The 57,671-nt window shown below is 66.5% G+C and carries 46 protein-coding genes (2 of these 46 cut by a window edge); 17 read left to right on the forward strand and 29 right to left on the reverse strand.

The genetic code is table 11. From position 1 onward, the window contains the following. Together WMC41_RS26310 and WMC41_RS26315 are read right to left on the reverse strand one after the other, a co-directional pair. A protein-coding gene (locus tag WMC41_RS26310) for a CHAT domain-containing protein (protein ID WP_432349548.1) crosses the window boundary here: on the reverse strand, positions 1-3,118 show its 5' portion. 26 nt of this gene lie to the left of the window's left edge; only the first 3,118 of its 3,144 coding nucleotides appear in the window; it begins with the start codon at positions 3,116-3,118; the stop codon falls past the left edge of the window. Positions 3,119-3,257: 139 nt separating this feature from the next. Beyond that, positions 3,258-3,500 (reverse strand): hypothetical protein, encoded by a 243-nt coding sequence (locus WMC41_RS26315; protein ID WP_432349550.1) that lies wholly within the window; start codon positions 3,498-3,500, stop codon positions 3,258-3,260. 210 nt (positions 3,501-3,710) lie between these two features. Between WMC41_RS26315 and WMC41_RS26320 the strand changes: the two genes are divergently transcribed. From WMC41_RS26320 to WMC41_RS26335, 4 genes are all read left to right on the forward strand, one after another. Next, on the forward strand, positions 3,711-4,820 hold the full coding sequence (locus WMC41_RS26320) for a PspA/IM30 family protein (protein ID WP_432349551.1): 1,110 nt from the start codon (positions 3,711-3,713) through the stop codon (positions 4,818-4,820). Next, a complete protein-coding gene (locus WMC41_RS26325) occupies positions 4,820-5,476 on the forward strand; it encodes an OB-fold-containig protein (RefSeq protein ID WP_244770125.1) in 657 nt (218 codons plus the stop codon). The genes WMC41_RS26320 and WMC41_RS26325 overlap by 1 nt, the downstream gene beginning before the upstream one ends. Before the next feature lie 6 nt (positions 5,477-5,482). Then, positions 5,483-7,192: a flotillin family protein gene (locus WMC41_RS26330; protein ID WP_432349552.1), complete on the forward strand. Its 1,710-nt coding sequence runs from the start codon at positions 5,483-5,485 to the stop codon at positions 7,190-7,192. A 69-nt stretch (positions 7,193-7,261) separates the two neighbouring features. Continuing rightward, a complete protein-coding gene (locus tag WMC41_RS26335; protein WP_288080075.1) occupies positions 7,262-7,876 on the forward strand; it encodes a hypothetical protein in 615 nt (204 codons plus the stop codon). A gap of 35 nt (positions 7,877-7,911) precedes the next feature. Here the strand turns inward: WMC41_RS26335 and WMC41_RS26340 are convergent, their stop codons facing one another. Then, entirely contained in the window at positions 7,912-8,706 is a 795-nt protein-coding gene (locus tag WMC41_RS26340) for a hypothetical protein (RefSeq protein ID WP_432349553.1), read from the reverse strand. A gap of 681 nt (positions 8,707-9,387) precedes the next feature. Between WMC41_RS26340 and WMC41_RS26345 the strand changes: the two genes are divergently transcribed. Together WMC41_RS26345 and WMC41_RS26350 are read left to right on the forward strand one after the other, a co-directional pair. Further along, the gene (locus tag WMC41_RS26345; protein ID WP_432349554.1) at positions 9,388-14,874 is read left to right on the forward strand and encodes a glutamate synthase-related protein; all 5,487 of its coding nucleotides are present in this window, start codon (positions 9,388-9,390) and stop codon (positions 14,872-14,874) included. Between the two features lie 10 nt (positions 14,875-14,884). Then, the gene (locus WMC41_RS26350) at positions 14,885-16,633 is read left to right on the forward strand and encodes a sulfite reductase subunit alpha (RefSeq protein WP_432349556.1); all 1,749 of its coding nucleotides are present in this window, start codon (positions 14,885-14,887) and stop codon (positions 16,631-16,633) included. Between the two features lie 69 nt (positions 16,634-16,702). Here WMC41_RS26350 and WMC41_RS26355 read toward each other — a convergent pair whose 3' ends face one another. The 6 genes from WMC41_RS26355 to WMC41_RS26380 form a co-directional block, all read right to left on the reverse strand. Next, complete coding sequence (locus WMC41_RS26355; protein WP_272808415.1) at positions 16,703-17,095, reverse strand: DoxX family protein; 393 nt, start codon at positions 17,093-17,095, stop codon at positions 16,703-16,705. Between the two features lie 197 nt (positions 17,096-17,292). Then, complete coding sequence (locus WMC41_RS26360; protein ID WP_272808416.1) at positions 17,293-19,017, reverse strand: methyl-accepting chemotaxis protein; 1,725 nt, start codon at positions 19,015-19,017, stop codon at positions 17,293-17,295. Between the two features lie 161 nt (positions 19,018-19,178). Then, on the reverse strand, positions 19,179-19,376 hold the full coding sequence (locus WMC41_RS26365; RefSeq protein ID WP_272808417.1) for a hypothetical protein: 198 nt from the start codon (positions 19,374-19,376) through the stop codon (positions 19,179-19,181). Between the two features lie 241 nt (positions 19,377-19,617). Beyond that, on the reverse strand, positions 19,618-20,628 hold the full coding sequence (locus WMC41_RS26370) for a PAS domain-containing protein (protein WP_272808418.1): 1,011 nt from the start codon (positions 20,626-20,628) through the stop codon (positions 19,618-19,620). 193 nt (positions 20,629-20,821) lie between these two features. Continuing rightward, positions 20,822-21,454 carry a response regulator gene (locus tag WMC41_RS26375; protein WP_432349557.1) on the reverse strand — a complete coding sequence of 211 codons (633 nt, stop codon included), beginning with the start codon at positions 21,452-21,454 and terminating at the stop codon, positions 20,822-20,824. Then, entirely contained in the window at positions 21,447-23,111 is a 1,665-nt protein-coding gene (locus WMC41_RS26380; RefSeq protein ID WP_432349558.1) for an ATP-binding protein, read from the reverse strand. Before WMC41_RS26380 ends, WMC41_RS26375 begins: the two co-directional genes overlap by 8 nt. A 341-nt stretch (positions 23,112-23,452) precedes the next feature. On the opposite strand from WMC41_RS26380, the gene WMC41_RS26385 reads away from it, so the two are divergent. Together WMC41_RS26385 and WMC41_RS26390 are read left to right on the forward strand one after the other, a co-directional pair. Further along, positions 23,453-23,611 carry a helix-turn-helix domain-containing protein gene (locus tag WMC41_RS26385; protein ID WP_244770113.1) on the forward strand — a complete coding sequence of 53 codons (159 nt, stop codon included), beginning with the start codon at positions 23,453-23,455 and terminating at the stop codon, positions 23,609-23,611. A 147-nt stretch (positions 23,612-23,758) separates the two neighbouring features. After that, a complete protein-coding gene (locus WMC41_RS26390) occupies positions 23,759-24,061 on the forward strand; it encodes a DUF982 domain-containing protein (RefSeq protein WP_288080083.1) in 303 nt (100 codons plus the stop codon). A 140-nt stretch (positions 24,062-24,201) separates the two neighbouring features. On the opposite strand, the gene WMC41_RS26395 is transcribed toward WMC41_RS26390, so the two are convergent. The 8 genes from WMC41_RS26395 to arcD all read right to left on the reverse strand — a co-directional run bounded on the left by WMC41_RS26395 (position 24,202) and on the right by arcD (position 34,746). Further along, entirely contained in the window at positions 24,202-25,314 is a 1,113-nt protein-coding gene (locus tag WMC41_RS26395) for an ABC transporter permease (RefSeq protein WP_272808422.1), read from the reverse strand. Then, entirely contained in the window at positions 25,314-28,058 is a 2,745-nt protein-coding gene (rbbA, locus tag WMC41_RS26400; protein ID WP_432349559.1) for a ribosome-associated ATPase/putative transporter RbbA, read from the reverse strand. The genes WMC41_RS26395 and rbbA overlap by 1 nt, the downstream gene beginning before the upstream one ends. Then, entirely contained in the window at positions 28,055-29,122 is a 1,068-nt protein-coding gene (locus WMC41_RS26405) for an HlyD family secretion protein (RefSeq protein WP_432349630.1), read from the reverse strand. The genes rbbA and WMC41_RS26405 overlap by 4 nt, the downstream gene beginning before the upstream one ends. A gap of 69 nt (positions 29,123-29,191) precedes the next feature. Next, positions 29,192-30,013, reverse strand: a complete 822-nt coding sequence (locus WMC41_RS26410) for a universal stress protein (protein WP_432349560.1) — start codon at positions 30,011-30,013, stop codon at positions 29,192-29,194. A gap of 90 nt (positions 30,014-30,103) precedes the next feature. Beyond that, a complete protein-coding gene (gene arcC, locus WMC41_RS26415) occupies positions 30,104-31,015 on the reverse strand; it encodes a carbamate kinase (protein WP_432349561.1) in 912 nt (303 codons plus the stop codon). Between the two features lies 1 nt (position 31,016). Beyond that, positions 31,017-32,018 carry an ornithine carbamoyltransferase gene (argF, locus tag WMC41_RS26420; protein ID WP_432349562.1) on the reverse strand — a complete coding sequence of 334 codons (1,002 nt, stop codon included), beginning with the start codon at positions 32,016-32,018 and terminating at the stop codon, positions 31,017-31,019. Positions 32,019-32,034: 16 nt separating this feature from the next. After that, positions 32,035-33,252 carry an arginine deiminase gene (locus WMC41_RS26425; protein WP_432349563.1) on the reverse strand — a complete coding sequence of 406 codons (1,218 nt, stop codon included), beginning with the start codon at positions 33,250-33,252 and terminating at the stop codon, positions 32,035-32,037. Positions 33,253-33,276: 24 nt separating this feature from the next. After that, the gene (gene arcD, locus WMC41_RS26430; RefSeq protein WP_263195040.1) at positions 33,277-34,746 is read right to left on the reverse strand and encodes an arginine-ornithine antiporter; all 1,470 of its coding nucleotides are present in this window, start codon (positions 34,744-34,746) and stop codon (positions 33,277-33,279) included. Positions 34,747-34,891: 145 nt separating this feature from the next. Here arcD and WMC41_RS26435 point away from each other — a divergent pair, with 145 nt between their 5' ends. Further along, positions 34,892-35,470, forward strand: coding sequence for a GNAT family N-acetyltransferase (locus WMC41_RS26435; protein WP_272808428.1), 579 nt, complete (start codon positions 34,892-34,894; stop codon positions 35,468-35,470). Positions 35,471-35,486: 16 nt separating this feature from the next. Here WMC41_RS26435 and WMC41_RS26440 read toward each other — a convergent pair whose 3' ends face one another. The 3 genes from WMC41_RS26440 to WMC41_RS26450 form a co-directional block, all read right to left on the reverse strand. Beyond that, positions 35,487-36,845, reverse strand: a complete 1,359-nt coding sequence (locus WMC41_RS26440) for an MBL fold metallo-hydrolase RNA specificity domain-containing protein (protein WP_432349564.1) — start codon at positions 36,843-36,845, stop codon at positions 35,487-35,489. A gap of 39 nt (positions 36,846-36,884) precedes the next feature. Further along, the gene (locus WMC41_RS26445; RefSeq protein WP_432349565.1) at positions 36,885-39,251 is read right to left on the reverse strand and encodes a phosphoketolase family protein; all 2,367 of its coding nucleotides are present in this window, start codon (positions 39,249-39,251) and stop codon (positions 36,885-36,887) included. Positions 39,252-39,326: 75 nt separating this feature from the next. Beyond that, on the reverse strand, positions 39,327-39,665 hold the full coding sequence (locus WMC41_RS26450) for a hypothetical protein (RefSeq protein WP_432349566.1): 339 nt from the start codon (positions 39,663-39,665) through the stop codon (positions 39,327-39,329). A 207-nt stretch (positions 39,666-39,872) separates the two neighbouring features. Here WMC41_RS26450 and WMC41_RS26455 point away from each other — a divergent pair, with 207 nt between their 5' ends. The 4 genes from WMC41_RS26455 to WMC41_RS26470 are packed head-to-tail and all read left to right on the forward strand — an operon-like array spanning position 39,873 to position 46,137. Then, complete coding sequence (locus tag WMC41_RS26455) at positions 39,873-41,273, forward strand: bifunctional enoyl-CoA hydratase/phosphate acetyltransferase (protein WP_245081917.1); 1,401 nt, start codon at positions 39,873-39,875, stop codon at positions 41,271-41,273. Beyond that, complete coding sequence (locus WMC41_RS26460; RefSeq protein WP_432349631.1) at positions 41,261-42,451, forward strand: acetate/propionate family kinase; 1,191 nt, start codon at positions 41,261-41,263, stop codon at positions 42,449-42,451. Before WMC41_RS26455 ends, WMC41_RS26460 begins: the two co-directional genes overlap by 13 nt. Positions 42,452-42,509: 58 nt before the next feature. Further along, positions 42,510-43,376 (forward strand): universal stress protein, encoded by an 867-nt coding sequence (locus tag WMC41_RS26465; protein WP_432349568.1) that lies wholly within the window; start codon positions 42,510-42,512, stop codon positions 43,374-43,376. A gap of 43 nt (positions 43,377-43,419) precedes the next feature. Beyond that, entirely contained in the window at positions 43,420-46,137 is a 2,718-nt protein-coding gene (locus WMC41_RS26470) for an HAD-IC family P-type ATPase (RefSeq protein WP_432349569.1), read from the forward strand. A gap of 52 nt (positions 46,138-46,189) precedes the next feature. Here the strand turns inward: WMC41_RS26470 and WMC41_RS26475 are convergent, their stop codons facing one another. After that, positions 46,190-47,020, reverse strand: coding sequence for a universal stress protein (locus WMC41_RS26475; RefSeq protein WP_432349570.1), 831 nt, complete (start codon positions 47,018-47,020; stop codon positions 46,190-46,192). A gap of 280 nt (positions 47,021-47,300) precedes the next feature. Here WMC41_RS26475 and arsC point away from each other — a divergent pair, with 280 nt between their 5' ends. After that, positions 47,301-47,723, forward strand: coding sequence for an arsenate reductase (glutaredoxin) (gene arsC, locus WMC41_RS26480; protein WP_432349632.1), 423 nt, complete (start codon positions 47,301-47,303; stop codon positions 47,721-47,723). Positions 47,724-47,806: 83 nt separating this feature from the next. Here arsC and WMC41_RS26485 read toward each other — a convergent pair whose 3' ends face one another. From WMC41_RS26485 to WMC41_RS26515, 7 genes are all read right to left on the reverse strand, one after another. Beyond that, a complete protein-coding gene (locus tag WMC41_RS26485; protein ID WP_432349572.1) occupies positions 47,807-48,133 on the reverse strand; it encodes a cupin domain-containing protein in 327 nt (108 codons plus the stop codon). Positions 48,134-48,143: 10 nt separating this feature from the next. Beyond that, complete coding sequence (kduD, locus tag WMC41_RS26490) at positions 48,144-48,899, reverse strand: 2-dehydro-3-deoxy-D-gluconate 5-dehydrogenase KduD (RefSeq protein ID WP_432349573.1); 756 nt, start codon at positions 48,897-48,899, stop codon at positions 48,144-48,146. Further along, positions 48,896-49,738: a 5-dehydro-4-deoxy-D-glucuronate isomerase gene (gene kduI / locus WMC41_RS26495; RefSeq protein WP_432349574.1), complete on the reverse strand. Its 843-nt coding sequence runs from the start codon at positions 49,736-49,738 to the stop codon at positions 48,896-48,898. Before kduI ends, kduD begins: the two co-directional genes overlap by 4 nt. Before the next feature lie 30 nt (positions 49,739-49,768). Next, positions 49,769-50,500 (reverse strand): ATP-binding cassette domain-containing protein, encoded by a 732-nt coding sequence (locus WMC41_RS26500; protein ID WP_272808460.1) that lies wholly within the window; start codon positions 50,498-50,500, stop codon positions 49,769-49,771. Continuing rightward, complete coding sequence (locus WMC41_RS26505) at positions 50,500-51,519, reverse strand: ABC transporter permease (RefSeq protein ID WP_245081930.1); 1,020 nt, start codon at positions 51,517-51,519, stop codon at positions 50,500-50,502. Before WMC41_RS26505 ends, WMC41_RS26500 begins: the two co-directional genes overlap by 1 nt. A 69-nt stretch (positions 51,520-51,588) precedes the next feature. Beyond that, positions 51,589-52,539: a sugar ABC transporter substrate-binding protein gene (locus WMC41_RS26510; protein WP_432349575.1), complete on the reverse strand. Its 951-nt coding sequence runs from the start codon at positions 52,537-52,539 to the stop codon at positions 51,589-51,591. A gap of 124 nt (positions 52,540-52,663) precedes the next feature. Further along, a complete protein-coding gene (locus tag WMC41_RS26515; protein WP_432349577.1) occupies positions 52,664-54,178 on the reverse strand; it encodes an aldehyde dehydrogenase family protein in 1,515 nt (504 codons plus the stop codon). Between the two features lie 124 nt (positions 54,179-54,302). Here WMC41_RS26515 and WMC41_RS26520 point away from each other — a divergent pair, with 124 nt between their 5' ends. Further along, complete coding sequence (locus tag WMC41_RS26520; protein WP_245081942.1) at positions 54,303-55,004, forward strand: GntR family transcriptional regulator; 702 nt, start codon at positions 54,303-54,305, stop codon at positions 55,002-55,004. 109 nt (positions 55,005-55,113) lie between these two features. Here WMC41_RS26520 and WMC41_RS26525 read toward each other — a convergent pair whose 3' ends face one another. Then, positions 55,114-56,190, reverse strand: coding sequence for a LacI family DNA-binding transcriptional regulator (locus tag WMC41_RS26525; protein ID WP_245081944.1), 1,077 nt, complete (start codon positions 56,188-56,190; stop codon positions 55,114-55,116). Positions 56,191-56,364: 174 nt separating this feature from the next. On the opposite strand from WMC41_RS26525, the gene WMC41_RS26530 reads away from it, so the two are divergent. Both WMC41_RS26530 and WMC41_RS26535 read left to right on the forward strand, forming a co-directional pair. Next, positions 56,365-57,345, forward strand: coding sequence for an ABC transporter substrate-binding protein (locus tag WMC41_RS26530; RefSeq protein ID WP_432349579.1), 981 nt, complete (start codon positions 56,365-56,367; stop codon positions 57,343-57,345). A gap of 133 nt (positions 57,346-57,478) precedes the next feature. Continuing rightward, positions 57,479-57,671, forward strand: the start of a protein-coding gene (locus WMC41_RS26535) for a sugar ABC transporter ATP-binding protein (protein WP_432349580.1). It continues 1,298 nt past the right edge of the window; 193 of the gene's 1,491 nt are visible here — the first part of the coding sequence; it begins with the start codon at positions 57,479-57,481; its stop codon lies off the right edge, out of view.

The following is a 57,671-nucleotide window of genomic DNA, read 5'->3' on the forward strand; positions in this document are numbered from 1 at the left end:
CCCAGACAAGCGGATCCCGGGCCGTGGGGATGCGGCCTTCGATGGCGTCGCGACGGGTGCTGCGCAGCGCTTCGGCATAGGCCTGCCCGTCCTTCAGGTGCTCGTAGAAGCGCACCATGAAATCGGCGGTGCCGTCGTCGGCGACGGGCCAGAGCGTCAGGAGGGAGCGCCTGGCGCCGGCAAGGTTTGCCGCGGTCGGCAGGCCGCGCAGTCCCCCGACGAAGGCCTCGTCGCCGCGGCCGGTTTCGCAGGCCGACAGCACCAGCAGGTCGAGACCGGAGAGATCCCAGCCCATCAGCTCGAAGGCGTAGAGCCGCCCGTCCTTCTCGTCGCGGCGCATGGCGCGCGTATCGCCCGACCGGGCGAGGATGACCTCGCTCTGCCACAGCGTATCGACATTGCTGGCACCGCCGTTCTTCGCGCTGCCATAGGCGCCGTGCGTCGCCAGATGGGCGACGGTCGCCCCCGCCATGCGCTCGCGCAGCGCCGCCTCGCCGACGGCCTCACCGGAAAGGGTCTCGATCTTCAGGCTCGGGCCGGACAGGATCTTGCCGATCGCCTCCACCTCGCGCAGCGTTCCGGGCAGCGGCATGGCGCCCGCCTCCTCGCCCTTCGCATAGTCGATGCCGCCCGCCAGCACGATCCGGCCCTCGGACGGCAGCGCACTATCCTCCACGGCCCGGTAGAGCGCTTCCGGCTCGGTCAGGAGCCTGAGCGTGAAACGCTCTTCGAGCAGCGTGCCGGCCCGGTCCTCGAGAAGGGAGAAGGGCAAGGCGAACAATTGCCCGTCCGGCACGATGAAGACGGTCCTGGCGCCGGCGATGTCGGCATCGATCGGCGTAATCAGCGCGTCATGCAGCCGCGCGAAGGCGCGCTTGCTCGCCTGGACCAGCAGCCCCCTGCCCTCGTCAGCACTGCGGTCACGCGTCTGGAGCGCCGCCACCATGTCATCGCCACCCGCCAGCAGCCTGCGCGGATCGCCGAGCGCCCGCAGGACCGGCGCCGCGCCCTTGCGCCAGACGATGGCGTAGAGCCGCGCATCCGCGACCGGATCGGCGCTCTCTCGGTCCACCCGCCATTTGCGGGTCGTGAAATACTGGACGAGCGCCTGGTCCGCGGCCAGGAGGTCCCCCGGGGTCGGCAACGGCTGGTTCAGGATCGTCTCGCGATCCAGCCGATAGCGCGCGACGATGCGCTCGTGCAGCTGCTGCTCCCGCGCCTTGGTATCGGAGAGATAGGCATAGGCGAGATCCTGCTCGACATCGGCGGCGAAGATCTCGCGGGCGATGCGCGACAGGCGTGTGATGCGGTCGAGCAGGCGGGCGGTCTCGCTATCCGAGCGATCGATCAAACGGGCAAGTTTCAGCGCGTTGTCCGCATCGGCGGTGGCAAGCGAGGGCCAGCGCCGGGCGGCATCCGCAAAGGCCGGCACGGCGGACGGGTGCCGTTCGGCAAAGCGCGCATAGTCGTAGAGCATGCCGTCGGCCATGGCGCGCACCGCCTCGCCGACCTCCCGCCCGCCGGCCACCGAGACCTGCAGATGCACCCAGCGCAGCATGTCCTGGTCGATGCCGGCGAATTCCCCGGCGGCCGTGGCCGCATCCGTCGCGGCCTTCGCATTGGCAATGGCGATGCGCCCGGCAAAGGCGAGCGGATGACCGGTGCTCATCTCGCCCGCGGCGATGCTGTAGGCCTGCTGCAGATGCTTGATCTGCCGTTCCTCATTGCCCGCCCTGGCGAAATGATCCGCCAGCAGATAGGCCGCCTTCATGCGGAGGATCGCCGGATAGTTGGAATCGGTGACGAGCGCCTCGACGCGCCCGACCGCCGCCGCATCCATCGGCCGGGCGCCCGAGAGCAGGTCGGTATAGGCGAGCCAGGCCTCCATGCCGGCAATCGTCACGGGATCGCCGAGTGCCCGGGATATTTCCAGGCACAGCGCGAAATAGCGGCGTGCCTCGGCATAGTTGCCGAGATCGAGATAGTTCTGCGCGGTGTTGTTGGCGCTCACCAGCGTGTTGAAATGGTTCTGGCCGTAGTGACGGGTACGGTTCTCCAGCACCTTCAGGTCATATTCCAGCGCCCGCGAGGGCGAGCCCATGCCGCGCAGCATGTCGGCGAGGTTGTTGGCGATGCGCCAGGTGACGGTGTCGTCGTCGCCGAGCGATTTCTGCGCGATCTCGTAATTGCGCCGTTCGAGGTCGATCGCCGTGCCATATTGCCCGACATCCGACAGCGCGCTCGCCAGCTTGTCGGTTGCATGGATCAGTTCCGGAGACTCATGGCCGTAGAAGCGGGCATAGAGATTGGTCGCCATCGAATAGAGCGGCACGAAATGCTGCTGGCTGTCGGGCACCGCGCTGCGGAACTCCGCATAGGCGAGGTAGAAGTCGGCAAGCTCCTTCACCTCGGCGCGGACGGCGAGCGTCTGCTCCGCTTCCCGCAAGAGCGCCGCCGCGTCGTCGTTGAGTCCGCTCGCCTGGAAGCTGCGCACCGCCTGCGTATAGTGCCGCAGCGTCACGGCATGCAGCTCCGTCTTCGCCGAGGCGGCCAACGCGGCGCGCAGCCGCCTGCGGCCGTCCTCCAGGCGCTGGCTCTCCAGCAGGCTGTAGGCGGTGCGCACCCGGGCGTCGATGTCCTCGGCACTGTCCTTGCCGTGAGCCTTGCGGATCCGCTCCTCATAAAGCTCCGCCAGCGCATCCTGCCGGTCCTTGTCGCCGAGCCGGCCCTTCGCGTCCATCAGGAGTTCGAGCAGGAGATTGGCCCGGGTCTCCTCGACCGGCTCGAGCGTTGCGAGCAGTTCCCCCATGCGCGGATAGTAATCGGCATCGACACGCGCCGCATCGCCCATGCGCATCGCATAGTCGACAGCCGAGACCGTATAGCTTGCCGCAAGCCAGGCCTCTCCCTCTGCCTTGAACCGGGCGCTCGCCGCCTCCGCCTTGCGGCGTGCGCCTTCCAGGTCGCCGCCTTCGGCAAGCGCCTTCATCTCCGCCGCGATGACGTCGGAGCGCGCGATGGCCGCCTGCGTCGGGGCCTGCGCGGATGCGGGCGCGGCGAGGAAGACGAGAAGGACGATGGAGAGACCAATGCGGAAGGAACGGGGGAAAATCTGCATGAAGACACTTCTTGACGATATCGAACGGCCTGACCGGTCACGGGCGCGACCCAGATAAGACGATCAACATAACCGGCTTATTTCAAATTCAAGGCCGAAACGCATGCCGGTCTTCGCTTTTGACGGCCCTGCCGGCCGGTCAGGCCAGCCGCCGGTCTTCATGCTCATGGTTCCGGCAGGCCTCCAGGAACGCCTCGGCCGTATCGGGGTCGGCGCGAAACTGCTCGAACGCTTCGGCGCTGATGCGGAAATAGGCCTCGTATTCCGCGGCGCGGTTGAAGCCGCTGACGGGCGTTGAAAGGTAAAGGGCACCCGTTTCCGCGTCCCGCCCCAGGCTGAAGCGATGCGCGCGAAAGACAGCGATATCGACGAAACGGCCCATCCCCTCGCTCCCCGACAATTGCAGGACCGGACGAGCCTCGCAGGCGGCTGGTGGCCGCGCAAGATGGCACCGCGCCTTTCGTGCGCAACAGGCGTTTCGCGAAAAACGACAGCCGGCCAACCGAAGAGTCTGCCGGCCTCATCCGTTGAATAGGCAGTCGCTGCAAATTCGGCCTTGAAAGCACCAATGAAGTGCTTTATATATTTAACCATGGCAACGAAGTTCACATCCAGCCTCAGGCTTGTCCTTCAGCCCACCCCGGACATGCGCCAGGCACTGTCCGAGACGCTGGAGGCCTACCAGCAGGCCATGGCGATCCTGGACCGGACCAAGGGCGCCAATGTCGTGGCGCTGCACCAGGCGGCCTATGAAGAAATCCGCGCGGCGACGGGTCTTCCCGCCCGCCTCGTCACGCTCGCGCTGCGCGACCACGGCCGCCGCAAGCCGGGGGAAATCGTCGCGGACATTCCGCTCGATTCCAAGCTCTTCGCCGTCAAGGGCCCGGACAGCGTGAGCATCGCGACGCTCGGTGGCCGCATCGTGCTGCCCTATGCGGCGAGCGGCTATCGCGAGGGCTGGGCGGATTTTGCCGAAGCACGGCTCGTCTTTGCCGGGTCGTCCATCTGTCTCTATGCCGGCATCCAGGCCGGCATCCATTCGAAGAAGGAGGCTTCCATGTCCAACGAAGGTATCCTCGCCCGTCTCGGGCGCGTCATCGCCGGCGTCGTCAACACTGCGGTCGATGCCGCCGAGGCGTCGAACCCGGTCGCCGTGGCGCAGCAGGCCGTCCGCGAGATCGGCGCGATCGCCGAGGAAGCCCGCGCGGCGCTCGGCGTCGCCATGGCCGCCGGTCACCGGCTGAAGGCCAAGGCCGACGACCTCGACGCGGAGATCCGCGACCTCGACGAGAAGATCAAGGTCGGGCTGGAAAGCGGCCGCGAAGACCTCGCCCGCGCCGCCACCGGCGTCCAGATCGACCTCGAAGCCCAGCGCGACGCCCTGTCCAAGGCCATCCTGGAGAATGCCGGCGAGATCGCCGATGCCGAGGCGACGCTGCGCAGCATCGCCTCGGCCCGTGCCGACGCGATGAAGCGGCTGGAGGATGCACGGCGCGCCGAGCGCGCCGCCCCGCCGGCCGCCACCCCGTCCCAGCGCAACGACCGGCGCCTTGCCGATGCGCTCGAAGCCGTCGAGCGCGTCACCGGCGTGCCTTCCAAGCCGGCCATGGACGGCACGGCGGAGGTCGACGAACTGGGGCGCCTGCAGCGCCAGAAGGCGATCGAGGCGCGCCTTGCCGCCTTCAAGCACGGTGAGCGCTGATGGATTCCATCGTCCACCCGGGCACCGCTCCCTTCTGGATCGCGCTCCTGACGGTGGCGGGCCTCGGCATCGTCGAACTGGTCTCGGTGCTGCTCGGCGCCTCCGCCTCCGGGCTGATCGACGACGGCCTCGACTTCAACGGGCCGGGTGACGCGGAATCGGGCCTTCTCGGCGGGTGGATGTCCTGGCTCAATGCCGGCGGCGTGCCGATCCTCGTTCTCGCCGTCATCCTGCTTTCCGCCTTCTCGGCGACCGGCTTTGCCCTGCAGGCGGTCATCTCGCAGTTCCGCGATCCGCTGCCGCTCTATGCCGCCGTCACCGGCGCGCTCGCCGTCGCCATCCCCGTCACCCGCTGGTCGTCCCGCGGTCTGGCGCGGATCATCCCGCGCGACGAGACCAGCGTGCAGGAACAGGCCGATTTCATCGGTCTCGTCGGGACGGTGACGCTCGGGCCGCTCGACCAGGGCCATCCCGGCACGGTGCGGATCAAGGACCGCTACGACAACATCCACACGCTGCGTGCCCGGGCCGTGCCGGGGCATGTGATCGAGACGGGCGCGTCCGTGCTCATCGTCGACGGCAAGGACGGCCTCTTCCAGGCCATTCCCGCCCCGGCGGTGCTCGAAGACGGCCACTATCCCAACAACGGAGGGTAAACGATCATGGACTTCCTTTCGGTAGGAATCATCGCCGGGGTCATCGTGACGGCTATCGTCGTCATCGGCATCATCATGACCTCGCTCTACACCCGCGCCACGCGCGACAAGGCCTATGTGCGCACCGGCCTCGGCGGCAAGAAGGTCGTGCTCGACGGCGGATCGGTCATCCTGCCGATCTTCCACTCCTATTCCTGGGTGTCGCTCAGCACGCTGCGGCTCGAGGTCAAGCGCGCCGAAAACGAATCGCTGATCACCAAGGACCGCATGCGCGCCGACATCACCGCGGAGTTCTACGTCCGCGTGAAGCCGGATTCGGAGAACATCGCCCTCGCCGCCCAGACGCTCGGCGACCGCACGAACGACGCCGATGCGCTGAAGACGCTCGTCGAGGCGAAGTTCGTCGACGGCCTGCGTTCGGTCGCCGCCACCATGTCGCTGCGCGACCTGCAGGAGCAGCGCGCCGAATTCGTCAAATCCGTGCAGGCCGCCGTTGCGCACGACCTGCAATCGAACGGCCTCGAACTGGAATCGGTGTCGCTGACCCGCCTCGACCAGACGGATATCAAGCATTTCAACCCGAACAACAGCTTCGACGCCGAGGGCCTCACCGCGCTCACCAAGATCACCGAGGAGCGCAAGCGCGAGCGCAACCAGATCGTCCGCGACAACGAGGTGGAGATCGCCACCAAGGACCGCGAAGCCACGCTGCGCCGCCTCACCATCGAGCGCGAGCAGCGCGACGCCGAGCTGACGCAGGAACGCGACATCGCCAACAAGACCGCCGAGACGCGCGCGGAAGCGGCCAAGGCCGAGCAGCTTGCCCGCCTCAGCGAGGAAACCGCCCGGCTCGACACCGAAAAGGGCATTGCCGAACGCGACTCCCAGGCGCGCCAGGCCCGCGAGACCGCCCGCATCGATGCCGAGCGCGGCATCGCCGAGCGCGAGGCGGAAGCCCGCCGCGTGACGGAGACGGCCCGCATCGACGCCGCCATCGCCGTCGCCGAGAAGAGCGAGCAGGAACAGGCCGCCCGCGCCAAGGCCGACGAGGCGAAGGCCGCCGCCATCACCGCCGAGGAACAGGTGGCGACGGCACGGGAAGTCGAGATCGCCGAGCGCGCCAAGCGCATCGCGGTGCTCGATGCGCGCAAGGCCGCCGAACAGGAGGCGACCGCCATCACCGTCAAGGCCGAGGCCGAGCGCCAGGCGGCGGAAAACCTCGCCGCCGCGACGAAGATCCAGGCCCAGGCCGATGCGGAAGCCGCCAAGATCAAGGCGACGGGTGTCATCGAGCTCGGCCAGGCCGAAGCCCAGGCCGAACGCGCGCTCAACGAAGCCCGCAACGCGCTTTCGGCCAGCATCATCGAGTTCGAGCTCGCCCGCGCCCGCGTCGCCATCATCCCGCAGGCGCTGGAACAGGCCATGAAGCCGATCGAGAAGATCTCCGACATCCGCATCTTCAGTGCCGGCGGCCTCGCCGGTGCGCTGGCGGGCAACGGCAGCAATGGCGGCGATGGCGCGGGGCATGCCGTCGGCGACCTCAGCAGCCAGCTTCTCAGCTTCACCGCCCAGAAGCCCATCCTCGACGAGATCCTCGCGCAGGCGGGCTTCAAGGGTGCGGACCCGACGCAGGCCCTGCTCGCCGCCTCGGTCGGCAACGCGGCGGCAAGGGTGCCCGTCGAAGGCGCCAAGGCAAGAACCGGCGACGCCGATTGAGCGCCTGAAGAAAACGAGGCCGCCGGATGAACCCGGCGGCCTTGCGCTTTTCACGGAAGGAGACAGATCATGGCAACCACCCGTTCGATCGGCCGCCCCGCCCGCCATCTCGGCACCGCGCTGCTCGCGCTCGTGCTCACGGCGACATCCGCCCTTGCCCAGGCCACCGATGTGCTCGGCATACCGGGCCCGATCGATTTCGAAGGCGACGCCTACAAGCTCGCCTGGAGCGCGCAGCCCTCCGCAACCTACATCAAGCAGGAATATCTTCCGGACGGACAGCGCGCCGAGCGATACGACCAGATGATCCTGGTCGAAACCGTCACAAGCGGCATCACCGTCATGGATGCCGTGCGCGCCCAGGTGACGATGCTGAACCAGCGCAAGGCGACGGACCCGCTCGTCAACATGGACGTCATCCAGAACGAGGCGGCCGGCGAGGCGCTGCTCGACTTCATCGTCAGCAGCAAGGACACCGACGGGCAGTACATCGTCGAATGGAACGCCTACCGCTATGCCCGCTACAGCGATGCTGGCGGCAAACCCGGCGTCATGCTCTTCGGCATCAGCCGCCGCGCCTATGGCAACGCCGCCGCCAAGGATCTGCTGACGCAGCTGAAGGGGCTCCGGCCCGGCCGGGTCAAGTCGCTGACGCAGGTGCGCCTGCCGAGGCCTGCGCGGTGAACCGATACGGCTTTCACCCGGTCTGTGCCGGGGCCTCAGCGCAGCGAGGACCGGTGATGGCGGCCCTGCCTGGCCAGCTCTTCCGCCAACGCCCGGCGCGCGTCGGCACCGCCCGTCCGCAAGGCTTCGAGTTCCGCCGCCGTGATGATCGTCACCGGCACCACGCGCACCGGGGAAAGCGGCATGCCCTCCACGGCCGTGGAAAACCCCTCGACCGGCATCCCGATCAGGACGCCGAGACTGTCATCGGCCGTCACGTAGCGCGCCGGCATCTGCTTTCCGATCGCGTGCGACTGGCTGACGCCGGGGAGCTCCATGGACAGGACGCCATACTGGTCGAGCTGGGCGGAGATGCCGCCGACCCCTGCCACCGTGCCGGCGACATGGCTGACGAGCTCGAAGGCCCAGCTTTCGGAAAGCCTTGAAATATCCCCGGGCCGGCCTGCATGGGCCGGCAGGATGTCCGCCGTCTCGACGAAAAGCTCCATGCCGAAGCCATTGCCCTTACGGCCATCTTCGAACGGATCGGAAAGGCCGTCCGTCGCGATGACGATGGAATGTGCCCGCCGGACGACCTTGTAGGCCTGGCGGGTCGTCGGCCAGTGCGGACCGCCCATCAGGCCGGGGCTGATCAGATGGCCGAGCACATCCTTCTCGACGCTGCCGACGCCCGCCCAGAAGGCATCCCGCTTCTGCCAGGACTGCTCGAAGGCAGCATCCGCCGCCTCGCCGCCCTCCTCTGCCGCGGTCGCCGCCTTGTCCTGTGCGGCAGCAGGCGATACGCCGATGCCGGCGCCTGCAAGCTGCCTGATCCGATCCCAAAATCCCATGGTTACATCCTTTTCCCTGTCGGCCAGCCGCAGCTCCGCCGTGTCGGAGTGGGCATCGATCCGGCGCTTGCATGTATGCCCGCTGCGCTCACCCGCGGCATCAGCCGACGGGCGGGCGCAGTCGAGGCCAGCCCGCGCCTTTCCGTCATCAAGGCGAGTAGCAAAGTCGGATTGGGCCGGAATGACGATCCTGCCGCAGGCCTCGAGATAACCGCAGAGTCCCGGAGGCGCATCGAGAAAGGACGTGCACAGGGACAAGGTGGCCGCGAGGAAAACGCTTTGCATGATCTTTATCTTTCCAGTAGCGGATCGCAAAAGGTGGGATGCACGCTCTGCGACCCTATACAGGAAACCGACGTCCGAGACGGGCGCGCTATTCGTTTATTCTGGGCTCATTCTGGGAAGGTTGCTTCCACGGCGAAGGCCGAAACGTCACGGCGAGGCCGGAGTATAGCTGGCAGGCCCCGTCTTCCTCGCGCACATGCGTTTTGCCCTTCTGCACCGCTCGGGGCGGAAAAAGCATCGACGGGCGAACGATCCTTTCCATATCCACAAGCGCATCAAAGCTCAGAAAATTTCGCCAATCTATCTGATCGCGAATTTTTCGAACAAAAACTTGACTCAAGCACTCCTGTTAATATAGGTCAGCATCACTGACACATCATGACAGGAGGATGCACGTTGGACCCGCGCGAAGAAACCTTCGGCCTTTACGATCCCTCGCAAGAGAAGAGCAGTTGCGGCGTTGGTTTCATCACGCGAAAAGACGGCAAACAGACGCATGACGTCCTGAAGAAGGGCCACGAGGCGCTTTGCGCCGTGCCGCATCGCGGCGGCATGTCGGCCGAAGGCGTCGGCGACGGCGCCGGTGTTTCCGTCGATATCTCCCTCGGCTTCTTCCGCAAGCTCACGGGCCGGGACGATCTTCAGCCGCGGCGCTTCGGCGTCGGCAACTTCTTCCTGCCGAACGACCCCGTCTTCCGGCTGGAGGGTGAGCGTATCATCGAGGATGCCTTCTGCGCGCAGGGGTTTCCCGTCTTGCTGACCCGCGACGTGCCGGTCGACGAAAGCGCCGTCCGCCCGGCGGCGATCCGCCACCAGCAGCCGATCCGCCAATGGGTCTTCGGATGCCATGACGAAAAGGCGAGCCAGGCGGAATTCGATGTCCGCATCCACAGGGCGCTGCTGGCGATCGAGGCGCGCGCCTATACCGAGCCGCAGCTCGCCGGCCTCTATCCGCTCTCGCTGAGCGCGCGCACGCAGGTGCTGAAGGGCCGGCTGAACTCCAACGAGGTGATGCCCTATTTCCGCGACCTCGTGGACCCCGACCACACGGTCAACACCATGTATTTCCACACGCGGTTTTCGACCAACACCGACCCGCATCCCTCCATGGCCCAGCCCTTCCGGCTGATGGCGCATAACGGCGAACTCAACACCGACCGCAAGAACCGCCTTTCGGAGGCCGCGATCGCGCTCGCCAGAAACGCCTCGATCATCCGCCCGAAGGGCCAGTCGGACAGCTGCCGGTTCGACCAGACCTTGCAGGCGCGTGTGTTGGAGGACGGTCTCGACCTCGTCACCGCCGTCGTCTCGATGATGCCGCCGGCCTGGGAGAACGACGACACGCTGTCGCCCGACGTCGTGGCGATGCTTGAATATTTCTCGCTCTACGAGGAGAAGAACGACGGGCCCGCCGCCCTCATCTTCGGCGACGGAGACATTATCGGCGCACGGCTCGACCGGCTGGGGCTGCGCCCGCTGCGCACCGTCGAGACCGCCGACTATCTCTGCGTCATGTCGGAGGCCGGCCAGATCGCCTTCCCGCCGGAAAGCGTGCTGCGCCGCGGCCGCATCGAGGCCGGCGGCATGCTTTGCTACGACCATGTGCAAAAGCGCGCCTTCGGCACGAACGAGGCGCTGGAGATGCTGGCCGCCCGCCGCCCCTATCGCGAGCTCCTGCGCGAGGCGCGCGTGACGCTCGCCGAACTGCCGGAAATCCCCGCCGAGGCCCAGGGTTCGCCGCTTCGCTACAACGGCGACCTCGAGCGTCATCAGCGGTACGTCGCCTATTCCTTCAACCAGGAGAGCTTCAAGTTCCTGATGGACCCGATGCTGCAGACCGGCGCGGAAAAGATCTCCGCCATGGGCTACGGCAATGCCATCAACGCGCTCTCCGACCAGGAAGGCGGTGTCGCCAAATACTTCTCGCAGCGCTTCGCGCAGGTGACGAACCCGCCGCTCGATTCGATCCGCGAGGCGGACGGAATGACGTTGCGCGTGGCGCTCGGGGCCAAGCCGAACATCGGCGCGAAGGCCGCGCGCCAGATCGTCGTGCCCTCCCCGATCCTGACGCATCTCGACATGCTGCGCATCCGCGAGCAGGCGGAAACGCCGGTCAAGCGCTTCGAGATGCTCTATAGGCCTGATCTCGAGGATGCCGACGCCAATGAAGCAGCGCTGGAAAAGGCGATCGATGACCTGTGCGAGGCTATCGCGGCCTTCGCCCGGGAAGAGGGCGGCATCGCCGTCGTCACCGACCGGCATGTCGCGCGCGCCCGCGCCGCCCTGCCGATGATCCTCGTCGTATCCGCCGTCAACCAGAAGCTCATCGAGGAAGGCCTGCGCCTCCGGTTGTCGCTCGTCGTCGAAAGCGGGCAGATCGCCTCCTCGCACCATGTCGCCGCCGTGCTCGGCTTCGGCGCGTCGGCGGTCTATCCGCTCGGCGTGCAATTCCGCGCCGAGGAGAAGTTCGGGGGCGAGGCCGACAAGGCCTTCAAGCGCTTCGCCAAGGCGGCGGAAAAGGCGCTGATGAAGACCATGGGCAAGGTCGGCCTCTGCACCGCCGAAAGCTATATCGGAGGCGAGTTCTTCGAGCCGAACTTCCTCGACACCGGCGACCGCGTGCTGAAGCGCTACTTCCCTAATGTGAAGACCCCGGTCGGCGGCGTGAACTTCAAGGTAATCGCCGCCGCCGTCGCCGACTGGCACGCAAAGGCCTTGACGGTGACGCGCGAGGACGACATTCCCCTGCTCGGCCTCTTCAAGGAGCGCGCGGAGGGCGCGGGCCACTCCTTCGGCACCGCGGCCGTGCGCGGCTTCGTCGACATGACGGAGGAGAAGATCGGCTTCGAAAGCCGGCCGGAGGAAGACGACCCGTTCCTGCGCCTCCTGACGCTCAATCGGCTGGACGACGCCTTCGGCCTCGATGACGCGGCCTACCGCAACAACGGCTACGAAAAGCTGACGCCGGAAGCGATAGACCGCTTCGCCATCACCCCCGGCTACCGCACCTTCATCCGCCAGATGACCGAGGAGCGCGCCCGTCGCCCCGCTGCCCTGCGTGACGTGCTCGCGCTGCCGGCTGACGTCACCTACCTCTCGTCGGCGGAGGATTTCCGCAAGGAGATGGGCCGCTTCTCGCGCAAGGGCAACAACAGTTTCCTGGTGCGTGGCCTTGCCTGTGAAACCCTTGCCGGCGATACGTTCCGTCTCACCCTCACCGGCGGCGAACTGGCGCGGCTGGCAGCGCTCGGCCAGTCGCTCGTCATGCGCTTCGGCGGCGATATCCTCGGCCATTGGCTGGAGGGCGGCGCGCTGATGGTGCAGGCGGCCGGCGAGGCCCTGGACTATCTCGCGCTCATCCGCACCGCGCCGGACAGCATCCCGCTCGAAAGCGTACAGCCGGCGAGCGAGATCACCCCGCTGCTTGCCTCCGGCGCGATGAGCCACGGCGCACTGGTGGCGAACGCCCACGAGGCCGTCGCGCACGGCACCAACATGGTCGGCGGCATGTCGAATTCCGGCGAGGGCGGTGAGCACATTTCGCGCTACGGCACCATCCGCGCCTCGCGCATCAAGCAGTTCGCCTCCGGTCGCTTCGGCATCTGGGCCGGCTACCTCGCCGATCCCATGCTGGAGGAGCTGGAGATCAAGATCGGCCAGGGCGCCAAGCCCGGCGAAGGCGGCCAGCTGCCCGCCCAGAAGGTGACGGTGGAGATCGCTGCGGCCCGCGGCGGCACGCCCGGCGTCGAGCTTGTCTCCCCGCCGCCGCACCACGACACCTATTCGATCGAGGACCTCGCCCAGCTCATCCACGACTGCAAGGCCGCAAGGGTGCGCGTCATCGTCAAGCTCGTCTCCTCCGAGGGCATCGGCACCATCGCCGTCGGCGTCGCCAAGGCGGGCGCGGACGTTATCAATGTCGCCGGCAATACCGGCGGCACGGGAGCCGCCGCCGTCACCAGCCTCAAATATACCGGCCGTGCCGCGGAGATCGGCATCGCCGAGGTGCACCAGGCGCTTTGCGCCAACGGCCTGCGCCAGAAGGTGCTGCTGCGCTGCTCCGGCGCGCACCAGACGGCGAGCGACGTCGTCAAGTCGGCGCTGCTCGGCGGCGACAGCTTCGAATTCGGCACCACCGCGCTGATGATGCTGAAATGCGTGATGGCGAAGAACTGCAACATCAAGTGCCCCGCCGGCCTCACCACCAATCCGGAGGTCTTCGACGGCGATCCGCGGGCGCTGGCGCAATATCTCCTCAACATCGCACACGAGACGCGGGAAATCCTCGCCGCGCTCGGCCTGTCATCGCTGCGCGAGGCGCGCGGCCGCAGCGATCTCCTTCATCTCCTCGACCACCCCGCAAGCGTCGGGCAGCTTGACCTGCGCGCCATGCTCGCCGTCGTCGAGGAGGTGAAGATCGCCGATCCCGTCTACATGGAGAAGGATTTCGCCGTCGACGACAGCTTCATCGAACTGGTGCGCTCCGCCCTCGTCGACGGCCGGCGCGCCGACGTGGAGCTTGGCGGCAACCGCCATCTCAACAATTGCAACAAGACGGTCGGCGGCCAGCTCGCCATCGACATCGAACGCCTGCTCAACCACGAACTGACCGGAGAACAGGCGCGGCACCTTCCCGCCGTCCGCCAGGACGACCGGGGCCGCCGCTTCCTCGATGCCGGCAGCGTGCGCATCGCCACCTCGGGTTCGGCCGGCCAGTCCTTCGGCGCCTTCTGCAACGACGGCATGGCGCTGACCCATACCGGCACCTGCAACGACGGCGTCGGCAAGAGCGCCAACGGCGGCGTCATCGCCGTGCGCTCGCCGGGCGGCGGCTCGGACGAGGCGGGCGGCAACGTACTGGTCGGCAACTTCGCGCTGTTCGGCGCGACGGGCGGGCGGCTCTTCGTCGAGGGCCAGGCCGGCGACCGCTTCGCCGTGCGCAATTCCGGCGCAACGGCGGTGGTCGAAGGCGTCGGCGATTTCTGCTGCGAATACATGACGAACGGCGCGGTGCTCAACCTTGGCACCTTCGGCAAGGGTTTCGGCAACGGCATGAGCGGCGGCTTCGTCTACCAGTACGACCCCTATGGCGACCTGCCGAAGAAGATGAGCCACGATTCCATCCTGCTCGGCTCGATCGGCGACGAGACGGAACCGATGGCGGCCGTGCATGCGGACACCGTGCGCCTGCTGCTGGAATGGCATCTGGCGGCAACGGGCTCCCGCAAGGCGCGCTGGCTCCTCGAAAACTGGGAGAGCGAGAAGCACAATTTCGTCTACGGCCTGCCGCGCGCCTTGCTGCTCTACCAGGACAGCGACGCCATCCTGAAGGCGAAGAGCCGCAAGGACCTCGTCGAGGAACTCTCCACGGCGCTCGCCGCCCATCAGGTGCGCAAGTTCAAGCTCGCCTATCGCGACCGCAGGGCGATCCTCAATGGCGCCGTGCCGGGCTATGGCGAGACCGATACGGAGGGCATGTTCGCGCTTCTCAACAACTACACGGTGCTCAGCATGGCGCAGTCGATTGCCCTTGCTCGCGTGCCGGGCGCGCGCGGCTCGTCCGATCCCGCCGTGGAGAAGGCCGTGCGCAACCTCTTGCTGACGGAGGATTTCTCCCTGATGCAGAAGCTCGCCCGCTACGCGCGCGACGCCATCGCGGATTATGACGACGAAGCCTTGGCAGTGATGGTCGCCGCAAAACGCCTCGACGACTACCGCCAGGCGCTGAAGGGCCGCAACACGCGCGCCATCGACAGCCCCGGTACCTATGGCTGGATCCTCCACCAGTCCGCCCGCAACATCGAGCGCATCGGCCGCATCCCCAGCTTCGAGGAGCTGTTCGCGCGCCAGGCGATTTCCGGCTTCGCGTCCGCGAGACAGTGAGACAGAGACGATGAAGATCCCCTACATCCCCGAAGACGCGCCCTTCAACGCCGACCAGAGGGCCTGGCTCTCCGGTTTCCTCGCCGGCCTCCATTCCCGTCTTGCCATCGAAACGCCTGTCACTGCCGCCGCCGCTGCGCCTGTAAAAGCCGCCAGCCTCCACATCCTCTACGGCACCCAGACGGGCAACGCCGAACGGGTGGCGATGGACGCGGCGGCGAACGCCCGCGCGCTCGGTCTTTCCCCCGAGGTCGCCGGCCTCGACGATATCACCATGGAGCAACTCGCCGCCATGGAGCGGCTGATCGTCATCACCTCCACCTATGGCGAAGGCGAGATGCCCGACAACGCGCAGCTCTTCTGGGAGGCGATTTCCGCGTCCACCGCGCCGCGGCTGGAGACCCTGCGCTTCGGCGTGCTGGCATTGGGCGACACCGGCTATGACGGCTTCTGCCAGGCCGGAAAGCTCATCGACATGCGCCTCGAACAGCTCGGCGCGACCCGCATCCTCGCCCGGCGCGACTGCGACATCGACTATGAGGATCCGGCTGCGGCCTGGGTCGGGCAGGCCCTGCCGCTCGCCGCGGAAAACGCCGGCGGAGTCCCGGTTTCCGGCGGGACGCTTGCCGTCGCCGTGCCGAAGACGGCGGGCTGGGGCCGCAAGAACCCCTATCCGTCCCGCCTTGCCGTCAACCGCCGCCTTTCCGGCAGCGCATCGGCCAAGGAAATCCGCCACTATGAATTCGACCTCGGCGACAGCGGGCTGGAATACGAGGCCGGCGACGCGCTCGGCGTCATGCCCGTCAACGATCCCGCCCTCGTTTCGCTGCTCCTCTCACACCTCGGGGCCGATCCGCATACGCCGGCCGGCGAGACGAGCCTTGAAACCGCGCTGACCGAAAAATTCGAGATTTCCACGCCTTCGCGCGACCTGATCGCCGAGGTGGAGCGCCGCGCCGGCAACGAGGAGCTGACCCATGTGCTGCGCAACGGCGACAAGGAGGCGCTGGATGCCTTCCTCTGGGGCAAGGATATCTGCGACCTCCTCGCCCTCGCGCCGCCATCGGCCTTTTCGGCTGCGGACCTTCTCGCCCTGCTGAAACCGCTCCAGCACCGCGCCTATTCCATCTCCTCCAGCCCGCATGCGGCCGCCGGCGGCGTGCACCTCACAATTGCCAGCGTGCGCTACCACGCGGACGGCCGCGACCGCGGCGGCGTCTGCTCGACCTTCCTTGCCGACCGGGTGGCGGAGGGCGCGGAAGCGGGGATTTTCGTCTCGCAGAACAAGTCCTTCCGCCTGCCCGCCGACAATGACGCGCCCGTCATCATGGTCGGGCCCGGCACCGGCATCGCCCCCTTCCGCGCTTTCCTCCAGGAACGCCGTGCCCGGGGTGCCAGGGGCCGAAACTGGCTGTTCTTCGGCGACCAGCACCGCGAAAGCGACTTCATCTACGAGGACGAGTTGTCGGAGATGAGCCGCGACGGGCTCCTGACCCGGCTCGACCTTGCCTTCTCCCGCGACCAGCAAGAGAAAATCTACGTGCAGACCCGCATGCGCGAAAACGGCAAGGCGCTTTTCGCCTGGCTGGAGGAAGGCGCCGCCTTCTATGTCTGCGGCGACGCCAGCCGCATGGCGCACGATGTCGACAAGGCGCTTGTCGAGATCATCGCCACCCAGGGCGGCCTGACGGCGGATAAAGCGGCCGACTATATCGCAGGGCTCAAGCGGGAAAAACGATACCTGCGCGACGTCTATTGACCACGCAGGCTGATTGCCGTCCTTCAACGATAGTGTCGCGGCCGCGTCGGATGCCGGCCGCACGCCACCCTAGGGAAGATATGCGAACAGGCCGCCGGGAGCGCCGCCGAACAGGGAGAGCGAGCCGGCCCCGACGGTGGCCAGAGCGAAGAAGCCGCCTGCCATGGTCACGTTCTTCAGAAGTTCGGTCATGTTGCCCCTATGGGCATCATAGCCCGTAACCAGGCACCAGAGGCCGAGCAGGATGCCTGCGGTACGCGCCGGATAGCCGAGGACGATCGCGATCCCGCCGACAAGCTCGCAGAATCCGATAAGGTAGGCGAAGAACACGGCATCGGGCAGTCCCAAGGCCTGAAGGCCCGGCACCAACTTGGCTTCGCCGCCACGCAGCTTCAATATTCCCCACACGATGAACGGTACGCCCAGGAGCAGGCGTGCAATCAAGAGACCCTCGTTGTACATATTGGCTTCCCCTTCCACCTTGTTTCTCGCTGGCGACAGGGATGAGGCAAAGAGCATACCAACTGAAAAACTTTATCCTTTCAAAGAGATGACTAGAATTCCCCTGGCACGGGCGGACAACATGTCGGACAGAGGAAGGACAAGTCGTCCGGAAGGGCGCCGCCGCCTGCAGGGCGCGCCTTCCGGATGCGCCTGTCTTATCCGGCCAGCCTGCGCGGCTGGAACGCCGCCGGGCGCTGGTCGTGCAGGTCCATCGACCGGCTTCTGCCGCTATCGTCGCCGACGCGGAACTGGCCCAAGAGGTTGAAGAGGGCTTCGGCCTCCCGGGCGAGACTGTGGCTGGCGGCCGTCGATTCCTCGACCATGGCCGCATTCTGCTGCGTGCCCTGGTCCAGCGTGTTGACGGCCTGGTTGATCTCGCCGAGGCCGGTCGCCTGCTCCTTCGCCGCCTCGACGATGGCCGCGACATTGGTGTTGATGGCCTGCACCTGCCGGACGATCTGCTCCAGTGCCTCGCCGGTCTGGCCGACCAGCGACACGCCGTTCTTCACCTGCTCGCCGGACGTGTTGATGAGCGCCTTGATCTCCTTGGCGGCATTGGCGGAACGCTGCGCCAGCTCGCGCACCTCCTGCGCCACGACCGCGAACCCCTTGCCGGCCTCGCCGGCGCGCGCCGCCTCGACCCCGGCATTGAGCGCCAGGAGGTTGGTCTGGAAGGCGATGTCGTCGATCACGCCGATAATGTTGGAGATCTCCCGCGAGGAGCTTTCGATCTGCCCCATGGCCGTGATCGCCTTGCGCACCACCTCGCCGGACTTCTCCGCATTCTCGCGGGTGCTTGCGACGAGCTTTCCGGCTTCGTCGGCGCGGCGGCTGGAATCGGCGACCGTGGTCGTGATCTCTTCGAGCGCCGCCGCCGTTTCCTCCACCGAGGCGGCCTGCTGTTCGGTGCGCCTCGACAGGTCGTCGGCGGCAGAGCGGATCTGGCCCGAGCCGGCGGCAATCGCCTGCGCGTTCTCGCCGACCGCGCTCATGGCCGCGCGCAGCCGCTCGGACGCGCCGTTGAAGTCGGTGCGCAACTGTTCGAGGCTCGGGATGAACGGGTTGGCGAGGTGCAGCGTCAGGTCGCCCTGTGCGAGCCGCGTCAGAGCACCGGCCAGCGTCTCGACGTTCTCGACACGGCCGGTCACGTCGGTGGCGAACTTGACCACCTTGAAGACCTTGCCGTTCATGTCGAAGATCGGATTGTAGGAGGCCTGGATATAGATGCGCCGGCCGCCCTTGCCGATGCGCATGAATTCCTCCGCCACGAACTCGCCGGCCCTCAGCCGGTCCCAGAACTGGCGGTATTGCGGGCTCTGGCAATAGGTCGGGTCGCAGAACATCGAGTGATGCCGGCCCTCGATCTCGGACAACTGGTAACCGAGCGTGGCGAGGAAATTCTGGTTGGCGGCGAGGATGTCGCCGGCCGGCGTGAACTCGATGACGGCCTGCGCGCGCGACAGGGCTTCCAGCTTGCCGGCATCCTCGGCGCCCTTCAGCTTCTGCGCGGTGATATCGGTCGCGAACTTCACGACCTTGAAGGGCCTGCCGCGGCGGAACACCGGATTGTACGACGCCTCGATCCAGATCTCCTTGCCGCCCTTGCCGATGCGCTTGTATTGACGCTGATCGAATTCACCGCGCGCCAGCTTGGCCCAGAAGGCGCGATATTCCTCGGAGGCGGCCTCCGCCGGATCGACGAAAAGGCGATGGTGCTGTCCGATGATCTCCGGCAGCGCATATCCAAGCGCGCGGCAGAAGTTCTCGTTCGCGGTCAGTATTTTACCCGTCAAATCGAACTCGATGATGGCTTGGGATTTGTGCATTGCGGCAAGAATGGCGCTTGCATCCGATGCAAGGCCGAAAGAAAAGGCTGTCATGGTTCCTCCTCGGCAGCGGGTCTGGTTGAAAATTTCGCAGCAGATCGCCCCACGCAAACGTCTTGTCGACCTGCCGGCACTGCGATCCATTCGAATGGTTGAATAGCTGAAGCGCGGCGGGAACTGCCCGGCGCCTCAGGTCCACGAACGTGCGGACGGGCTCAGTGGGTTGGGCCGTCCGGCGTGGAGTCCGTCATGGACATCTCGACCAGCGCCAGATTGGCGAGAAGGCCGTCGAGCATCCTCTTCGCCTCGGTCATGCGGGCAACAAGACGCCGGATGCGCTCGGCCTCCTCGTCGCCCGTGATGACGGACGGAGCTTCAGACGCGGCTGGAGTGGAAGAAGGACTCGACTGCATGGGGCACCTCGGCGGCTTTCTCGATGATGATGTCTAAGCCCCGAATCCGTCTTCATGTCGGACCGATACGATCGCATCTATTCGGATGCCCTAAAGTAGCAAGGCTCCCTTGACAACCATGAAACGAGACCGGCCCCTTTCACTCGCCCTGTCCATGAAAACTGCGCTTATTCTACTCAAAAGCTGAATTCTGCCCGCAACAATTGAATAAGATTGTATAATTCCACGCGTCGACCTCCGTTCAGTCGGGCATGTGCGAATGCCGGAGCCTGAGGCCCATTTCCGTGGAAGAGGAGGTCAGCACGAGGCCATGCCGCGCCAGCGCGGCGACGATGGCGGAGACCGTCGCGTCCTTCATGTGCTCGCCGGTGGTCTCATATCGCCTGATCGTTGCGATGGAGACACCTGCCTCCTGGGCGAGTGTCTCGGCGGACCAGCCGAGCATCACGCGCGCGGCACGCAATTGTTGCGGACGAAGCGTCGGGTCGTTCTGCGACCCCACCGTATCGCGCCGCCATGTTTCCTCGATGAGGCCGATCCACTCGATCGGCGTGCCGTTTTCCTGGCGCACGGGCGTCGTGCGCGCCAGCACCTCCCGGTATTGGCCATCGGCATAGAGCAGCCGATAGGATATGTCGCGCGGAAGGCCGTCGCGCTCGCAGGCTTCCCTTGTCTCCTCGATCCGCTCGCGGTCGTCGGGATGGATCGCCTCCAGCCAGCCTTCCTTGCCGCATTGCACCGGAGGCTGGCCGGTCATGCTGTCCCAGCCGCGCAGGTCCCCCACCACGCTGTTCAGGTCGCGCGCCCAGAAAGCCCCGCCGACCATCTCGATGAAGGCGTTGAGCCGCGCGCGCTCGCGATAGAGGGCGGCCTTCGCCTCCCGCTCCGCGGCGGCATCCTGCACCAGGCCGACGATGCGGTTCATCGTCGTCGGCTCTTCCACGGCGATGCGAATGCGCCGCGGCGGGCGATCCCCGTCGACCAGCCGCACCTCCCGGGAAACCGAGACGCCCATGGTGACGACGGCGTACAGGGAGCGGAAATCCTCGCGATCGTCGGGGTGGAGCAGGCTAACCCAGCGATGGAGGCTGAACGCCTCGTCCCGCGGCAACCCCAGGATCCGGTAGAATCCGTCCGTTCCGCGCACCTCCCCCGTCGTCATGTCGGCGTTCCAGAAGCCGACGTCCAGGAAGCGCTCCGCGACATCCATATAGTGGCGGGAAGAAACGAAGCTCGGTTGTTTCTGCTGCATGCTCAGGTCCGTTTAGGCGGCGTGATCGGCAAGGAGGCCTGCTTGCCCCGGGATATTCCCGCCATATCGCAACCGCGAAACGCCCGCCGTAGCATCCGGCAGGAGCGGGCACTATCGGGTATACACCCGAGGCGGCCGGCTTTTCCGTCCACCACCTGACAAGCGTCAAGGAAATCGCCGGTTCGTGAGGAAACTATGGCTCTATGATCTTGTTGCGGATCGCGAAGAGCGTCACGTCAACGGCCGTATGGAGGCCGAGCTTGCGCATCGCCGCCGTCCGGTGCGTATCGACGGTCTTCACGCTGACATTCAACTGTGCGGCAATGCTCTTGTTCGTCTCGCCGAACGCCACCAGGCGGACGACCTCGATTTCCCGCGGCGTCAGCACGGAGGCGGCGCCCTGCATGGTCTTCCGGTTCGCCGCCTCCGGCGAGATGTGGATATCGCCCGCCGCCACGGCATCCATCGCGGCGAGCAAGGCGGCGTCGTCCTCCGTCTTCAGCACATAACCCCGCGCCCCCGCCTCGAGCAGAGCCGGAAGCATCCGCTCGTCGGCATGCATGGTATAGACCAGCACGCCGATCCCCGGCATCTCCCGGCAGAGCTGGCGCGTCACCTCCAGTCCGGTGATCCCGGGCAGGGAATAATCCAGCACGGCGAGATGAGGCCGCAGTTCGCGCGCGAGCCTAAGCGCGGCCTCGCCCGTCTCGGCCTCCGCGCAGACGCGCCAGTGCGGACGGGCGGCCAGCAACGCCCGGATGCCCGCACGGATGAGGGGGTGGTCATCCGCAACCAGCACGTCCAGTGCTTCATTGCCCTCAGACATCGGCTTCCACCTTCTCCGCCCCGTTCATCTCCTCTTCACCGCCCCGATCCTGCGGCAGGCGAAGCCGGACGGTCGTGCCCTCGCCCGGCTGGCTGAAGATATCGGCGCGCCCGCCGCATTGCCGGACGAACTCCTGCGTCTGGCTCAACCCCATGCCATGCCCCTCCCCCGTCCCCTTCATCGTGAAGAACGGATCGAATGCCTGGCGCCGGACCGCCTCGCTCATGCCGATTCCGTCGTCCGTGACGCTGACATCCACCCAGCTCGTGGCGCCCGACAGGTCCATATCCTCCACCGGACGGACATCGATCGTGATCGTCCCACCCAAGGGCATCGCGTCGCGGGCGTTCAGCACCAGGTTGACGATCGCCGCCTGGAACTGTGCCCTGTCGATGCGGCAGGCCGCAGCTTCGCCCGCCGAGGTGGTGGCGACCGTGATGCCCGGCCCTGCCGCCTGCCGCGCTATCGGCAGGATTTCCCGGACAAGCTCGCCCGGATCGGCGGCTTCGAGACGGATTTCGGTGTTGCGCGCATAGGCGAGCAACCGGTTGACCAAGGCCCGCCCGGCATCGAGCGAGGTGTCGACTTCGTCGAGCAGCTTTTCCGCCTCCTGCCGGTCCCTGACCAGGGGGCGCAGGACGACGGTCGCCGAGCGGATGATCCGCATCAGGTTTCCGCAATCGTGCGCGATGCTGCCGGCAAAGCGGCCGATGGCCTCCAGCCGCTGGGTCGTCTCCAGCCGCTGCCGCGCCGCCTCCTCACGCCGCCGGCTGCGGCGCGACAGCCATTCGAGACCGGCGAGCAGGGTGAACAGAATAGCCGCACCGACCAGAAGAACCGTCGCATGGGAACGCCACGACCGCATGACATCGGCCTCGCTGAGCGTCACCACCACGATCACCGGCGCGATGTCCAGCCGTTGATAGCCGGCGATGCGCATCACCCCGTCGATGGGGCTCTTGCGCCAGTCGACGCCGGAAGTGCGCATGGCGAGCAGGCTGCGGAAGGGCTCGACACCTGCAAAGGACGTGCCGATCAGTTCGTCCCTGGCGGGCGAGCGGGCAAGCAGGGTCCCCGGGGAAAGAAACAGCGAGACCGTTCCGCCGCCCACCCAGAGCTGCTGGTAGAAGCTCTGGAAATAGAGCGGCTCCACCGCCGCGACGACGATGCCGCCAAAGCTGCCATCCGCCGTCTCGATCCCCCGGCTCAGGCTGATGAACCAGACGCCGCGCGAACGGCTCTTCAGCGGCCGGCCGATATGCATTCCGACGGAAGGATCGTTCTGGTGGATCCTGAAATAGTCCCGGTCGGCCAGGCTGACCCTGGGCGTGCTCGGGAAATCGGTGTCATGGGAAATGTAACCGCCGCGGTCGATAACGAAGAGCGCACGCACGAATGGCATCGACACCAGTCTCTTGTGCAGGCGGGCGCGGAAGGCGGGATCGTTGTCGGGCATGGCCGGAGCGGCCGCGAGTTCGCCGGCAATGTCCTGCAGGTTGACATCGACGGACTGGATCGTGCGGGCGACCTGCTCGGACATGACGTGGATGAGGTTCGAGACGTTGCGTTCAGCGTCCTCGCGGGCCGCGGCATAGCTGCGCCAGAGCTCGTAGGAGAGAAGAAGGGCCGCGCTCAGGGCGAGGATCAAGGTCGGCAAGGACCGGAATGACTGCCGTGCCAAGTTGGGCAATGAGCCGGACGCACCGGCAGAACCAACTCGCAATATCAACCTCCCCTTCAGCCTGCCCAGCCGCCGCCCGCCATGGGCGCCGGACAGGAACCATTCGCCGCAGATGTCCGTTCAAGCGCTACGCCCGCTGCTCGGGCATCACGGCATCTGCCATGGGTATACGAACGGCTAAGCCTAACCCTGAAATCCCCAGCCTATCAGTCACTATAATGACTGGTAAAGCTGAAGGTTTACTCATCGCTATGCGGCCCATGCGTATGGCACAGATTTTAGGGGAGAACGTTCGAAAGGTCCGTCTGGAACGCGGCATGACTTTGGAGTCTCTGGCAATCGAGGTCGGTCTTGCCTACTCCTACATGGGCGGCATCGAGCGTGGCCAGAAGAACCCGACGCTCGCCGTGGTCGAGCGGATTGCAGAAGCGCTGAACGTCGAGCCTGTCCTGCTGCTCACCCCGAATGCGGGATAGTGCGTTTGGAACGCCGCTGGCCTCCGCGGCAGCGTGCTCATCCTCCGCGCGAAAAACCTCGCAATCGACCGCTCCGAGGGTTCTTGAAGTCGCGAAAGCATTGCCCATATCGAACAGGCCAGATGTCCAATTGAAAGGAGGAATTCGATGCTGGCTGACGTATTCTTCTCGACGCCCCTGCATGTGCACCTGTCCAACGGGCTTGGCCGTACCTTCGACAGCGTCAACGATACTCTCGACTTTCTGGAAAACGAATGGCCGCTTCGCCATGGCCAGCGCTACAAGCGCGCCTGCGAGAAGTGCCACGCCGCACTCCTTCGCCAGGTGCCGGTCGCCGTTGCGCGGGAAGCCTTCGTTGCGGCCTGCCTTGAAGCGGGCTTGCCTGTCCAGGCCATGCCGCCGGTCTGGCAGCGGTCCGGGCCATCCACCCCGCCGCGCATGAGTGCCTGAATGCAGCGGCCGCCCGGGCTGACGCTTCGGGCGGCTCTCTAGCCGCGGCATTCTGGCGGCTGCGGGTTGCAGATGGCCGGTGGCGACCAGACGCCAATCGGGCCGGTGCGCATCGGCGATCAGGACCTTCTTACTTGGCGTCATATCAGGAAGTGCCGGAACCGGCGGAGCGAGAACGCAAAAAGCGCTGCACCGATGAGGAACATGGCTGCCAGTTGCGGCCAGACGACATCGAGCCCCGCGCCGCGGAACAGGACGGCCTGCGCCAGCATCACGAAATGCGTGTTGGGCGCCGCGAGCATGATGATCTGGATGATCTCCGGCATGCTTTCGCGTGGTGTGACCCCACCCGACAACAGTTGCAGCGGCATCAGCACCATCATGAGGAGTAGCCCGAACTGCGGCATCGAGCCGGCCACGGTGGCAAGGAAGATGCCGAGGCAGGTCATGGCGAAGATGTCGAGCGCGGCGCCGGCGAGGAACAGGCCCAGCGAGCCATGAAGCGGCACCGCCAGCAGCCCCTCCACGACGAAGACGAGGCAGAGGGCGGACGCCGCCAGCACGATAAGGCCCATCGACCAGATCTTTGCCAGCATGATCTCGAAGGCGCTCACCGGCATCACGAGCAGGTGCTCGATGGTGCCGTGCTCGCGCTCGCGAATGAGCGCCGCGCCGGTCAGCACGATCGACAGCATGGTGATCGAGGTGATGACGTCGCTGATCGCGCCGAACCATCCCTTGTCGAGCTCCGGGTTGAAACGGGCGCGCAGGTCGAGGGCGACGGGCGGCGTGGTATCCGGCCGGTGCCCGGCGAGGAATTCACCGATCTCGCCCGACAGGATCGACTGGACATATCCCCCGCCGACGAAGGCCTGCGACATGCGCGTCGCGTCTATGTTCAGCTGGAGCGTCGGCGTGCGGCCGGCGATCAGGTCGCGCTGGAAGCCGGGCGGGATATCGAGCGCGAAAGTGTCGAGACCGGCATCCATGCGGCTGTCCATCTCGTGATGCGAGATGAGCCGCGGCGGGACGAAATAGGGCGGATAGAAGGCGCTGGCGATGCGCACCGAGACGGCCGACCGGTCTTCGTCCACGATGGCGATCGGCGCGCGGTTGAGCGTTTCCGGCATCGCCTTGGAGGCGGTGTAGATCGCGAGCGTGAAGGCATGGACGATCAGGATGAGAAGCACGGGGTCGCGCGCAAGGCCCCGCAGTTCCTTCACCCCGAGATGAAAGATGTTTGCCGCCCGCATCACCGCGCCTGCTTTCTGAGAAAGACCGCGCCGAGGCCGATCAGGACCGGAACCGCGACGAGCAGCGGCACGAAGGCGCCGGCGAGGTCGGCAAAACCGAGCGCTTTGGAGAAGGTGCCGCGCGCGATGGTGATGAAGTGGGTCGTCGGGTAGATCCGGCCGATGAAGGCGCCGAACCCCTGAAGCGACGTCACCGGATCGATGAGGCCCGAATATTGCGAGGCCGGCAGCATGGTGACGAGCGCGGTCGCGAAGATCGCCGCGATCTGGCTGTTCAGGAAGGTGGAGAGGACCAGTCCCATGGCGGTCGCCACGACGACATAGAGCAAGGCGGCCGCCGCGAACGTGACGAAACTGCCGGTAAAGGGCACGTCGAAAACGTAGATGGCGAAGGCCGTCAGCAGGAGGAAATTCATCATCGCCACGAGCACATAGGGGATCTGCTTGCCGATCAGGAATTCCAGCCGCGTGACCGGCGTGACGTAGAAATTGACGATCGATCCCAGTTCCTTCTCGCGCACGACGCTCAGGACCGCCAGCATGGACGGGATCATCAACAGCAGCATGGGGATGACGGCCGGCACGATGGCGTCGAGGCTGCGCACATCCGGATTGTAGCGGTAGCGCACCTCCAGCTTGAAATCGCCGGAGGCCGCGGCCTTGCCATAGACCTCGCGCGCCCTCTGCGCGAGCCAGGTCATGTGCATGCCTTCGATATAGCCGCGGACGGTCTCCGCCCGCGTGGGCATCGCGCCGTCGATCCAGGCGCCGATGGCGACGGTCCGACCCCGCGCCACGTCGCGCCCGAAGCCCGGCGGGATTTCCAGCGCGAGGCTGAGTTCGCCGTTCTCCATGCGCCGGTCCATCTCCGGATACCCGGCAAGCGGCGGCTTTTCGGTGAAGAAGCGCGAGCCGGAAAGCTGGAGCACATAGTCCCGGCTGATGGCGGTATCGTCGTGATCGAGCACGGCGAAGGAAAGATTGTCGACATCCATGTTGATGCCGTAGCCGATGACGAACATCAGGATCAGGCTGCCGATGGTCGCAAGCGCCGCGCGGATCGGGTCGCGCAGCAGTTCGAGCGTTTCCCGCCGCGTATAGGCGAACAGGCGGCGAGGCGCGAAAAAGCTCGATTGCGGCCGCGGATGTGCCGTGTGGCCGGCCGGCTCCATGGCGGCGGCGGGCGTTTCCTGCGCCGTTGCCGCCTCCTCCAGATAGCCGACGAACGCGGCATCCAGCGTTTCGGCGCCGCGGGCGGCCCTGATGGCCGCGGGCGTGTCGCTGACGAGGACCTTGCCGGCATGCATCAGCGCGATGCGGTCGCAACGCTCGGCCTCGTTCATGAAATGGGTCGACACGAAGATCGTCACGCCCTCGCGCCGCGACAGATCGGCGAGGATACGCCAGAAGGCGTCGCGCGCGACGGGATCGACGCCGGACGTCGGCTCGTCGAGGATGAGGATATCGGGCTTATGGATGGTCGCGACCGCCAGCGACAGCCGCTGGCGGATACCAAGCGGCAGGGCGCCGGGCAGTGCCTCCATGTGATCGGCAAGCTGGAATCGCCCCGCCGCCTCCCCGACCCGCACCGCGATATCCGAAGGGGGCATGCCGAACAGGCGCGCGTGCAGCTCCAGATTCTGGCGGACCGTGAGTTCCGAATAGAGGGAGAAACCCTGCGACATATAGCCGACGCGCCGCCGGATCGTCAGGTCGCGCGGATCGATCTGCCGACCGAACAGCCGCGCCTGTCCGCCGCTTGCAGGCAGAAGGCCGGTCAGCATCTTCATCGTGGTCGTCTTGCCGCAGCCGTTCGAGCCGAGGAAGCCGAAGATCTCGCCGCGCGCGATGCGGAAGCTCACATCGTCGACAGCCGTGAAATCACCGAAGCGCTTGCTCAGATGGTCCGCCTCGATCGCCGTCTCGCCGGCCGCATCGGCCGGGCGCGGCGGCATGACGACGGCGCGGTGGCCGTCGCGCTTTCCGGCGGGCAGCAGGGCGATGAAGGCGGCGTCGAGGTCGGCGGTATCCGTGCGGCGAAGAAAATCGGCCGGCGTGCCCGAGGCGAGGACCTTCCCCTCGTCCATCGCCACCAGCCAGTCGAAGCGCGCCGCCTCCTCCATATAGGCGGTGGCGACGATCACGCTCATGCCGTCCCGGCCGCTGCGGATGCGCTCAATCAACCGCCAGAACTGGCGGCGCGACAGCGGATCGATCCCGGTGGTCGGCTCATCGAGGATCAGGAGATCCGGATCGTGGATCAGGGCGCAGCACAGGCCGAGCTTCTGCTTCATGCCGCCCGAAAGCTTGGCCACGGGCCGGTCGGCGAAGGGCGCAAGCCCGGTGCCGTCGAGCAGCTCGGCGATGCGGCGCTCCCGCTCCTGCCCGCCATGGCCGAAAAGCCGGCCGAAGAAATCGATGTTCTCGACCACGGAGAGGGTCGGGTAGAGGTTTCGCCCGAGACCCTGGGGCATGTAGGCGATGCGCGAGCACACGCCGCGCCGGTGGACGGACCGCGCCATGTCGCCGCCGAGCACCTCGACGCGGCCCTGCTGGATCGTCCTCGCCCCCGCGATCAGCGAGAGCAGGCTGGACTTGCCGACGCCGTCGGGGCCGATCAGGCCCACCATGCAGCCCGCCGGCATGTCCAGGCTCACGGCGTCGAGCGCGCGCGTCCCGCCGTAGGAAAGGCCGACCTCCTCCAGCCGGACCACCCGGCGCTCCACCGGCGTGCCCGAGGTCATTGCAGCAGGTTTCCTTGCAGGAAAGCCGGCCATTCGGCTTTCGGATCGATGCGGATATAGGCGACGCCCGGAAGCCCGGTCTTCACCTGCTGGATGTATTTCTGCAGCAGCTCCGGCGCGATCCGCGCCTTAATGCGGAACATCAGCTTCTGGCGCTCCTCCTCGGTCTCGACCGTCTTCGGCGTGAACTGCGCCACGTCCGAAACGAACGTCGCCTTCGCGGGAATGACATATTGCGGCGCGGCGTCGAGGACGAGCCGGACCTCGGTGCCGATCGCCACGCGGCCGGCCTCGCTCGTCGGCAGGAAGAACGTCATGTAGACGTCGCCGAGATCAACGAGATTGAGCACCCTGCCGCCGCTGCCGAGCACTTCCCCCGGCTGGGCCACGCGGTACTGGACGCGCCCGTCGCGGGGCGCGCGCAACGTGCCGTCGTTGATCTCCGTGTCGATCGCCTCGATCGCGGCATGCGCGGCGGCGACCGCCGCCTCGGCGTCCACGACCAGCGCCCGCGCCGCGTTGATCGCCGCCTCGCTCGCCGCAAGCTGCGCACCGGCGGCCGCGACGGCAGCGGCGGCGCTGCGCTCGGCGGCCCGGCCGTTGTCGAGGATCTGCTGGGAGACCGTGTTGCTGGCGGCGAGCTGTTCGGAGCGCGCCAGCGTGCGCACGGCGACATCGTGCTCGGCCTCGCGCTGGGTGACGACGGCCTGCGCCGCCGTCCTTTCGGCCTCCCGCTGGACGATCAGCGTCCGTGCGGTGTCCACGCCGATGGCGGCCCGCTGCGACTGCGCCTCGGCCTGCCGGCGGCGGGCCTGGAGTTCGGCCGTATCCATGCGGGCAAGGACATCGCCCACCTTCACGAAATCGCCCTCGTCGACGAGGATCTCGCTGATGCGCCCCGGCGATTTCGCCGAGACGTCAATATCGACCGCCTCGATGCGCCCGTTCCCGCTTGCAAGCCCTTCCGGCAGGGCTCCGTTACCGGCCTGCCGCCAAGCATAGACCCCACCGGCGGCAAGCACCGCCAGCAGGACCAATCCCAAGCCGAGGCGACCGCCTGCCATCATCATCCCGCCACTCCTTCAATCCGTTTACAATCGTCCCGCCATCGTCTCGCCGGCACGTGAACCCCGTCAGCTCGACATGAAACGGTTGAGCCGGGTTTCGTCGAGCAGCGAGCGGGTCATGCCGCCGAAGGCCCATTCCCTGAGCCGGCTGTGCCCGAAGGCCCCCGAAACGACGAGATCGGCATCGTAGCGGTCAACCAGCGCGATCAGGCTGTCGCTTTCGCGGTAGCTCTCCACCGTTTCATTGCGCGCGGCCACGCCATGGCGGGCGAGAAAGGCGGTAATGTCGGCAATGCTCGCGCGCGCCCACTGGTCGATGGTGGATGCCACCGTGACCACGATGACATCATCGGCTGCCTGGAGCAGCGGTATGGCATCAAAGACCGCCCGCCGCGATTCCTTCGTGTCTTTCCAGGCGACCACGATCTTCCTGCCGATCCTGTGTTCCGTGCCCGTCCCGACGATCAGCAGGGGGCGACCCGTCTGGAGGACAGCGCTTCCCGGATCGGACCGGCGCGCCGTATCCCGCGTCGCGGCGCCGTCGGCAGCCTGCATGACGACGAGATCGGCCGCCCGCGATGCCTGGACGAGGGCATAGGTCGGTCTTTCCATGGCATCGCGCCATTCGGTCTCGGCGGCGCCGGCGACCAGGGCCTCGAATTCCTTGCGCCGGTCCTTGAACCGGCGCTCGTCGTCATCGCGCATCTGCTGCCAGACCTCCCCGGCGAGCGTCGCGCCTTCCGGCCCGGTGACCGGCAGATAGGCGTCGGCCGCGCAAAATCCGATCAGTCTGGCGTTCCAGCGCTGCGCCAGCGCGCTTGCCGCCTTCACGACCGCAACGTTCGATCTGTCGGCATCCAGATTCACGAGAATGGACTTGTGGCTCATCGGACTGTTCCTCCGTCCTGTTTGCCTTGCCGGGCAAAGGATAGTGCACCCGCAAAACACCACCTTGACGCGGATCAAGCGCAGGCCGCTTCAGGGGTCGACCGGCTCTATCCACGTTCCACGCAGTCCCGCGACGATCTCCACGGCATCTTCGAGCCGTCCGATCGCCGCCGGCTTGCCGGCAGCACGGGCGAATTCGATCCCCGCCTCGACCTTCGGCCGCATGGAGCCGGCCGGGAAGTCGCCCGGCGCGAGATCGCAGGCCATCACGAATCCGAGCGGGCGGGCCGAAGGCCGGCCCCAGTCGGCATAGACCGCATCGACGTCGGTCAGCATCAGGAGGAAATCCGCAGCGAGCTGCCGCGCCAGGAGCGAGGAGGCGAAGTCCTTGTCGATGACGGCCTCGATGCCGATGAGGCTGCCATCCTCCCGTTCCACGACGGGGATGCCGCCGCCGCCCGCGCAGATGACGATGACGCCGCGTTCGACGAGGAAGCCGAGCACCTCCGCCTCCAGGATCGCCACGGGTTTCGGCGAGGCGACGACACGGCGCCATTTGTCGTTGTCGGGCGCAACCTGCCAGCCACGCTCCGCCGCCAGCCGGCAGGCCGTCGCCTCGTCATAGACCGGGCCGATGGGCTTGGTGGGCGTCGCGAAGGCGGGATCGTTCGGATCGACCTTCACCTGGGTCAGGAGCGCGGCGAACAGCCTGTCCTTCACGGCATTGCCGAGCTCCTGCTGGAGGACATAGCCGATCATGCCGGCGGTTTCGGCATCGAGCACGTCGAGGGGGAACGGCGGGCCGGGCGAAGCGGCCGCCTGGAGGGCGAGCAGGCCCACCTGCGGCCCGTTGCCGTGGGTGATCACCAGCGAATGGCCGGCGGCGACAAGGTCGGCCAGCACGGCCGCCGCCCGCCGGATATTGGCGCGCTGGTTCTCGGCCGTCATCGGCTCGCCCCGCTTCAAGAGGGCGTTGCCGCCGAGGGCGACGACGATCCTCATGTCAGGCCCCGATGGTGGCGACGAGGATCGCCTTGATCGTGTGCATGCGGTTCTCCGCCTGGTCGAACACGATCGACGCGGCGGATTCGAAGACCTCGTCGGTGACCTCCATGCAATCGATGCCGTAGCTTCGGGCGATGTCCTGCCCGACCTCCGTCTCCGCATTGTGGAAGGCCGGCAGGCAATGCATGAACTTGGTATGCGGCCTTCTCGTCGCGGCCATAAGCGCGCGGGTCACGCGATAGGGCGTCAGGAGCTCTATCCTTTCCCGCCAGGCGTTCTCGTTCTCGCCCATGGAAAGCCAGACGTCGGTATAGACGAAATCGGCCCCGAGCACGGCGGCATTCACGTCCTCATCCAGCCGGAAGCTGCCGCCGTTCGCCTCCGCCATGGACCGGACGCGATCGCAGAACGCATCATCCGGCCAGAGCGAACGGGGCGAGGCGATGCGCATGTCCATGCCGACCTTCGCCGCGCCGATCGCGAGCGACGTCGCCACATTGTCCCGCCCCTCGCCGACGAAGACGAGCGTCGTGTCCGACAGGTGCTTGTGGGTGAACTCGCGCATCGTCATGAAGTCGGCGAGAACCTGGGTCGGATGCGCCTCGTCGGTCAGCCCGTTATAGACCGGCACGCCGGCATAGGCGGCCAGCACATCCGCCTGATGCTGGCTGAAGCCCCTGAACTCGATGGCGTCGTACATGCGCCCGAGCACGCGCGCCGTGTCCTTCATCGTCTCCTTGTGGCCGATATGACTGCCGGACGGACCGATATAGGTGACATGGGCGCCCTGGTCGTAGGCCGCGACCTCGAAGCCGGAGCGGGTGCGGGTGGAATCCTTTTCGAAGATCAGCGCGATGTTCTTGCGGGCAAGGCGCGGCACCTCCGTGCCGGCCTGCTTCGCCGCCTTGAGCTCGGCGGCGAGACGCAGCAGGTAGCGGATCTCCGCGCCGGAAAAATCGTCCAACGTCAGCACGTTGCGGCCATGCAGATTGACGGGCATGTCGGTTTCTCCTCTGTCAGATCGGATCGCGCGCGATGGGGCAGGTCATGCAGTGGCCCCCGCCGCGGCCGCGGCTGAGCTCGGCGCCCTCCACGGTGATGACCTCTATGCCGGCGCGGCGCAGCAGCGTGTTGGTGTAGACATTGCGGTCGTAGCCGATCACCACGCCCGGCTCGACGGCAACGACATTGTTGCCGTCGTCCCACTGCTCGCGCTCGGACTCGTAGGCGTCGCCGCCGGTGGAGACGATGCGCAGGGACTTCAGCCCCATCGCCTCCTTCACCACCTCCACGAAGGGTCTTTCCTCCTCGACCACATCGACGGCAGCCTCGCCCTCCCCCGGTCGCAGCGAGAAGGTGCGCAGCCGCTCGACCACCGGCGGATACATGGTCGCCAAGTCCCGGTCGCAGAAGGTGAAGACGGTATCGAGATGCATGAAGGAGCGGTCGCGCGGCATCAGGGCGGCAACGACACGGGTCGCCTCGCCGGCCGCAAACAGGCTGCGGGCCAAGCCGCCGACCGCCTGCGGCGTGGTGCGCTCGCCCATGCCGACCAGCACGACGCCGCCGCCGACCGGCATGACGTCGCCGCCCTCCAGGCTCACGCCGGGACCGGGATTGTCCGGCGAGACGAAGGGCAGGTCCGCATCGCGAAAGCGCGGATGGAACCGGTAGACCGCCTCCACATTCGCCGCCTCCGGCTTGCGCGCCGGCCAGTACATGGCGTTGACGGAGACCGCGCGATAGATCCAGCAGGAACTGTCGCGCGTGAAGAGCTGGTTCGGCAGCGGCGGCAGCACGAAATCCTGCGGCAGCAGCGTCCTGCCCGTCAGCCCGGCCGGCCGGAAGGGCAGCTCCGCACGGGCGATGCCGCCCACCAGCAGCGATGCGAGTTGTTCGGCCGGCATCTCGTCCAGCCAGCCGCGCAGCTCGCCCACCATGTCGTAGCCGACGATCGAGGCGTCGACACGCCGGTCGAGCAGCCAGTCGCGCCCCTCCGGCAGGGCCAGGGTCTCGGCCAGCAACTCGCCGAAGAGGTGCACGGTGACGCCGCGCTCGCGCAGCGCATCGACGAAGACGTCGTGCTCCTGCCGGGCGCGCTTGACCCAAAGCACGTCGTCGAACAGCAGCGCCTTGCAATTTTCGGGGGTGAGGCGGCGGAGGCTGAGATCGGGACGATGCACGATCACCTCGCGCAGCCGGCCGACTTCGGAATGGGCGCCAAGAGCAGCCATGACGGTTCCTTTCGACGGGCAGGTTCAAAGGGCGCTGACGGCACCGGTCCACATGGCGTAGGCGGCATAGAGCCCCACGGCGACGAGCGCAGCGGCAAGGGCGGCCTCCACCGGGTGGAAGACGCGTTCCCCATTCTCGCGCCGCGCCCAGACGAAGAAGACGATGCCGGGCGCATAGAGGACGGCGCACATGAAGAGGTAGGAGAGGCCCGCCGCATAGACGAGCCAGAGGCCGTAGACCGTCGCCAGGAGGCCGATCAGCATCGGACCGTTGCGGCTCTCGCCCTCGCGATAGCCCTCGCCGGTGATCGCGAGCTTCGCGGCATAGGCGCCGGAGAAGATGTAGGGCACGAGGATCGCGGCCGAGGCGATGAAGAACAGCGCCTGATAGGTGCTCTGGGCGAACAGCGTGATGACGAGGAAGGCCTGCACCAGGAGATTGGTGATGAGCAGCGACGTCGCCGGCACGCCGCGCGCATTCTCATGGCCGAAGAATTTCGGCATGGTGCCGTCCCGTCCGGCGACATGCGGGACTTCGGCGGCAAGCAGCGTCCAGCTCAGGAAGGCGCCGATGACGGAAACGACGAGCGCCAGATTGATGAGCACGGCGCCCCACGGCCCGACCACGGCTTCCAGCACGCCCGCCATGGACGGATTCTTCAGCGCGGCGAGCTCCGGCTGGCTCAGGATGCCGACGGACAGCAGCGAGACCAGCGCATAGAGCGCAAGGCAGGTGAAGAAGCCGAGCACGGTGGCCGTGGCGATATCCTTGCGCCGCTCGGCCCGCGCCGAGAAGACGCTCGCGCCCTCGATGCCGATGAACACCCACAGCGTCACCAGCATGGTGCTCTTCACCTGGTTCATGATCGAGCCGAGATCGGCATTGCCGAGGCCGGTGAAATCGGCATTGAAGACATCCACCTTGAAGGCGACCGCGACGATGCCGGCGAACAGCACGATGGGCGCGACCTTGGCGACGGTGACGACCAGGTTGACGACCGCCGCCTGGCGAACGCCGGCCAGGATGAGGAAATGGATCACCCAGAGGAGGACCGAGGCGCCGAGCACCGCCTGCCAGGTGTTGCCGTCGCCGAAGGCGGGGACGAAATAGGACAGCGCGCTGAAGACGACCACGGCATAGGACACGTTGCCGACCCAGGCGCTGATCCAGTAGCCCCAGGCGCTGTTGAAGCCGATGAAGGGCCCGAACCCCGCCTTGGCATAGGCATAGGGACCGGCATCCAGGTCCGGCTTGCGGGTCGCAAGCGACTGGTAGACGAAGACCAGCGCCAGCATGCCGACCGCGGTGATGGCCCAGCCGATCATGATGGCAAGCGGCCCGGCCCCGGCAGCCATGTTCTGCGGCAGGCTGAAGACGCCGGAACCGATCATCGAGCCGATGACCAGGGCGGTCAGCGCTCCCAGGCGCAGCTTGGCCTGCCTGGCCGTCGAGGCGGACGTCGGGGAAGTGGAATGAACATCTGCGGCAGTCATGGCTACGTCTCCCGGAGTTCGAAGGTCTGGAAAGACTGCACCCGATCCCCCCGCTCCGCCTTGACCCGTGTCAAAGCCGGGGCGCGGCGACGGGTGCACAATGACCGGTATCCGTAATCAATCGAACCGTGCGAAGGAGACTGTGATGACGACTCTCGTTTACGAGGAACCGGAGCGGGCGGGCGGCGCATCCGCGCGGGATGCCGCCGACCTCTGGAGCTGCGATCTGGTCACCCGCAGCGGGCTCGTGCTTCACATTCGCCCGGTCCGCCCCGAGGACGAGGCGCTTCTGGCCGACTTCTTCGCCCATGTGGCACCCGCAGACCTGCGCTTCCGTTTCCTCGGTGGCGTGCGCGAGGTGAGCCATGAGCGCCTCCTCGCCATGACGCGGGTCGATCATCGTGCGACCGAACACTTCCTTGCCTTTGCCGATGGCGGCAAGGCGATCGTCGCGGCGGCGATGGTGGCCTGCGATCCGTCGATGACGAAGGCGGAGGTGGCGATCTCGGTTCGCGCCGAGGACAAGCACAAGGGTGTCGCCTGGGAAATGCTGCGCCATGCGGCGCGCTATGCGCAGGCCCGCGGCGTCGACGCGCTGGAATCGCTCGAGAGCCGCGAAAACCACGAGGCCATCGAACTCGAACGGGAACAGGGTTTCGTCGCGATCCCCTATCCCGACGACCCGACCCTCGTCCTGATCCGCAAGGACCTCCGCTCCGCCTGAGCCCGGACGGCCGGGCTCACAACGCGAATTCCTGGTCGAGGCGCGGCACGACGCTCGCCCATCCGAGCTCCCGCGCGATGCGGATGCGCAAAGCCTCCGAGGCTTCGGCCTCGCCATGCACGATGAAGACCTTGCGCGGCGGGCGCGGGCAGGCGGAGAGCCAGCGCATCAGTTCGTCGGCATCGGCATGGGCCGAGAGCATGTCGAGATGCGCCACCTCCGCATTCACCGGCACCCAGGACCCATGGATCTTCAATTCCCTGGCGCCCTCCTGAAGCGAGCGGCCGCGCGTGCCGGCCGCCTGGAAGCCGGCAAGCAGGATGGTGTTGCGCGCATCGGGCGCGAACGCCTTGAGGTGATGGAGGACACGGCCGCCCGTCGCCATGCCCGAAGCGGAAATGACGATCTTGGGGAACCGGTTGGTGCTGATCGCCTTCGAGGCCTCGACGTCGTCGGTGTAGCGCGCGATGGAGAACACGTCCTTGCAGGTTTCCATGTCGAGGCGGTGATCCTGCATGTGCCGGCCCATCAACCCGGTCGCGTCGATGGCCATGGGGCTGTCGAGGAACAGCGGGACGGCCGGGAGGCGGCCCGCCCGCTTCAGCTTCCAGAAATAGTAGAGCAGTTCCTGCGCCCTGCCGACGGCGAAGGCCGGGACGACGAGCGTGCCGCCGCGCTTGACCGTGCGGTCGATGACCGCTTGCAGGGCATCGGCCGGGTCGGTCCTGTCGTGGATGCGGTTGCCGTAGGTGGATTCGACGAGGATATAATCGGCCTCCGGCGGCGGAGCCGGGTCCGGCATGAGCGGATCGCCGTAGCGGCCGATATCGCCGGAAAAGACGACCCGGCGGCCGCCCCATTCGAGGTCCACGCTCGCCGCGCCGAGAATGTGCCCGGCGGGACGGAAGCGGAAGGTCGCGCCATTGGCAAACCGCACCGTCTGCCCGAATTCCACGGTCGAGACGTGCTCGACGGCCCGTTGCGCGTCCCGCACGCCATAGAGCGGAAGGGCCGGCTGGTGGCGCGACAGCTTGTGCCGGTTGAGGAAGTCCGCATCCTTTTCCTGCAGGTGGCCGCTGTCCATGAGGATCAGTTCGGCGACGTCGCGGGTGGCCGGCGTCGCGTAGACCTTGCCGCGATAGCCCTCGCGCACCAACCGCGGCAGGTATCCGCTATGATCGAGATGGGCATGGGTGAGGATCACCGCGTCGATGGCGTGCGGGGAGACCGGCAAGGGCGTCCAGTTCAGGTCACGCAGGTTCTTCAGGCCCTGGAAGAGACCGCAATCGATCAGGATGCGATGCTCGCCCAGGGAAAGCAGATGCTTCGAGCCGGTGACGGTTCCGGCGCCGCCGAGCGATTTCAATGACAGCATGATCCCCTCCCCTCGCGGACCGCTTTGCCCACGGCACGGCTATTGCCGCGGATAGGGCCATTTCCAGTCCCGGATTTCCGGCATGTCCTCTCCATTCTCGCGCACATAGGCATGGTGTTCGGCAAGCTTGCCCTTCAGCCCGGCAACGATATCCGCCGCCTTCTCCCCCAGAGCCGGCAGGCGTTCGACGGCCTCGATGGCGAGGTGGTAACGGTCGAGTTCGTTCATCACGGCCATGTCGAAGGGCGTCGTCGTCGTGCCCTCCTCGATGAAGCCCCTGACATGGATGTTCGAATGGTTGGTGCGTTTATAGACCAGGCGGTGGATTAGGTAGGGATAGCCGTGATAGGCGAAGATCACCGGCCGGTCGCGCGTGAAGACCCGATCGAAATCCCCGTCCGAGACACCATGCGGATGGTGCTGCGGTGATTGCAGCGCCATCAGGTCGACGACGTTGACGACGCGGATGCGCAGATGCGGCAGCGCCTGGCGCAGGAGGTCGACGGCGGCGAGGGTTTCCATCGTTGGCACGTCGCCGGCGCAGGCCATCACGATGTCGGGGCCGAGCCCTTCTTCCGTGCCCGCCCAGTCCCAGATACCGAGCCCGGCCTCGCAATGGCGCACCGCCTCGTCCATCGTCAGCCATTGCGGCGCCGGCTGCTTGCCGGCGACGATGACGTTGATGCGGTTCCAGGTCTTCAGGCAATGATCGCCGACCCAGAGCAGCGTGTTGGCGTCCGGCGGCAGGTAGACGCGCACGATATCCGCGCCCTTGTTGGCGACGAGGTCGACGAAACCGGGATCCTGGTGCGAGAAGCCGTTGTGATCCTGCCGCCAGACATGGGAGGTCAGGAGATAATTGAGCGAGGAGACCGGCTTGCGCCAGGGCAGCTCACGCGCGACCTTCAGCCACTTGGCATGCTGGTTGAACATCGAATCGACGATGTGGATGAAGGCCTCGTAGCAGGAGAAGAAGCCGTGGCGGCCGGTGAGGAGGTAGCCTTCCAGCCAGCCCTGGCAGAGATGTTCGCTGAGCACCTCCATGACGCGGCCGTCCGGCGAAAGATGATCGTCCGTCGGCAGCGTCTCGGCCATCCATACACGATCCGTCGCCTCGAAGACGCTGCCGAGCCGGTTCGAGGCCGTCTCGTCCGGCCCGAAGACGCGGAAATTGTTCTCCGCTGCATTCAGCCGGATCACATCGCGCAGATAGTCGCCGAGAACCTTCGTCGCCTGCGCATCGACAGCGCCGGGCCGCTCCAAGGCGACCGCATAGTCGCCGATATCGGGCGTGCGCAGCGCCTTGCGCAGGATGCCGCCATTGGCGTGCGGGCTGGCGCCCATGCGGCGTTCGCCGCTCGGCGCAAGCGCCCGCAGGTCCGGCTTGAGGCGGCCGGCCGCGTCGAAGAGGTCTTCCGGATCGTAGCTGCGCATCCAGGCTTCGAGGATGTCGCGGTGGGCGGCGTTCGTGCGGCATTCGGAAACCGGCACCTGGTGTGAGCGCCAATGGTTCTCGACCACCTTGCCGTCCACCTCCTTCGGGCCCGTCCAGCCCTTGGGGCTGCGCAGCACGATCATCGGCCAGCGCGGCCTTCGGGCGGGATCGTCCTTCGCCGCGGCGCGGATGGCCGCGATGCGGTCGAAGGCCGTATCGAGCGCGGCCGCCATGTCCCGGTGCATGGCCTGTGGCTCGTGGCCTTCCACGAAGATCGGATCGTAGCCATAGCCGGTGAAGAGATGGGCAAGCTCTTCGTCCGGCAGGCGCGCCAGCACGGTCGGGTTGGCGATCTTGTAGCCGTTGAGATGCAGGATCGGCAGCACCGTGCCGTCCCGCACAGGGCTCAAAAACTTGTTGGAATGCCAGGCGGCGGCGAGCGGGCCGGTCTCGGCCTCGCCATCTCCTACCACGCAGGCGACGACGAGGTCGGGATTGTCGAAGGCCGCGCCATAGGCATGCACCAGCGCATAGCCGAGCTCGCCGCCCTCGTGGATCGAGCCCGGCGTCTCGGGCGCCGCATGGCTCGGGATGCCGCCGGGGAAGGAGAACTGCCGGAAGAGCTTTTTCAGGCCCGCCTCGTCCTCGCCGACCTCCGGATAGACTTCCGAATAGGTGCCCTCCAGATAGGTGTTGGCCACCATGCCGGGCCCGCCGTGGCCGGGGCCGCAGATATAGAGGATATCGGCATCGCGGGCCTTGATGATCCGGTTGAGGTGGACGTAGATGAAATTGAGACCCGGCGTGGTGCCCCAGTGGCCGAGAAGGCGCGGCTTCACATGCTCCGCCTTCAGCGGCTCGCGCAGCAGCGGATTGTCCATCAGGTAGATCTGGCCGACGGAAAGATAATTGGCCGCCCGCCAGTAGCGATCGATCAGCGCGAGGTCCCCGGTGTTCGGATCGTTTGCCATGCACTCTCTCCCTGCCGCCTGTTCGAAGGCTTCAACGTCCATTCTGTCCGGTTTGCTCCGAAAAAGCGGAGATGCTTATTGCGGCAGTGCCCGGTCCACGGTCAGCTGCTCGCAGGCCGTGTCCGTGATCGCGTCGACGCCGCGGCGCAATTCGTCGAGACCGGCCACGACGGATTTCTCGGCGAACTCCGTCTGGCAGACCAGCATGTTGAGGGGATCGTCGCATTCGGCGAGATTCTGGAGATAGGCGGACTGGTCCTGAAGCAGGCGCGACGATGCCCCGAGCCATTGCCGGTACATCGCAATGCCGATCTCGAACGGCATGCGGAACAGCGGGTCGGCGCCAACAGGAACCATCGGCCAGGTGAAGGCGGATGCAACTCGCTCCGCATCCGTCGTATTGCCATGAGACATGACGAACTCCCGTTTTCCGTTTCGACATGGTGTCATTCTAGGCGGTTTGGCGCAATGAAACTTGATCTGTGTCAAAGGACGTGGAGACTGCCCTCTATAGGGTGGCGCCATCCGCCGGGCCGGTGCGCCATCACCCGAACCCGGCCCCCGCCCTGAACACCGCTCGCGGATACCCGGGCAGCCATGTCTTGCAAAGGTGAACCGCCGATGGACGACTTTCTCCGCAACAGGACCTTCGATGAGCTGCAGCCCGGCGATACGGCTTCGATCGTCCGGCTCGTCGGGCACGACGACATCGACCTGTTCGCCGCCATCTCCGGCGACCAGAACCCGGCGCATCTCGACGCAGCCTTCGCGAAAACCGGCCTCTTCGGCCATGTCGTCGCCCATGGCATGTGGACGGCGGCCCTCGTCTCGGCCGTGCTCGGCACGCGGTTGCCGGGCCCGGGTACGATCTATCTCGGCCAGGACCTGCAGTTCCGCAAGCCCGTCGCCCCCGGCGACACCATCACCGCCACCGTCACGGTGAAGGAGAAGCAGCCGCAAAAACGCATCGTCGTGCTCGATACGGCCTGCACCAATCGCGAGGGCGAGGTCGTGCTGAAGGGGACGGCGACGGTGATCGCGCCGGAGCGCAGCATCGAATGGCCGCGCACGCGGCTGCCCGATGTATCGCTGAGAAGGCACGATCGCTACGAGGCCCTTGTGAAACAGGCGCGGGCGCTTCCTTCGATCCGGGCCGCCATCGTGCATCCCTGCTCGGCCGCGGCCATCACCGGCGCTCTGGAAGCGCGCGAGGCGGGTCTGCTGGAACCGATCCTCGTCGGGCCGGAGGGCAAGATCCGGGCCGCCGCCGAAGCCGCGCAGGTCTCTCTCGACGGCATCGAGATCGACCCTGTCGCCCACAGCCATGCCGCGGCCGCGCGCGGCGTCGAGCTTGCCGTGGCGGGCAAGGTCGCCGTGCTGGTCAAGGGCAGCCTGCACACGGACGAGCTTCTCGGCGCCGTCGTCGCACCCGGCTCGGGCCTTCGCACCGAACGGCGCATCAGCCATGTCTATGCCATGGACGTCCCGGCCTACGACAAGCCGCTCATCGTCACCGACGCGGCGATCAACATCCAGCCGACGCTGGAGCACAAGCGCGATATCTGCCAGAACGCGGTCGATCTCCTGCGCCGCCTCGGCATGGCGGAGCCGAAGGTGGCGGTGCTTGCCGCCGTCGAGACCGTGAACCCGAAGATGCCGGCGACGCTCGACGCCGCGGCGCTGACCGTGATGGCGGCGCGCGGGCAGATCACCGGCGCGAAGGTCGACGGGCCGCTCGCCTTCGACAATGCCATCAGCGTGGACGCCGCCCGCACCAAGGGCATCGTCTCCCCCGTCGCGGGCGAAGCCGACATCCTGCTCGTGCCGGACCTCGAGGCCGGCAACATGCTCGCCAAGCAGCTCATCTATTTCGCCGGCGCCACGGCGGCCGGGCTGGTGCTGGGCGCGCGGGTGCCCATCGTGCTGACCAGCCGTTCCGATCCGCTTTCGGCCCGCATCGCTTCGGCGGCGCTCGCCAAGATGGCCGCCGCGCCGTATCCGGCGGAGGGATTGCCCGCGTGAAGACCCTGCTGACCTTCAATGCCGGTTCCTCCACCGTGAAGATCGGCCTGTTCGCGCTTCGCACCGGCGGACCGGACCGGATCGCGCGCGGCGTGATCGATTTCCGCCACGATCCGCTGACGCTGCGGGTCAGCGAGGGGGAACGGCGGATCGAAACCGCGCTGGAAGCCCGGCCGGACGAGGATCTGAGCGGCATCCTGTCGGAGACCCTGGCTGTTCTCGGCCGCCACTTCGACCTCGGCGACGTGGCGGCGGCCGGGCACCGCGTCGTGCATGGCGGCGACCGGTTCGACGGCCCCGTGCATCTCGATGCGGACACGATCGCGGCGATCGACGCGCTGACGGCGCTGGCGCCGCTCCACCAGCCGCAGAGCCTGCGCCTGATCCGCGCGATCGCCGGCCTGCTGCCGGACCTGCCGCAGACCGCCTCCTTCGACACCGCCTTCCACCGGACGAACGACGCGCTCGTGCGCCGCTTCGCCATCCCGCGGGCCCTCCATGACCGCGGCATCAAGCGCTACGGCTTCCACGGCCTTTCCTACAGGTTCATCGCCGGCGAACTGGCGCGCGTGGCGCCGGAGGCGGCCGGCGGCCGGGTCGTGGTCGCCCATCTCGGCAGCGGCGCGAGCCTGTGCGGCATGCTTGGCGGCATCAGCCGCGACACCAGCATGGGCTTTTCGACCCTCGACGGCATCCCGATGGCAACACGCTGCGGCGCGCTCGATCCCGGCGTGCTCTTGCATCTCCTGCAGCGCGAAAGGCGGACGCCAACCGAGGTGGAAGACCTCCTCTACCACGAATCCGGCCTCCTCGGCGTCTCCGGCATCAGCGCCGACAGCCGCGACCTTCTTGCCAGCGATGCGCCGGAGGCGAGGGAGGCGATCGACCTCTTCACCTTCCGCATCGCCGGCGAGATCGCCCGGCTCGCCGCAACGCTCGGCGGCCTCGATGCCGTCGTCTTCACCGCCGGCGTCGGCGAGAACCAGCCGGCGGTCCGGGCCGCTGTCTGCAAGCGGCTCGGCTGGCTCGGCCTCGGCCTCGATCCCGCCGCCAATGCCGCGAACACGACCCGCATCAGCACCCCTGCAAGCCGTATCGCCGCCTTCGTCATCGCCACCGACGAGGAACAGGTGATCGCCGAGGAAACCGTCTCGATCCTGGGGGACACCGCCGGGTGAACCCCGCCGCCATCAACCGCGCTGCCTCGCTGCGCCAACGCGACAAGGAAACGTGCCCATGGCCGAAACGCCCCCTCGCCACCTTCTTCTTGCAACGGACCTCAGCGCACGCTGCGACAGGGCGCAGGACCGTGTGCTCGATCTCGCACGGGCATGGAAGGCGAAGCTGACGATCGTGCATGCGCTCGACGTCGTGAGCATGACCGCCGCCGCCTCCACCGTCCTCGCCGCCGCCAGGCGGCGCGCGTCCAACCATCTCGATCGCGAGTTCGCGGATGTCGGCGATATCGCCTGGGATGTCGATATCCGCGAAGGAGAACCGGCCGGCGTCATCCTCGCCGTCGCGCGCGAAAGGAAGTGCGACATGATCGTCACCGGCATTGCCGGCAACGATGCGCTGGGGCACATGCTGGTCGGCGGCACGACGGCAAGCGTGGTGCGCCAGGCCGGCCTGCCGGTGCTGGTGGTGAAGAAGCGGGCGCGGCGGGCCTATCGCCGCATCGTGGTGGCCAGCGATCTCTCTGAAGCCTCCGCCGGCGCGCTCCAAATGGGCGCCCTGCTCTTCCCGCCGTCGGGCATCACGCTTTTCCACGCCTTCGACATGCCGTTCCGCAGTTTCCTCGACGACAAGGATGGTTCCGAACAAGGCCGGGCGAACCTGGCGCGGAAGGATGCGAAGACCTTCCTCGCAAGCCACCTGCCGGAAGGAGGAGAGGATGTCGGCATCCAGGTGGCCCATGGCGATCCCGCGACCCTTCTGGCGGAATTCGCGGTGAGGGAAGACATCGACCTGCTCCTTTCCGGCACTTACGGGCGGACCGGCCTTCTCGGCGCGCTGATCGGCAGCGTCGCCGAGGCGCTTCTCGACGGGGTGGAGTGCGACGTGATGATCGTCCCCGGCAGAGGCGCGCGATCGGATGGATGACGGGCACAACGGAAAAGGAGGCATGATGGCGAAGGAGAAGGGCATGAGCGCAGTCGATATTCAAACCCGCCCGCAGGCCTGGCACGCCCGCACGAAGGAAGAGACCTGCGCGGCGCTGGCGACGGGCCTCGACGGCCTCGGCCATGACGAGGCCGGGCGCCGCCTCGGCACCCATGGCCCCAACCAGCTGCCGGCCACCGCACGCACGCATCCGGTCCTGCGCTTCCTTGCGCAGTTCAACAACGCGCTCATCTATTTCCTCTTGTCGGCCGCGCTCGCCGCCATGCTGCTCGGCCATGTCATCGACGGCGTGGTCATCGTCATCGTCGTCGTGGTCAACGCGGTGGTCGGTTTCATCCAGGAGGGCAAGGCCGAGCGGGCGCTCGACGCGATCCGCGACATGATCGCCCCGCACACCGTCGTCGTGCGCGAAGGCGAACGGCACACCGTCGATGCCCGCGAGATCGTTCCCGGCGACGTCGTCGTGCTGGAGGCGGGCGACAAGGTGCCGGCCGACATCCGGCTCATCAGGGCGCGCGGGCTCAGCGCGGACGAGGCGATCCTGACGGGCGAGTCCGTGCCCGCCGAAAAGCGGGAGGAGACGGTGCCGGCCGACACCGCGCTCGGCGACCGGCTGCCGATCCTCCATTCCGGCACCCTCATCACCACCGGCCAGGGGCACGGCGTCGTGGTGGCGACGGGCAGCCGCACCGAGATCGGCCGCATTTCCAACCTCATCGGCAACGTGCAGACGCTGACCACGCCGCTGCTGCGCCAGATCAACGAATTCGGCCGGTTCTTCACCTGGTTCGCCATCGGCACCGCCGCCATCCTCTTCGTCTTCGCCGTGCTGGTGAGGCACTACGACTGGCTCGACGCGCTGATGGTGGTCGTGGCGCTCGCCGTCGGCGTCGTACCGGAAGGGTTGCCGGCCGTCATCACCATCACGCTGGCGATCGGCGTGCGGCGGATGGCGGCGCGCAATGCCGTGGTGCGCCGGCTGCCGGCCGTCGAGACGCTCGGCGCGACCTCGGTGATCTGCTCCGACAAGACGGGCACGCTGACGAAGAACGAGATGACCGTGCGCCATGTCGTGACGGCCGGGGGCGTGACGGAGCTTGCCGGCGCGGGCTATGCGCCGGAGGGCAAGCTTGCGGCCCCGGACGGCGGCGCGGCGCGGCCGGACCCGGTCCGCGACGCACTCATCCGCGCCGCACTGCTGTGCAACGACGCGCGGCTTATCGAGCGTGACGGACAGTGGGCGGTGCTGGGCGACCCCATGGAAGGGGCGCTCGTCACGCTTGCCGCGAAAGCCGGGCTGCACCCGGAGACCGAACGCGAGATCTGGGGCCGGCTGGACGAGATTCCGTTCGATGCCCAGCACCGTTTCATGGCGACGCTGCACGACGATCCGGACGGCACGCGCCGCATCTTCGTCAAGGGCGCGCCCGAACGGGTGCTGGCCATGTGCACGAACCAGGCAGGCGAAGGCGCACCGGGCGCCATCGACCCCGCCTACTGGCGCCAGCGCATCGACGCGGCCGCCGCCGAGGGCGAGCGCGTGCTCGGCTTCGCGGTGGGGACCGCCGGACGGGACGTCGAGCGGCTGACCTTCGCCATGGTCGAGACCAGCCTGACCTTCCTCGGCGTCGCGGGTTTCATCGACCCGCCGCGCGAGGAGGCCATCGCGGCGGTGGCCGAATGCCGCTCCGCCGGCATCGCCGTCAAGATGATCACCGGCGACCACAACGGCACCGCCGTCGCCATCGCCCGCAAGCTCGCCATCGCCGACGATCCGAAGGCGCTCGAAGGCAGCGCGCTCGACGCAATGACGGACGACGACCTGCGCCGGATCGTCGAGGAGGTCAGCGTCTTCGCCCGCGCCACGCCCGAGCACAAGCTGCGCATCGTGCGCGCCCTCCAGGCGAACGGCCATATCGTCGCCATGACCGGCGACGGCGTCAACGACGCGCCGGCGGTCAAGCAGGCCGATGTCGGCGTCGCCATGGGCCGCAAGGGCACGGAGGCGGCCAAGGAGGCCGCCCAGATGGTGCTGCTCGACGACAATTTCGCCTCCATCGTCGCCGCCGTGCACGAGGGCCGCACGGTCTACGACAATATCCGCAAGGTGATCGGCTGGACGCTGCCCACCAATGGCGGCGAGGTGCTGTGCGTGATCTTCGCGATCCTCCTTGGCCTGACGCTGCCGATGACACCGGTGCAGATCCTCTGGATCAACATGATCCTCACCGTCACGCTCGGCCTGGTGCTCGCCTTCGAGCCCTCGGAGCCCGGCGTCATGCGCCGCCCGCCGCGCCGGCGCGACGCGCCGATCCTCTCGCGCTTCCTCGTCTGGCGCATCGCCTTCGTCTCCCTCATCTTCATGCTCGGCGTCTTCGGCATCTTCGAATACGCGCTCAACAGGGGCTATGCCGAGGACGGCGCGCGCACCATGGTGGTCAACATGCTGGTGGTGATGGAGATCTTCTATCTGTTCAACGTGCGTTACCTGCACCGCACCTCGTTCAGTCTGATCGGCGCCATGGGCACACCCGCCGTGCTCGCGGCCATCGCCGTCGTCGTCGCCGCGCAGCTCCTCTTCACCTTCGCTCCGTTCATGCACGCTCTCTTCGGCAGCGCACCGGTCGCCTTGACGGATGGCCTGCTGATCCTGGCGATCGGTTTGGTGACGATGGTGGTTCTGGAGCTTGAAAAGACGCTCATGCGAAAGGTGTCGCCGGCAATGTCCTGGAACGCCTGAACGGCGGCGGAAGCGCCCCGGCGCCGGGAGGGCGGCCGGGGCGCTTCGAGGGTCACCGCACCATGAAGACGGGCACGTCGCAGCTCTCCAGGATCGACGCGGTAACGCCGCCGAAGATCCGCTCGCGCAGACGCGAATGGCCATAGGCTCCCATGACGATCATGTCGCAGCCGAGTTCGAGCGCATGCTGGCGGATGACGTCTTCCGCCTCGCGCTCCCCGCTCGAGCGCTGCTCGACGACGACTTTCGCCCCATGGCGGGCCAGGAAGGCCGCCATGTCGGCGCCCGGCTCCTCGCCGTTGCCGAAATAGGAGGTATCCGGATCGATGACGACGAGGCGGACCGCGCCGGCCCCCACCAGCATCTCCATCGCGGCCTTCGCGGCGCTGGCAGCCTGCGGGCGGCCATTCCACGCCAGGAGGACGCTTTTCGGCTTCAGGCTGACACGGCCCGCCTTCGGCATCAGGAGAAGCGGTGTGCCGGATTGAAAAGCCGTGGCCGCAACGGCGGCGCTGCGCAGGTCGGCATCCGAACGGATCCCCTCGCCGGCAACGACGACATCGGCATACATCGCACGCATGCCGATATTGCTTTCGATCATGTAGCGGTCATCGTAGAGGTGATCGATGCCGAAGGACAGTCCGCCTTTCCGGCAACGGTCCTCGGCCATGCGCCGGACGTCCATCAGCCCGTCGATCTCCTTCTGGCGCGCATCCAGCCACGCGGCCGCGGCCGGGTAGCTTGTACCGAACGGCGATATCGCGGTTCGCAGCGCCAGCACGGACAGGTGCCCCTCCAGCTCTGCCGTCAGTGCCACGGCCTTGTCGATATCCGCTTCGGTGTCTGTCGTGCCGATGAGCGAGAGTATGGTCTTGAAAGGCATTTTCGAGCTCCTTCGCCTGAATGGTTACCCAATGAAGGAGAAGCTAGCCTTCGACCCGGCCATGCTGCGATGATCTGCGTCAAAACCGCTGCGCGGACCTGCCGAGACTTGACGAGGACAACGCAGCGGCCGATGGCTTGGTGCCCGCGCCGCTGGTCGCCGAGCTTGCGCCCTGCCGTCGATCCTAGGCGACACCATCATGAGCATGATCAGGCTGGAAACTGTCCCGAGCACCCACCCCTCTCACGACGACCATCCCGTTCTTCGAAAGGCACTGACCATGGACGCCGTCATCTACCACAACCCGTCCTGCGGAACGTCCCGCAACACGCTGGCGCTGATCCGCGCGGCCGATATCGAGCCGACCGTCATCGAATACCTGCAAGATCCGCCGACGCGGGAGCAGCTCGAAACGATGATCGCGGATGCCGGGCTGACCGTTCGGCAGGCCATCCGTGAGAAAGGCACGCCCTATGCCGAACTCGGCCTCGGTAATCCGGGCCTGACCGACGACCAGCTGCTCGACGCGATGATCGAGACGCCGATCCTCATCAACCGCCCTTTTGTCGTGACATCGCTCGGCACCAGGCTGGCCCGTCCTTCCGAGGTCGTCCTCGATATCCTGCCCGACACCTTCAAGGGACCGTTCTTCAAGGAGGACGGCGAGCAGGTTCTCGATCGGGAAGGAAGGCGGATCGCCTGACACATTTTCCGCGCTGCACCCGGCATTTTCGTTCCACAGGCCCCGCGTCGCTTACCTTCAGAAGAGCATCTCGATACGGTCCTTCACAGGAAGTCATCGCGGCGCGGCGTGAACGTGTCGATCAGCAGTCCCTTCGTCAAGGCGACCACGCCATGCACGAGATTGGGCGCGACGATGAAGCTGCCCCCCTGTTCGAGGCGTGTGGTGACGCCGTCCACCGTGACGTCGAACGCGCCTTCGGCGACGTAGCTGACTTGCGTGTGCGGATGCGAATGCAGGGCGCCGACGGCGCCCTCGTCGAAGCTGAAGGCAACGAGCATCAGTTCCGGGCGCTCGCTCAGCACCGCGCGGCGGTTGCCGGGGGCGACTTCGATCCAGACGGTATTCTCGGGCAGGGAATAGAACTGCATTTCGGTCCTCTCATCGGGCAAGCCATCCGCCGTCGACCGGCAGGATGGCGCCATGTACATAGTCGGAGGCCGGGCTCGCAAGGAAAACCGCCGCACCGGCCATGTCCTCCGGCCGCGCCCAGCGGCCCGCCGGAATACGCTTCAGGATATCGGCATTGCGCTCGGCATCCGCCCGGAGCACCATCGTGTTGTTGGTCTCGACATAGCCGGGGGCGATGGCATTCACATTGATGCCGCTCCCCGCCCATTCGTTGGCCAGAAGCTTGGTAATGCCGGCAAGGCCGCTCTTTGCCGCCGTGTAGGACGGCACGCGTATCCCGCCCTGGAAGGACAACATCGAGGCGATGTTGATGATCTTCGCCCGGCGCTCCGCGGCCAGCGCGGCCCTCGCGAAGGCCTGGCACAGGAAAAAAACGGACTTGAGGTTGGTGTCGAGCACCGCGTCCCAGTCCTCCTCCGTGAAATCCAGCGAATCCCCCCGGCGGATGATGCCGGCATTGTTGACGAGAATGTCCGGCGTTGCGCCAGCCTCCAGCGCCCCGGAAATGACCCTTGCCGCGCTGCCGGTCCGGGAAAGATCCGCCGAAACGGTGACAAATCTCCGGCCGAGAGCGCGCACATCCGCCTCGGTTTGCGTTATGGCGGAACGGCCGACGCCGACGATATCGGCGCCCGCATTCGCAAGCCCGACTGCGATGGCCTGGCCGATGCCGGTATTGGCACCGGTGACGATCGCCCAGCGGCCGGAGAGATCGAAGAGGCTCATCGCAGAGATTCCATCGGCACCTTGTCCATGTCGGTGAAGCTCATATTGTCGCCGGCCATGGCCCAGATGAAGGCGTAGCGGCCCGTTCCCGCGCCCGAATGGATCGACCAGCCGGGCGACAGCACCGCCTCGCGGTTCTTCAGCACGACATGCCGCGTCTCGCCCGGTTCGCCCAGGAAATGGAAGATGCGGGTCGCCTCCTGCATATCGAAGTAGAGGTAGACCTCCATGCGCCGGTCGTGCACATGGGCCGGCATGGTGTTCCAGACGGAGCCCGGCTCGAACATGGTGAGGCCGACGAGCAGCTGGCAGCTCTCGCAGACATCCGGGTGCACATACTGGTTGATGGTGCGGGCGTTGCATTCCTCCGCCGAACCCAGATGCACCTTCTTCGCCATGTCGCGGGTGATGTGCACCGTCGGGCAGGTCCGGTGCGCCGGCGCACTCAGGACGTAGAACAGCGCAGGCTCTGCGGGGTCGTCGCTTGCAAAGCCAAGCGTCCCCTCGCCCATGCCGAGATAGACGGCCTCCCGGAAGCCGAGCGGATAGTTCCTGCCTCCGACGCTCACCGTGCCGGCACCACCGATATTGACGATGGCGGCCTCGCGGCGTTCGAGGAACTGGCCCGTGCCGGTTTCGGCGACATGACCGATCTCGAGTTTTTCGCCCGTCGGCACGACACCACCCACGATCATGCGGTCGAGATGGCTATAGGTGAGGTTCACCTGACCGGGCTGGAACATCGCCTCGATAACGAAGCCGTCGCGAAGTCCCTGCGTGTTGCGCCGTGCGGCGTCCTGCGGCCCGACGACCTGGCGTACTGATACGGAAATAGTCACGGCATTGCCTCTTGCTTTCAGAAATGAAGATCAGGTGAGCACGACATATTCGGTGAGCTGGTTGATCGTCGTCTCCGCCTTGGCGACGTCGAAGACCTTGGTGCCATGGCTCATGATCACGAACCGGTCGCAAACCTGGTAGGCGTGGTAGATGTTGTGCGTCACCAGCACGCTGGAGACGTTCTCCGCCTTCAGCTTCAACACCTGGTTCAGCAGCGCCTCCGTCTCGCGCACCGAGAGCGCGGAGGTCGGCTCGTCCAGCAGCAGCACGCGCTTCTTGAAGTAGACGGCGCGGGCGATGGCGACGGCCTGCTTCTGGCCGCCCGAGAGATTACCGACCAGCGTATCCGGTGAATCGATGCCGGAGATGTGAACGGCGTTCTGCAACACCTCCATGGCGATGTCGCGCATCTCGGCCTGCCGGAGAAAGCCGAAGCGGTCCGTCAGCTCCCGCCCCATGAAGATGTTGCGGGTGATCGAGAGGCTGTCGACCAGTGCGGTGTGCTGGTAGATCGTCTCGATGCCGGCATCCGCCGAATCCGACCGGCAGGTGAAGAGTGTCTTCCTGCCGTCGACGCTGAGATAACCGTCGGTCGGCTTGTGGATGCCCGAGATCAGGTTGACCGTGGTGGACTTGCCGGCGCCGTTGTCCCCGAGCAGGCCCACCACTTCGCCTTCACCGATGTGGAAGCTGAGATTGCGAAGGGCGGTGAGCGCGCCGAAGCTCTTGGAGATGTTGTGCAGTTCGAGGAGATGAGACATCACGCAAGCCCTCGCCGCTCGATGAGATGGTTGAAGATGGCGGCCAGCACGATCAGCGTCGCGATGAACATGTCGAGATAGAAGCCGGGCGCGCGCAGCAGCAGCAGCACATCCGTGATGGTGTGGATCAGCAGCACGCCGAGGAAGATGCCGATGATCGATCCGCGGCCGCCCCGCAGCGACAGGCCGCCGATGACACAGGCGGCGATGGCCTGGAGTTCGAGGCCGGCGCCCTGCCCCGGCTGCACGCTGCCGACGCGGGCCGTGGCAAGAATGCCCGCCATGGCCGCCATGCCGCCGGCGATCGCAAAGGCGATGAGCTTGACGCGGTTGGTGTTGATGCCGATCGCCTCCGCCGCGCCGCGATTGCCGCCTGTCGCAAAGACGTGGTTGCCGAAGCGGTGGCGGTGCAGCAGGAAATGGAAGCCGACGACGAACAGCACGATCCAGATGAAGGCGGCGTTGATGCCGAGCAGCGTGCCGGAAAACAGGCTCGTGAAGATCGGCTCGGGATCGAAGCGCACCTGCACCGCGCCGTTGTAGAGCAACACGGCGCCGCGCCAGAACAGGAGGCCGCCAAGCGTGACGATGAAGGACGGCAGGCCGAAGCGCAGCGTGATATGGCCGTTGAGGAGGCCGATCATCAGGCCGACGACGATGCCGAGCGGCGCGGCGATGAACGCGCTCACGCCGGCGCCCACGAGGCTTGCCATCAGGACGGCGGTGAAGGTGTAGACGGAGCCGATGGAGAGATCGAACTCGCCCGCGATCATCAGCACGCCGGCACCGAGCGCCAAGCAGCCGAGCACGGGGATGGCCTTCATCAGGATCGTCAGGTTCTGCGGCGAGAGATAACGGAACTCGTTCGGATAGAGCAATGCGCCGGCGATGCAGACGATCTGCAGCGTCATGAAGACGAGGAAGATCGCGCCCGCGGGCATGCCCATGATCTTCCTGAGAGTGGATTGTCTTTGCGTGCGCGAACGGGGCGCGGCACTGTCGGCGAGGATAGGTGTCACGGTCTGGCACTCGATCGTTGGGGAACGGGGAACCCGCCGGGTCATGCCGGCAGGCTCCCTCGGGTCCGGTTAGCGGAAACTGCCGATCAGCGGCTTGACCGAGCTGATGCGCGACTTGTCGAGGAAGGCGCCCTGCCCGGTGTCGATATCCGTCGGGGTCAGCCCGTACTTCTTGGCAAGCGCGATCTGGGCGATCGGGTAGTAGCCCTGGAGGTAGGGCTGCTGGTCCATGGTCGCGAACATCGCGCCGGATTCCACCGCGTTGACGATCTCGACCGCGAGGTCGAAGCCGCCGAACGGGATGTCGACGCCGGCATCCTTGATGGCGCCGGCACCGACCGTCGAGGTGACCGAACCCGTGCCGAACAGCGCCTTCACGTTCGGATTGGCGATCAGGAACTGCGCGATGATGTTCTGCGCTTCCGCCGGGTCGAGACCGGCACGCACCGTTTCCACCTTGATGCCGTTTTCCGCCATGGCCTTCTCGATGCCGCCGCCACGGGCGACCGCGAAGCTCGCCTCCGGAATCTCGCGCGGATTGAAGACGACGTCGCCGGATTTCAGGCCGAATTCCTTGATCATGCGGTTTCCGAGTTCATAGCCCGAAGCGAACTCGTCCATGCCGACATAAGCCTGACGGCAATTCCCCTTGGCGCCTTCGAGGTCGTCGTTGTTGAAGCCGATGACGATGATGCCGGCTTTCACCGCGGCGCAGATGCTCTCGTCGAAGGCATCCGACGAGGAGATCGCCACCGCGATGCCGTCGACGCCGCTGGCCGTCGCGCTTTCGATCAGGTCGTTCTGGCGCACCGGGTCGTTGTTGGCATATTGCACGTCGAGATCGACGCCGAACTGGCTGGCGGCGTCTTGCGCACCCTTCACCACGGGATTAAAGAACTGGACACTCGGATCGAGGTAGATGATCATCGTGGCCTTGACGTCTGCGGCAAGCGCCGTAGATGTCATCATGGCGGCAAGGCCCGCGGCCATGGCCACGGTTTTCAACCTGGTCAACTTCATTTGCGTATCCTCCCTTTGGATGTGCAATGCGGGTCCCAAGGGACCCAGGTCCCGGCTGGCGGGCTCCGACCAAAGATCGCGCCAGCCGGGATTTTCCTCCTCCTGACCGCCTAACGGCAGCCGGTTATGCGAACCAGGGCGCAGGGCGCCCGAGCGTGACGTGCACGCCCTTGAACTGGGAATATTCGTCGAAGCCGTAGCGGCCGAGCTCGCGGCCGAGGCCGCTCTTCTTGTAGCCGCCGATGGGCAGCTCCGGCGTGCCGTCGATCACGCTGTTGATCCAGCAGCGGCCGGCGCGGATACGGCGAATGCTCTGCAGCGCGTTTTCGAGATTGGTGGACCAGACGCTGGCCGACAGGCCGAACTCCGTGGCATTGGCCATCGCCACCGCCTCGTCCGCCGTCCTGAAGGTCAGCGTCGAGAGCACCGGGCCGAAGATCTCCTCGCGGGCAATCGACATGTCGGGCGTGACGCCCGCAAAGACGGTCGGCGCGTAATAGAGACCGGCCTGCCTGCCGACCCTCTCGCCGCCGAGCAGGAGTTCCGCGCCGGAGGCGACGCCCGCCTCGACATAGGAATGCACCTTCTCCGCATGGGCCTCCGAGATCAGCGCGCCGATCCTGGTGCGCTCGTTCAGCGGATCGCCGAAGGTGACCTTGCGGGAAATGTCGAGCAGGCGCTCCATCAGCGCATCGCGGATGCTTTCATCGACCAGCAGGCGGCTGCCGGAAATGCAGCACTGGCCGGCATTGTGGTAGACGCCGTAGGCGATGCCGTCGGCAGCGGCTTCCAGGTCCGCGTCGGCGAAGACGATCTGCGGCCCCTTGCCGCCGAGCTCCAGCCCGACGCGCTTGACACTGCGCGCCGCGATCTCGCCGAGCTTCGTGCCGACACGCACGGAGCCGGTGAACGCGACCATGTCGACGCCGGGATCCTCCGCCAGCACCTGGCCCGCCGGATCGCCGTAGCCGGTGACGACGTTGAAGACGCCGTCCGGAATGCCGGCCTCGCGCGCCAGCTCCGCCATGCGGATCGAGGTGCCGGAAGTGAATTCGGAGGGCTTCAGCACCACCGTGCAGCCGGCGCCGATAGCCCACGGCACGCGCTCGGAGGCGATGATGAAGGGAAAATTCCACGGTGTGATGATGCCGACGACGCCGACCGGTTCGCGCAGCACGAGGCCGAGACGATCATCGCCGATATTGTTGTGGCTCTGGCCTTCCAGCGCGCGGGCCTGGCCGGCGGCATAGGACCACAGGTCGGCGCAGAAGCCGATCTCGCCGCGCGCCTGGGCGATCGGCTTGCCGACCTCCAGGCTTTCCGCGAGCGCCAGGTCCTCCTGACGGGCAAGGACAAGGTCCGCCACCTTGAACATCAGGCGCGAGCGCTCGGCGCCCGACATGCGCGGCCAGGGGCCGGTATCGAAAGCCCGGCGCGCGGCGGCGACCGCCAGCCGCACATCATCCGCCGAGGCTTCCGGCCAAGTGCCGACCACGGCGCCGGCATGGCCGGGGCTCACGCGGTCGATCGTCCTGCCGGATGCCGCATCGACGGACTTGCCATCGACAAGCATCTGATAGCGGGATTTAATATTCAGCCGCGGATCATGGGAATCGGGTGCAATGAAATTGGACAGCAATATCGTCTTCCGGCCGGCAAGATGGCGCCAGCCCCTCCCTGTTGATCCGGTTCTCAGGCCACCGGATTTTTGTTGCGCATGAATTGTATGGTACTGTATGGTGGCTTCAAATGGATGTCAACGCATGACGGCGGTAAAAGACGTGAACCTTGAATCCCTGAAGATCGATACCGGCGAAACCGCGGCGGCGCAGGTGGAACGGGACCTGCGCGAATCTATCATACGGCTGGAGCTCGCCCCCGGCACGCGGCTCTCCGAACAGGAGATCGCCACCCGCATGGGTGTCTCGCGCCAGCCCGTTCGCGAGGCGCTGATCGCCCTCGGCAAGTCGAAGCTGGTGGATATCCGCCCGAACCGCGGCACCGTCGTGGTGCGCATCTCGGCGCGCCAGATGATGGAGGCGCGTTTCGTGCGCGAGGCCATCGAGACCGCCGTCGCGCGCCGCGCGAGCGAATCCTTCGACACCTGGACCCGGCGCAAGATCGACACGATCCTCGCCCGCCAGAAGGCCGCGCGCGATGCGAACGATCACAACGCCTTTCGTCGCGAGGACGAGCAGTTCCACATCGCGATTGCCGAAGGCGCCGGATGCGGCCTGGCCTGGAACGCGATCTCGGACATCAAGGCGCACATGGACCGCGTCTGCAACCTGCAGCTCCGCCATCCGGACTCGATGACACGGCTGATCGGCGAGCACGAGGCGATCATCAACGCCATCGACACGCGCGACGCCGAAACCGCCGAGGCCGCCATGCGCAGCCATCTCAACGGCATCCTCACGGACCTGCCGCAGATCGAGGCGGCCAACCCCGACCTTTTCGAATAGGGCGCGATCTGGAGCATTTCCGCTTTTCTCCGAATCGCGAAAACGCTCTATCCGTTTGTTTTTTCGCAATTCCTGACGCAAACCCGCTGCGCACTTTGCTGGAATTGCGCTAGCGAGCAGCTGTTTTCGCCGCCGTCGTGTCCCGGACCACGAGCGGCCCGTCGACCTTGATCGTCATGGCACGCGTCTGCTTGCCGTGGATCGCCATGTCGATGAGGATCTCGGCGGCCTTCTGGCCCATCTCGTAGTTGGGCAGGACGAGCGTCGAAAGCGGCGGATGGGTGTAGCGGGCGAGCTCCTGGTCGTCATAACCCATGACGGAGAGGTCCTGCGGCACCCGCAGCCCCTTTTCCTGCGCCGCCTCCATGACGCCGATCGCCATCAGGTCGTTGCCGCAGAAGATCGCGGTCGGGGGATTGTCCAGGGAAAGCAGGTCGAGTCCGGCCTCGTAGCCGCGCAGCGGCAGCCAGTCGCCATCGCGCACCAGGCTCTCGTCAAAGGCGATGTCGGCGGTGGCAAGCGCCTGCTTGTAGCCCTTGAGACGGTCCATCGCCGCGTCCATCCAGGGCTCGCCGTTGATGAAGCCGATGCGTTTGTGACCGAGCGCGGTCAGGTGCGCCGTCGCCGCAAAACCGCCCGCCACCTCGCCCGGCACGATCGCCACATGCTGGCGCGGCTCGCAATAGCAGTTGAGCAGCACGGTCGGGATGGATTTCAGCGCGGGCGGGACGGAGACCTTTCGCGTGAAGATCGTCGCATAGACGACGCCGGCAATGGCGGGGTCGCGCAGGACGGAGCGCAGCACCGCCTGCTCGAGGTCAGGATTGGAGCGCGTGGCATGGGCAGAAACCAGCAGTCCCTGCTCGAAGGCGTAGTCACGGATGCCGTCGAGGCTGACGACGGGATGGGGGCTGGTCGAGATTTCGTCGACGATGAAGGCGATCGTGTCCTTCTCCACCGTCGGGGCCGCCGCGACCGGACCGCGGGTCGCCGGTAATTTATAACCGATCTTATGAGCAGCCTCGCGCACCTTCTGCTGCGTCTCCGGCGAGATGCGCGAGCCGGACATCTCGTTGAGGACGAGCGAGACGCTGGATTGCGAGACGCCGGCAATCCGCGCGACATCCGTCATCGTCGGCCGTCCGCCGCCTTCCTTGCCCGAATTGCGCCCGTTACCCCTGGCCATGCGTCCGTTCCTCGCGTCGGCGTGCTTTGCACTGCACGCGGATTTTTTGCAAGTGCTCATAATTTTGGCTCTTGACTGCTAATATTATTAGCGCAAGATTTGCCCATGTGAAGCAGGAATTTGCTCACGTCCGGTAGAGGAGCACCGGCCAGAACCTGGGAGGAGAACCCGCTCATGACCATGATTTCCCGTCGCACCTTCATGCTCGCGGCCACGGCCGCCGGCGCGCTTGCCGTTGCCGGCGTTGCGATCGCCCAAGTGCCGAAGCTCGAACAGAAGGACACCTACAAGGTCGGCTTCGCGCAGACCGAATCCAACAATCCCTGGCGCATCGCCCAGACGAACAGCATGAAGGCCGAGGCTGAAAAGCTCGGCTACCAGCTCGTCTACACGGACGCCGCCGGTTCCGCCGCCAAGCAGGTCGCCGACGTCAACTCGATGATCGCCCAGGGCGTCGACGTCATCTTCCTCGCCCCGCGCGAGGAAAAGCCGCTGATTCCCGCCGTCATGGCCGCCAAGAAGGCGGGCATCCCGGTGATCCTGCTCGACCGGTCGGTCGATCCGTCGCTGGCCAAGGCCGGCGAGGATTACCTCACCTTCATCGGCTCGAACTTCGTCGAGGAAGGAAAGCGTATCGCCGAATGGCTGGTGAAGAACGCCAACGGCAAGTCGAAGATCATCGAATTGGAAGGCACGACCGGTTCGTCGCCCGCCAACGACCGCAAGAAGGGCTTCGATGAGGCGATCCAGGCGGCCGGCGGCTTCGAGATCGTCGCCTCGCAGACCGGCGACTTCGCCCGCGACAAGGGCCGCCAGGTGGCCGAAGCCCTGCTTCAGGCGCATCCGGATGCCGACATCATCTACGCCCACAACGACGAAATGGCGATGGGCGCCATCGCCGCGCTGGAAGCGGCCGGCAAGGTGCCGGGCAAGGATGTGCTCGTCCTGTCCATCGACGGCGGCAAGGAGGCCGTGCAGGCAGTGGTCGACGGCAAGATCGCCGCGGTCGTCGAGTGCAATCCGCGCTTCGGGCCTAAGGCCTTCGAGACCATGCTGCGCTATGCCAAGGGCGAGACGATCGAGCCGATGATCATCAACGACGACAAGTTCTACGACGCCTCCAACGCCGCCGCGGAACTCGCCGACGCCTACTGACCAGAACTCCCAAGCCTCTTGCGGCCGGGGCGGCTCCACCGTCTCGGCCGTTTCTTGAACGGGCCTGACCTTCGGTTCGTTCGGGTGTAGGCTCGTGATGCCCGTCCCGGAGGGCGGATAGAGGAGGAACCCGATGCTTCTGTCCATGCAGGGCGTTTCAAAGGCGTTTGCCGGCGTTGCCGCGCTGAAATCCGCCTCGCTCGAGGTCGAGCCGGCGGAGGTCATGGCGCTCGTCGGCCAGAACGGCGCGGGCAAGTCCACGCTGATCAAGATCCTCACCGGCGTCTACCGCCGCGACGAGGGCAGCATCGCCTTCGACGGCAGGG

The sequence above is a fragment of the Shinella yambaruensis genome (assembly GCF_050859155.1).
Lineage (GTDB): Bacteria > Pseudomonadota > Alphaproteobacteria > Rhizobiales > Rhizobiaceae > Shinella > Shinella yambaruensis.

Coding starts and splice junctions, on each gene's coding strand:
- WMC41_RS26315 (WP_432349550.1), bottom strand. CDS start 3,500: ATGGGCCGTTTCGTCGATATCGCTGTCTTTCGCGCGCATCGCTTCAGC.
- WMC41_RS26320 (WP_432349551.1), top strand. CDS start 3,711: ATGGCAACGAAGTTCACATCCAGCCTCAGGCTTGTCCTTCAGCCCACC.
- WMC41_RS26325 (WP_244770125.1), top strand. CDS start 4,820: ATGGATTCCATCGTCCACCCGGGCACCGCTCCCTTCTGGATCGCGCTC.
- WMC41_RS26330 (WP_432349552.1), top strand. CDS start 5,483: ATGGACTTCCTTTCGGTAGGAATCATCGCCGGGGTCATCGTGACGGCT.
- WMC41_RS26335 (WP_288080075.1), top strand. CDS start 7,262: ATGGCAACCACCCGTTCGATCGGCCGCCCCGCCCGCCATCTCGGCACC.
- WMC41_RS26340 (WP_432349553.1), bottom strand. CDS start 8,706: ATGGGATTTTGGGATCGGATCAGGCAGCTTGCAGGCGCCGGCATCGGC.
- WMC41_RS26350 (WP_432349556.1), top strand. CDS start 14,885: ATGAAGATCCCCTACATCCCCGAAGACGCGCCCTTCAACGCCGACCAG.
- WMC41_RS26355 (WP_272808415.1), bottom strand. CDS start 17,095: ATGTACAACGAGGGTCTCTTGATTGCACGCCTGCTCCTGGGCGTACCG.
- WMC41_RS26360 (WP_272808416.1), bottom strand. CDS start 19,017: ATGACAGCCTTTTCTTTCGGCCTTGCATCGGATGCAAGCGCCATTCTT.
- WMC41_RS26365 (WP_272808417.1), bottom strand. CDS start 19,376: ATGCAGTCGAGTCCTTCTTCCACTCCAGCCGCGTCTGAAGCTCCGTCC.
- WMC41_RS26370 (WP_272808418.1), bottom strand. CDS start 20,628: ATGCAGCAGAAACAACCGAGCTTCGTTTCTTCCCGCCACTATATGGAT.
- WMC41_RS26375 (WP_432349557.1), bottom strand. CDS start 21,454: ATGTCTGAGGGCAATGAAGCACTGGACGTGCTGGTTGCGGATGACCAC.
- WMC41_RS26385 (WP_244770113.1), top strand. CDS start 23,453: ATGACTTTGGAGTCTCTGGCAATCGAGGTCGGTCTTGCCTACTCCTAC.
- WMC41_RS26390 (WP_288080083.1), top strand. CDS start 23,759: ATGCTGGCTGACGTATTCTTCTCGACGCCCCTGCATGTGCACCTGTCC.
- WMC41_RS26395 (WP_272808422.1), bottom strand. CDS start 25,314: ATGCGGGCGGCAAACATCTTTCATCTCGGGGTGAAGGAACTGCGGGGC.
- rbbA (WP_432349559.1), bottom strand. CDS start 28,058: ATGACCTCGGGCACGCCGGTGGAGCGCCGGGTGGTCCGGCTGGAGGAG.
- WMC41_RS26405 (WP_432349630.1), bottom strand. CDS start 29,122: ATGGCAGGCGGTCGCCTCGGCTTGGGATTGGTCCTGCTGGCGGTGCTT.
- WMC41_RS26410 (WP_432349560.1), bottom strand. CDS start 30,013: ATGAGCCACAAGTCCATTCTCGTGAATCTGGATGCCGACAGATCGAAC.
- arcC (WP_432349561.1), bottom strand. CDS start 31,015: ATGAGGATCGTCGTCGCCCTCGGCGGCAACGCCCTCTTGAAGCGGGGC.
- argF (WP_432349562.1), bottom strand. CDS start 32,018: ATGCCCGTCAATCTGCATGGCCGCAACGTGCTGACGTTGGACGATTTT.
- WMC41_RS26425 (WP_432349563.1), bottom strand. CDS start 33,252: ATGGCTGCTCTTGGCGCCCATTCCGAAGTCGGCCGGCTGCGCGAGGTG.
- arcD (WP_263195040.1), bottom strand. CDS start 34,746: ATGACTGCCGCAGATGTTCATTCCACTTCCCCGACGTCCGCCTCGACG.
- WMC41_RS26435 (WP_272808428.1), top strand. CDS start 34,892: ATGACGACTCTCGTTTACGAGGAACCGGAGCGGGCGGGCGGCGCATCC.
- WMC41_RS26440 (WP_432349564.1), bottom strand. CDS start 36,845: ATGCTGTCATTGAAATCGCTCGGCGGCGCCGGAACCGTCACCGGCTCG.
- WMC41_RS26445 (WP_432349565.1), bottom strand. CDS start 39,251: ATGGCAAACGATCCGAACACCGGGGACCTCGCGCTGATCGATCGCTAC.
- WMC41_RS26450 (WP_432349566.1), bottom strand. CDS start 39,665: ATGTCTCATGGCAATACGACGGATGCGGAGCGAGTTGCATCCGCCTTC.
- WMC41_RS26455 (WP_245081917.1), top strand. CDS start 39,873: ATGGACGACTTTCTCCGCAACAGGACCTTCGATGAGCTGCAGCCCGGC.
- WMC41_RS26465 (WP_432349568.1), top strand. CDS start 42,510: ATGGCCGAAACGCCCCCTCGCCACCTTCTTCTTGCAACGGACCTCAGC.
- WMC41_RS26470 (WP_432349569.1), top strand. CDS start 43,420: ATGAGCGCAGTCGATATTCAAACCCGCCCGCAGGCCTGGCACGCCCGC.
- WMC41_RS26475 (WP_432349570.1), bottom strand. CDS start 47,020: ATGCCTTTCAAGACCATACTCTCGCTCATCGGCACGACAGACACCGAA.
- arsC (WP_432349632.1), top strand. CDS start 47,301: ATGGACGCCGTCATCTACCACAACCCGTCCTGCGGAACGTCCCGCAAC.
- WMC41_RS26485 (WP_432349572.1), bottom strand. CDS start 48,133: ATGCAGTTCTATTCCCTGCCCGAGAATACCGTCTGGATCGAAGTCGCC.
- kduD (WP_432349573.1), bottom strand. CDS start 48,899: ATGAGCCTCTTCGATCTCTCCGGCCGCTGGGCGATCGTCACCGGTGCC.
- WMC41_RS26500 (WP_272808460.1), bottom strand. CDS start 50,500: ATGTCTCATCTCCTCGAACTGCACAACATCTCCAAGAGCTTCGGCGCG.
- WMC41_RS26510 (WP_432349575.1), bottom strand. CDS start 52,539: ATGAAGTTGACCAGGTTGAAAACCGTGGCCATGGCCGCGGGCCTTGCC.
- WMC41_RS26520 (WP_245081942.1), top strand. CDS start 54,303: ATGACGGCGGTAAAAGACGTGAACCTTGAATCCCTGAAGATCGATACC.
- WMC41_RS26525 (WP_245081944.1), bottom strand. CDS start 56,190: ATGGCCAGGGGTAACGGGCGCAATTCGGGCAAGGAAGGCGGCGGACGG.
- WMC41_RS26530 (WP_432349579.1), top strand. CDS start 56,365: ATGACCATGATTTCCCGTCGCACCTTCATGCTCGCGGCCACGGCCGCC.